Source organism: Roseateles sp. FW305-36 (assembly GCF_058787015.1).
Window position 1 is genome coordinate 52,565 of record NZ_JBYSZK010000016.1, and the last position, 55,440, is coordinate 108,004.

Below are 55,440 nucleotides of genomic sequence, written 5' to 3' on the forward strand. Positions count from 1 at the left end.
CTGATTGCTTTCTGCGTGTCGGCCTTCGTCATGGACGCCGTCGGCATCCACGCCATCTTCGGCGGCTTCATCCTCGGCGCCGTCATGCCGCGCGGGCTTTTCGCAGCCGAGCTGAAAAAGAAGCTGGAGCCGATCACGGTCATCCTGCTGCTGCCGATGTTCTTCACCTACTCGGGCCTGAACACGCGGCTGGACATGATCAATTCAGTAGAGCTGCTGCTGATCGCCGGCGGCGTGCTGGTGGCTTCGGTGCTGGCCAAGTTCGGTGCCTGCTATCTGGCGGCCCGCATGGCCGGTGAAGACAACCGCACCGCACTGGGCATCGGTGCGCTGATGAACTCGCGCGGCCTGATGGAGCTCATCATCATCAACATCGGCCTGCAGAAGGGCATCATCGGCCCGGCCCTGTTCTCGATGCTGGTGCTGATGGCGGTCGTGACGACCATGATGGCCACGCCGCTGTTCGAGGTCTTCTACGGCCGCAAGGCGCGCGAGTCGGGCGAGCTCGAAGCCATCCCCGGCCGCACCGCCAACAGCCCGGCCTGATCGTCATCTCCACGCCGCCGTCTTGAGGTGTCGGCGGCGTTTGCCGGGGGCCAGGCCAAACGCCGGCCCCTGTTTTTTTGACTCGCGTCGGCGCGATCTTTGCTAGATCTTCGAGACCTGCCGAGGACTTCCATGAGCGAACTCGCCCCGGGCGTCGTGGTACGCCCCGAGCCTGCGCCTGCCGCGCGTCGACGCAGCCGTGCCCCCAGCTACAGCCTCCGGCAAGGCGCCCTGGCCTGCGCCGGTGTCTTCGCCGTCATCGGCGTGCTGGCCTTCGCGTCCTATAACCTGCACTGGCTGTTGCTGCTCGGGTCCTTCGGCTCCAGCGCCACCATGGTGTTCACCTTCCCCGAGCTCGACTTCTCCCAGCCTCGCAGCCTGGTCGGCGGCCATGTCATCTGCACCGCCGTGGGTCTCGCCGCCCTGTCACTGTGCGGGCCGAGCTGGTGGTCGCTGGCCCTGGCCGCGGCGGTCTGCGTGGTGCTGATGATGCTGACGCGCACCCTGCATCCGCCCGCGGGCTCCAATCCCATCATCGTCTTCCTGGCCGCGCCGAACTGGAGCTTCCTGCTCTTCCCGACGCTGTTCGGCGCGCTGACCATGGTGGTCGTCGCGGTGCTCTACCACCGTGCCTGCAAACGCAGCTATCCGATGTACTGGACCTAGCGCGCCGCCAGCGGCCTGACCTGCTCGACGAGGGCCACCAGGAACTTGCCCGGCTCCTCATGCGGCGCCAGATGGGCCGAATGCTCGAACCAGACCAGCTTCTTGTCCGGCGCCTTCAGCTGCGCCAGCCAGGGCTCGATGACCGAGGCCGGCGTCGTCAGGTCGTGGCGGCCCAGGAACATCAGCACCGGGAAGCGCGTCTCGCGGATGCGCGTGTGGTCGGCTCGCCTCATGTCGGGCAGCAGGGCCGGCACCGACAGCTGGCCGCCGGCGTCGATGGCCAGGCGGTCCTCGTACTCGTAATAGGGCGACAGTCGCGCGGCACGGAAATAGAAGTCGGCGTTGTCGCGGTAGGCCGCGAGGCCGCCCCAGGCCTGCACCCATTTGCGCGCGACATTGACCTTGGCGAAGGGGATGTCGCCCTCGCCCGGATAGGGCGCGATGGCCTCGAGCTCGGCCAGGGCCATCGCATCCTTGCGCCGACGCGCCTCGGCCAGCAGGCCTTCGTATTGCGCGCGCTCGTTGGCCTGCAGATTCATCAGCGGCCCGACGCCAACATAGGCGCTGACCCACTCGGGCCTGGCCATGGCGGCATCCAGGCCGATGACATTGCCCCAGGAATGGCCGAGCAGCACCACGCGCTCGACACCCAGGCGCTGCCGCACCACGGCCATCAGCTCGACCAGGTCCCTGGCCATGCGCTCGCGCGTCAGCTCGGCCTTGTTGGCCGCTTCGCCGCCGCTGCGCAGGGTCTTGGCCGTGCCGCGCTGGTCCCACTGCACGACGGTGAAGAAGTCCTCCCAGCCGCGTTGATAAGGCCAGCTGCGCCCCATCTCGGCCGCGCCAGGGCCGCCGTGAACATAGATCAGCACCGGGTTGGCCTTGTCGGCGCCGCGGATGGTGATCCATTGCTTGAGCCCGCCCAGCTCGACGGCCTCGCTGACCTCGATGGCGTTCGGCGCGACCAGGCGCTGCTGCTCGGCAATCATGGGCCGCACCGCGGCGTAGGCAGCTTCGGCGGGCGGCGGCGCGATCTGGGCCTGCGCCTGGCCGCCGAGCCAGGCCAGCGCGAGAAGGGAGGAGCGGATCGTCATGCAGTCACCTTATCACCCCGCAACTTGAGGCCTAACCCGCTGGCTGCCTGCCGTGCGGGCTGACAAGATGGCCGCATGATCGCCATGAAATACGTGCTGCTCCGAATCGCCGCCGCGGCGACCCTGCTGCTTGCTGCCACGGCCCAGGCCGGCACCGCCATCGTCATCGGCGGCGCGTTGAAGAACGACAACGACGCCGTCTGGGAACGGGTCGTCGAGGAGGCCGGCGGCGCGGGCGCCCGCATCGCCGTATTCGCGACCGCCGCGGCCAACCCCGAGCGCAGTGCCGGCCTCATCGTCGCCGCGTTGAACCGCCATGGCGCCAGCGCCGAGGCCATTCCGGTCGCACCGCGCCAGAAGGACGTGGACCTGCAGGCCAACCTCAACGATCCGGCGCTGATCGCCAAGGTCGCCGCGGCCAAGGCGGTGTTCTTCTCGGGCGGCGCCCAGGAATACATCGTCGACACCCTGCAGCCCGGCGGCGAACCGACGGCCATGCTGAAGGCCATCCGCCAGGTCTACGACGGCGGCGGCGTGGTGGCCGGCAGCAGCGCCGGCGCGGCCATCATGAGCCGCATGATGTTCCGCGACGCGCCGGACAACATGCAGATCCTGAAGGGCCAGTGGCGCGACAAGCGCGAGTACGACCGCGGCCTGGGCTTCGTCGACGCGGGCCTCTTCGTCGACCAGCATTTCCTGAAGCGGGGCCGCATCGGCCGCCTGCTCCCGGCCATGCGCGCCCTCGGCTTCACGCTGGGCCTGGGCGTCGAGGAGAACACCGCCGCCATCATCAAGGGCAGCGAGGTCGAGATCGTCGGCGCCCGCGGCGCGCTGCTGGTGGACCTGAGCGAGGCCACGTCCGACAGCAAGCTGCCGGCCTTCAACCTGCGCGGCGCCGTGCTCAGCTATCTGGACCGCGGTGATCGCCACAGCCTGAAGTCCGGCGTGACCACACCCGCTGCCCACAAGCTGCGCGAGCCCAAGATCGACCCCGCCGCCAGTGACTACAAGCCCTATCTGCGCCACGACAACTACTTCCTCGACATCCTGGCCGACAACACCATCGTGCTGGCCATGGCCCAGTTGCTGGACGGTCCCACGCCCGAGGTGCGTGGCCTTGCCTACCGCGCCAAGCCGCGGCCCGGCGACCTGTCGCCCGAACTCGGCTTCGAGTTCCGCCTCTACAAGGGCCCTGGCATGGTGGGCTGGTTCAGCGGCGCCCTCGGCGGCGAGGACTACACGGTGCTGAAGGCGCGGCTGGACGTCATTCCGGTACGCATGGCCAACCCGCTGTTCACGCCGCTGCAGGCGGCGCAGTAAGGTCACGCACCGCCGCATCGACTGCCAGAGATGAACGTCAAGCTGCCCCTGGCCTCACTCGCATTGACCTTGCTGGCCGCCTGCGCCGCGCCCGGCGTCACCCTGCCCCGACTCCAAGCCTGGGTGGACGGCCACCGCGTCGAGTACGTGACGACGGACATCTCCGACGCCGCGATGGCCAAGCAGGCTGGCGTCAACCATGTGCCCCGACTGGCCGGTGCCGTGGGCATGGGCAGCGCCTCGCTGACCGAGCGCGTCTACAAGTTCAGCGACGAGGCCCAGATCAGCATCTTCGCTTCGGGTCCGCCCGACGCGAACTACAGCCCCTTGTGGCGACTGGTGCTGGTTCACTGGAAACCCGGCCGGCCCTCGCGCGAGCTGCGTTCCGAAGAAGCCGTGCTGGCCGCGGCCGACGCGGGCGACGTCGAACTGGACGTGACGGGCATCGTCGTCAACTGCCCCATCGTCGACGGCTTGCGGCGCTGAATGCCCAGCAGCAGGGCCAGGCCCGGCACGCGGCGAGCGAGCAGGTAGGCCGGCACGCAGACCGCGAAGGTCAGAGCTATCAGCAGCATCGCCTCCAGGCCCCAGGGCAGGCCCAGCGGCTTCAGCGCCTGGGTCAGCAGCACGATGACGCTCTGGTGCAGGATGTAGAGGCAGAACACCGCCTTGCTCGCCTCGCGCAGCCAGGCCGACTCGTGGGTGAAAGCGCGCTGGGCCCAACCGCAGGCGGCGACGATGGCGAACCAGGTCAGGGAGCCGCGCAAGGTGCGCGCCGCGGCGAACAGGCCGTCGATGTCCTTCCACGCGTCGTAGTGGCTGTTGAAGACCAGCAGCAGGGCCCAACCGGCCAGCGAGACGCCGAGGGCCACCCAGCGCAGGCGCAACGCAGCCGTCCAGAAGCCCTGCGCGAGCGAGGTGCGGCTGGCCCAGCCGATGGCGAACAGCCAGCCGTATTGCAGATGGTTGTAGAGGTCGTGCACGAAGTCGTGCTCGATGGGGAAGAGCGGCTTGATGAAGACACGCATCAGCGCCAGCGGCAGGGCCGGCAGCAGCAACCAGGCCCAGGCGGGCAGGTTCAGCGCGCGCGGCTTCCAGCGCAGAGCCCCGGCGATGCCGGCACCCAGCACGGCGTAAAGCCACAGATAGGGCAGGAACCACAGATGGTTCCAGGTCGGCACGACCATGCAGTCGTCGCCGCGGCAGTATTTGCCGCTGTGCAGATAGGCGCTCCAGAAATCCAGATAGCCCCCGTCGCCCGGCAGTTGGGCCGGCACCTTGGTCAGCACCTCGAAATAGGCCTGGGGCGTGACGATGACGGCCATGCCGAAGATCAGCGGCAGCAGCAGGCGCAGCGATCGGTCCTTCAGCGTGCCCAGGACGCCGCGCTTGGCGAACAGGCTCTGGCAGGCCGCACCGGCGATCAGGAAGAGCAGGCCCAGCCGCCACGGCGAGCTGAGCTGCATGAAGGGCTCGAGGGCCTCGCTGGCCGCCGCGCTCTTCACATGCCAGTCCCAGGTCACGTAGTACATGCCGACGTGATACGGGATCAGCAGCGCAAAGGCGGCAACGCGCAGGCCGTCAAGAAAGGGCAGGCGGGAGGTGGCGGTGGTGTTCATGGACGCCAGCTTCGCGGCCGGCGCCTCGCGCCGCGAGCGGGCTGGGGCGAGTGGTGGCCGCTAAGGGGCGAATGAATCCAGCACGGCGCGATAGCCACGCGACACGCGCAGCGTCTCGCCACCGTTCAGCGTCAGCACCGCCTCACCGCTGCCCAGGCGCTCGATGCGCCTCACATGGGTCATGTTGACCGCATGGCTGCGGTGCACGCGCAGGAAGCGCGCCGCCCAGCCGGGGCGCTCCAGCGCGTCGGCCAGGGTCGCGCGCTCCAGCAGGCTGCGCGGCGGCAGGTGCAGCTCGATGTAGTTGTCGGCGGCCGAGATCCAGTGCACCTCGGCCAGCGCGATGCGCTCGCCCTCCACCCAGCATTCACCCACCGGCGCCGATGGCTGCGCCAGCTTCTCGCGCACTCGTTGCAGCGCGGCCGCGAGGCGCTCGGCCGTGTAGGGCTTGAGCAGATAGTCCAGGGCCGCCAGTTCGAAGGCCTGCAGCGCGTGTTCGGCGTGCGCCGTGGAGAAGACGATGCAACGCACGCCGGCCTCGCGCAGGGCCGCGGCCAGCTGCACGCCGCTGCCACCCGGCATCTCGATGTCGAGCAGGGCGAGATCGGGCGGCGCGGCCAGGTTTTTCACCAGCGCCAGGGCCGCAGGCGAATCGGGTGCCTCGAGCAACTCGGCGACATCGACCTCGGCCGACAGCAGCCGGCGCAGCTTGGCGCGTGCGGCGGGCTCGTCGTCGACGATCAGCACGCGCATGGCAGCTGCACCTCCAGCGTCATGCCGGCGCCATCGGGCCCGAAGTCGACACGGGCTGCGTCGCCGTAGCGACCCTGCAGGCGTTCGCGCAGATTGCGCAGCCCCAGGCCGCCATCGGGGTCGGGCGGCGACTCGGGCACCGGCGTGTCGCCATGATTGCTGACTCTCAGCTGCAGGCGCTCGCCAACGCGCTTGGCGATGACGCTGACCGTCACGCGGCCGCGATGCCTCGCCACGTCATGCTTGACCGCGTTCTCCACCGGCGCCAGCAGCAGCAGCGCCGGCAGGCGGCAGGCCTCGGCGGCCGCGTCGGCTTCGATTTGCACGACCAGCCGCTCAGGGCCGAAGCGTGCCTGCATCAGCTCGAGAAAGGGCTGCACCAGGGCGAGCTCTTCCCGCACCGTGTGTTCGGCGCGCTGCTGGGCGGCCAGGGTCTGGCGCAGCAGGTCGGCGAGCTGACAAAGCAGCTTGTCGGCGCGCGCCACGTCCTCGTACATGACCGAGGAGATCAGGTTCAGCGTGTTGAACAGGAAGTGGGGCTGGACCTGGTCGGCCAGGCGGGCCAGGCGCACCTCGGCGAGCTCGCGGCGGGCGCGGTCCAGTTCCTGGGTCCGTACGGCGGCGGCCTGGGCCATCCAGACACCGCGCGAGATCAGGCAGAAGCTCAGGTAGCTGACCGCATCCTTGCCGCCTTCGTAGACCAGCACGGTGCGCAGATCGTCCGGGTGGTAGTCCACCCCGGCCAGCGCGTAGACCGCAAAGCGCAGGCCGAACATGCCGGCGACATGCACCAGGCTGAACAGCGGCATCGCCACCGCGTGCGCCGTCAGCTGCTGCGGCCAGGGCCGCCCACGCAAGCGCCCCATCAAGGCGTGCACTCCCAGGGCCAGGGTGCCGATGACGCCGACGGAGCTGAACTCCCACAGAAAGGGCTCCCAGGGGTGGCTGCCACCGGACAGGCGGTAGGTCTGCAGGGCCGACACGCTGAGCAGCAGGCCGATGATGGCCAGCACGGAGAAATAGGGCAGGCGCCAGCGGCGCGGCAGGAGGGGCATGGCGCCAGTGTGCCTGCCCAAGCGCCCTCGGCCGTGGCTATTCACCCCCGCCGGCCCGCCACCGGTCCCAGCGCGCCGGCCTAGACTCCCGGTTCGGCGGAAGGGAGGCCCGACCTTGCTGGACATGCTGGAGCTGCGCACCATCAGCGGCGTCACCGGGGTGATGGGCTGCCTGATGGCGCTGGTCATGTTCTTCCAGCGCCGCAGCTATCCGCCGTCCATCCATGGCTTGGGCTACTGGGCCGCCGCGCCGCTGGTGGGGTTCGCGTCCGCCCTGCTGTTCACGCTGCGCGGCAAGCTGCCCGACCTGCTGTCCCTCGGTCTGGCCAATGCGCTGATGTTCGCCGGCGCCGTGCTGTTCGTGGCGGGCAGCTGCCGTTTCTTCGAGCGGCCGCTGTCGGCGCGCGCCTGGGGGCTGCTGGGGCTGGTGGCCCTTGTCATCTTGGGCTTCATGCAGTTCTTCAGCGGGCCGTACGGTTATCGGGTGCTGTTCATGGGCCTGCTACTGGGCGGCGTTGGCATGTGGCACGCCCATCTCATCTGGAACCAACCGGTGCAGAGCTTCGCGACCCGCTTCACCGGCGTGGTGCTGCTGCTCACCAGCACCATCATCCTGGCCCGTGCGGTGACGGCGCCCTTCATGCCGCCGCAGGAAGGCCTGTTCACGCCCTCGCCGATGCAGGTCCTGTATCTGCTGGGGCTGGCCTTCGGCACGCTGCTGACCAGCATCGGCACGGTCCTGATGGCGTCGGAGCATCTGCGCCAGGAGCTGGAACGGCTGATCACCCACGACAGCCTGACCGGCGCCCTGACGCGCCACGCGCTGTTCACCACGGGCGAGGCGGAGCTGTCACGGTCGCAGCGCCAGGGACGGCCGCTGTCGGTGCTGATGCTGGACCTGGATCACTTCAAGCGGATCAACGACGAGCACGGCCATCTGGTGGGCGACCGCGTGCTCGCCGACTTCGTCGGGCGCGCCCATGCAGTGCTGCGCCGGCCGGCCGTGCTGGGCCGTTATGGCGGCGAGGAGTTCGTCGCCCTGCTCCCTGACACCGATGCCGCCCAGGCCCTGGCCGTGGCCGAGCGGTTGCGCACTAGCGCGGTGGCGGATGCGGCCCTGCCGCGCTGCCACGTCAGCATCGGCGTCGCCACGGCGCGCTCCGAGGACACGCTGGACAGCCTGATCCATCGCGCCGACGCCGGGCTCTACCAAGCCAAGGCGCAGGGGCGCAACCGGGTCGTGCAGCAGCTGGCGACGTTCTAGCGGCCGGGCTTTCGGCCGCCGCCGGCCGCGCCCTGCTCGCCACCCCTCACCATGTCGCCGCGCCGGTCCGCATCCAGGCCTGGCGTGGCACGCAGGTCGGTGTCCACCTGGCCCTGCTGGAGATCGCGCGCGGCGCGATCCACCTGGGGATCTGGCTTGGGGTTGGTCGACGTGTTCTGCTGATCGCGCTCATGCGGCAGCGAGGGCTTGCCTTCGGGTCGGGCGGCATCGGGGTTGGTGGTCTTGCTCATCGCTGGAGGAATCGGGTGTGCCGGCTTCAACTTTCGTCGCCGGATCGTGCCGGGGCGGTCGTCCAGGTCGCCTTTGGCATGTCGGCCCACGCTGACAGCGCGCCGTCCTACAAGCCACGCCGTCGGCGTCCGGGCCGCGAACGGGTGAGCGGGACAGAGCATGGGGTGTCATGTCCCATGCCATCTCTCCTCCCCTGCCTCCGTCCGGCGCCGCCGGCACGGGCGAGGCCCGCTGGGAAGGCCGGGGGCAGGCCTGGCGCCTGCTGCTGTCCGGCGACCTGACCGGCGCCGAGCTGCCCAGGCCGCCTGCCGAACTGACGGTGGCCCAGGGCACGACGCTCGCCTTCGACAGCTCGGCCCTGTCGCACTGGCAGCCACCTCTTGCCGGTGCGCTGTGGCAGCTGCTCGCACCGCTGGCGCGCGGTGGCGTCCACCTGGACCTGGCCGGGTTGCCGCGCGGCCTGCAACCGCTGCTGTCGCTGAGCCTGCCCCAGCCCGAGCAACCCGGGAAGAGAGCCGCGGTCGACGACGAGCCCGCCCCCGACCCCGAATGGCGCAAGACCCTGGTCTTCATCGGCGACATGCTGGCCGCCGTCGGGCGGCTGGCGCGCGGCAGGAGCGCCATGCGCCTGAGCGACTGGCTGTGGCAGATCGAGCAGACCGGCCCGCGCAGTCTGCCCATCGTGCTGCTGGTCAGCTCGCTGGTGGGGCTGATCGTGGCCTATATGGGGGCCGAGCAGCTGCAGCGCTTCGGCGCCCAGAGCTTCATCGCCAACCTCGTCACCATCGGCGTGGTGCGCGAGATCGCGGCCCTGGTCGTGGGCATCGTGCTGGCCGGGCGCGTCGGCGCGGCCTTCGCGGCCCAGATCGGCAGCATGCGCGCCGGCGAGGAGATCGACGCGCTGACGACGCTGGGCGTGAATCCGGTCGAGCACCTGGTGCTGCCGCGCATGCTGGCCCTGCTGGTCACCGGGCCGCTGCTGACGCTGTGCGCCGGCGTGGCCGGGCTGCTGGTGGGCGGGGGCGTGGCCGTCTTCCTCTACGACGTGCCGCCGGCCGCCTACCTGGCGACGACGCGCGAGGCGCTGGCCGGCTGGGACCTGTTCGTCGGCCTGCTCAAGGGCAGCGTGTATGCGGTGCTGGTGGCGCTTGCGGGCTGCCGCCAGGGCCTGAACGCCGGCCGCAGCGCCCAGGCGGTGGGCGAGGCGACGACGGCGGCCGTCGTTCAGGCCATCGTGTGGATGGTGGTCGCGGCGTCGACCCTCACGGTCATCTTCCAGCGACTGGACATCTGATGGACGAGGTGCTGATGAAGGTCGAAGACCTCAGCCTGCATGCCGGCGGCAAGGCGCTGCAGCAGGGCCTGAACTTCGAGGTCAGGGCCGGTGAGGTGCTGGCCATCGTCGGCGCCAGCGGTTGCGGCAAGAGCACGCTGCTGCGCCACATGATCGGCCTGCAGACACCGCAGCAGGGCCGCGTGCTCTGGACCGGCGGTGGCGGGGAGCGCGACGTGCATGGCGACGACCCGCCGCGGCGCGAGATCGGCGTCGCCTTCCAGGCCGGCGCGCTGTGGAGCAGCATGACCGTGGGCGAGAACCTGATGCTGCCGCTGGAGCTCTACACCAAGCTCGACGCGGCCGAGCGCGAACGCCAGGCCCGCTTCAAGCTGGCCCTGGCCGGGCTGGACGATCCCGCCACCTTCGACGCCGAGCCGGCTCAGCTGTCCGGCGGCATGAGGAAGCGAGCGGCCATCGCCCGCGCGCTGATGCTGGACCCGCCGCTGCTGTGCCTGGACGAACCCTCGGCAGGCCTGGACCCGCTGACCTCGGCACGGCTGGACGACCTCATCAAGAAACTCAAGACCGAGATGGGGCGCGCCATCGTCCTCGTCACCCACGAGCTGGAAAGCCTGTTCGCCGTGGCCGACCGCGTGCTCTTCCTCGACGTCGAGGCGCACACGGCGACCGCTCTCGGGCCGCCGGCAGAACTGCGTGACCACGGGCCCGACGCGGTGCGCGAGTTCCTGACGCGCGGTGCGGCACAGCCCGAAAAGGAAGCGGCATGAAGCGCCGCCGCGCCAGCCCTTTGCTCATCGGCGCCTTCGTCGTCTCGGCCCTCGCGCTGCTGGCCGTCGCCCTGGTCGCCCTGCCCGGCCAGCACTGGTTCAAGCAGCCGGAGCGCGTGGTGATGTTCTTCACGGGCTCGGTGTTCGGGCTGCAGAAGGGCGCGCCGGTGGTGTTCCGGGGCGTTCGCATCGGCGACGTCACCGACATCAGCGTGCACTACGACAGCAAGTCCGACACCTTCGCCATCCCCGTCATCGCCGACCTCGACGCCGATGCGGTGCGCGGCCTGGACGGCCGCATGGGCAACGACGACATCGGCCATGCCCTGCCCACCCTCATCAGGCGCGGCCTGACCGGCCAGCTCGGCACGCAGAGCCTGCTGACCGGCCAGCTCTACATCGACCTGGACTTCCGCACCAAGCCGCCCGGCAAGCTGCACGGCGGCTACCGGGGCGACGCCACCGAGATCCCCACCAGCGCCACCGCCTTCCAGGCCCTGAAGGACCAGCTCGAGAGCGTGGACCTGCGCAAGATCGTCGACGACCTCAGCCAGATCGCCAACTCGGCACGCCAGCTGATCGCCGCGCCCGAACTGAAGCAGGGCCTGAAGGACTTTGCCGCCACTGCCACCCACGCGCGCAGCCTGGCCGCACAGCTGGACCGCCGCGCCACGCCGCTGACGCGCAGCGCCGAAAGCGCGATGGCCAGCGTGGACCGCGCCGGCGACAAGGTGTCCCGCGCCGCCGACAAGCTCGGCACCGGCGCCGACCATGCCAGCGACCTGCTCGACCCCAAGGGCCCGACCGTGCGCGACGTGCAGCGCGCCGTCAATGAGCTGGCCCAGGCCAGCGCCTCGCTGCGTGAAGCCGCCGACAGCGACGGCCCGCTGTTGCAGCAGACCGAGCGCACGATGCGCGAGCTGTCGCAGGCTGCGCGCGCGCTGCGCCAGCTGGCCCGGTCGCTGGATGCGCAGCCGCAGCAGCTGCTGCTCGGCCGCGAGCCCGATGTCCCTCAAGCTGCTGCGCCGGAGCGTGACAAATGACGACGATCGCCATGGACCTGCAACGCCGCGGCCTGCTCATGCTGGCCGCGGCCGCCCTCGCTGGCTGCGCCGCTCGCAACACGCCGCCGCGCCGTCTCTACGGCCTGACGGGCATGCCGCCGCTGCCCGCCGACGCCCGACCCGGCCAGGACGGGCGCGCCTGGGTGCTGAGCCCGCAGATGGACCTGCCCGACCTGCTGGACCGCGACGAGATCCTGGTCGCCGAAGGCAGCGCCGGCCTGCGCCCCCTGCCCGAGGCCCGTTGGGCCGAGCCCCTGCGCGAAGCGCTGCCGCGGCTGCTGGCCGAAGACCTGTGGCGGCTGCGCCAGCCCTACCCCGTCACGGTCGGCAAGCAGAACACGCCGGAAGGCGAGTCGCTGCGTCTCATCGTGCAGGTGGACGAATGGCTGGCCCGGCCCGACGGCGGCGGCCTGCAGCTGAAGCTGCGCGCCCGCTGGCACTGGCTGCCCCTGCAAGCGCCGCGCGACACCACGCTGCCGGCACCGGGTTCGGCCGACCTGAGCCTGGCTTGCAGCGCGCAGGCGGATGCGCTGGCCGATGCCCATCGCCGCAGCGTCGTGCTGCTGGCGGCGCGCATCGTCGCGTCCTCCTAAGCCCTGCAGCTTCAGGCAGACCCTGAGCAAGCGCGTTCCGCGGCGCTGGAACAATCGCGGCCGCAGGGGCGGCTGCCTCGCATACAAAACATCGCGCCCGGGCCGCCCGAGGGCGCCAAGGGAGTGAGTGATGTTGGAGAGCTTGAGGTCCTGGGTCATCCTGCTGGCGTTTCTGGTCGGCGGGCCCTATGTGATGTTCAGCGGCGCGAGCGACGCGCGCGACATCAAGCGCCTGCAGGCCAATGGCCGCGAAACCATCGCCGTCGTGGAAAGCATCGAATGGCGCAAGAAGCGCAGCGGCTCGGAGAGCGGCTTTCGCGGTCACATCGTCTTCAAGACGGAGGCCGGCAATCAGGTCAACGCGGAGATCGGCCTGCCGCAGCAGCAAGGCCAGGCCATGAAGGACGGCAAGGCCGAACCCACGGTCAAGGTGCGCTATCTGCCCAACGAGCCCAATGTCGTGCGCCTGGCAGACATGCAGGACAACACCAGCGAGACGCGCTGGATCGGCGCGGTCATGTTCCTGATTGGCCTGGGCCTGCTGTGGTGGCGCTGGCGCAAGAACTCGGCCGGTCCGGCCGCCGTGGCGGCCTGAGGCGAGCGCCGGCAACGCCGGCCCTCTCGCCTCACTGAGCTGCGGTCAGACGGGCAGCAAAGGCCTTGTGCACGGCCAGCAAAGCGGCGGCACGTTGGGTCTGCACCTGGATCAGTGCGTCCGCCGCCGCCAGTCGCTCCTGCTCGGCGCTCAGCAGCGCATAGAAGTCGGTGACACCGGCTTCATAGCGCTTCAAAGCCAGCTCACGGGCTCGGCGCGTCGCGTCGGCGGCCGTGGCCTGGGCCGTGGCCTGGAGTTCGGTCTCACGCAGTGTCGACAGGCTGCCCTGGGCGTCCTGCAGCGCCGTCAGCTGGGCCTGCTCGGCCGCGGCCACCGCGGCTTCATAGCCAGCCCGTGCCGCGCTCTCTTCGGCCTTGCGGGCACCGAAGTCCAGGAAGTTCCAGTTCAGGGCCGCAGCCAGGCTGTGGATCTCCGTGCCGCTCTTGAACAGGTCGCCCGCCTTGCCCGCGCTCCAGCCGATCTGGCCGGTCAGGCCCAGGCTGGGCCAGCGCGCGGCCCAGGCGACATGGGCGCGTGAGGCGGCGGCCTGCGCGCGCGCGGTCGCCGCCTTCACGTCGGGGCGTTGCGCGAGCAGGCCGGCGGGGTCGGGCAGGGTGCCGAGGCTGACGAGACGCGGCTCGGGCATGGCGGGCAGCGGATCGCTGTCGGCCTTGTCGCAGTCAGCCGGGGGCTGGCCGCGCAGCACGTCGAGCTGCAGCCGGGTCAGGCAGGCGGCATTGCGCAGCGCCGGCACGCTGGCGGAGGTCTGCGCCACCAGGGCTTCGGCACGGGCCTGGTCCAGCGCCGTGCCGCGGCCGGCGCCGACGCGCGCCTTGACGAGGTCGAGCAGCTGGTTCTGCACGACCAGGGTCTCCTTGGCGAGCGCGAGCCGGTGGCCGAGGCCGATGAGCTGGGCCTGCAGGTTCAGCGCCGTGCCGGCCAGGCTGAGCTGGGCGGCATCGCGGTCCAGCGCGGCGCTCTGGGCGTCGTAGCCGGCCGCCTGGGCATTGGCCGAGACGCGGCCCCACAGGTCGACTTCCCAGCCCGCCGTCGCATTGACACCGTAGCTGGTGAAGTTGTTGAACACGCCCTGGTCATTGGGCGCGCGCTGGCGGCTGGCGCTGGCGCCGAGGCCGACGGTGGGCAGGCGCTGGGCGCCAGCAGCCGTGGCCAGGGCCTCGGCCTGCTTGAGCCGTGCGGCCGAGGCGCGCAGGTCGCGGTTGTTGGCCAGCACTTCATCGACGACGCGCTGCAATTGCGCGCTGTCGACAAAGGCCTGCGTCATCGTGGCGGCGCCCGGGTTGGACGCCGGCAGTTGCGCGAATTTCTCAGGGGCCAGGTTGGCCGGGCCCTTGGACAGGCCGGGCGCGGCGCAGCCAACCAGGGCAACGGCCAGGGCGAGAGGGGTCAGACGGGCGAGCATCTCAATGGCCCTCCTTCTTCGTGGGGGCGTCGTCATCGATGCCAGGGTGGAAGGCGTGGGCCGAGGCATCGACCTGGGCGCGCAGCGCGGCCGCACGGGCACGGCGCTTCTCGGTGCCGGCGCGCAGCAGGCTGTAGAAGACCGGCGTCAGGAAGATGCCGAACAGGGTCACGCCCAGCATGCCGGCGAACACGGCGATGCCCATGGCGCGGCGCATCTCGCTGCCGGCGCCGCTGCCCAGGATCAGCGGGATGACGCCGGCGCAGAAGGCGATGGACGTCATCAGGATGGGGCGCAGCCGCAGGCGGCAGGCCTCGATGACGGCCTCGCGGATGGTCTTGCCGTGCTCCTCCAGCTCCTTGGCGAACTCGACGATCAGGATGGCGTTCTTGCACGCCAGGCCGACCAGCACGACCAGGGCCACCTGCGTGAAGATGTTCAGGTCCCCCGCCTGTCCGAAGGGCGGGAAGTGCGACAGCCAGACCCCGAACAGCGCCGACAGGATGCACATCGGCACGATCAGGATGATGGCCAGAGGCAGGCTCCAGCTCTCGTACTGGGCGGCCAGCACGAGGATGACGAGCAGCACCGAGAAGGCCAGCACCGCGGCCAAAGTCGGCACCTCCACGTTCAGCACCGGCACGGTGACGCTGCGCGTCAGGCGGTCCTGGTAGCTGAGCTCGGTGAACTCGTAGCCGAAGCCGCGCGGCAACGTCTTCAGCAGGCGCTCGATCTCGGCCTCGGCCTGGCCCGACGAGAAGCCGGGCTTGGGCGCGCCGTTGATGTCGGCCGACGGGAAGCCGTTGTAGCGCGTCACGCGCGTCGGGCCGAAGGTCGGCTCGACGCTCATCAGCGAGCCCAGCGGCACCATCTCGCCGCTGCCGTTGCGGGTCTGCAGCTGGGTGATGTCCTCGGCCTTGGCGCGGAAGGGCGCGTCGGCCTGGACGATGACCTGGTAGGTCTTGCCGAACTTGGTGAAGTCGTTGACGTAGAGCGAGCCGAGGTTGATCTGCAGCGTGTCGTAGATGGACGCCAGCGGCACGCCCATCTGCTTGGCCTTGGTGCGGTCGACGTTGGCGAACAGCTGCGGCACGTTGATGTCGTAGTTGGAATAGGCGTGCCGATGCTGGTGTTGGGGTTGCCGTAGACCTGGCCCAGCGTGCCCCAGACGGCGCCGTACAGGGCCTGTTCGCCCTGGCTGCTGCGGTCCTGCACCTGCACCTTGAAGCCGCCGGCGATGCCCAGGCCGTCGACCGGCGGCGGCGGCACGACGAACATGCGCGCGCCCTGGATCTGCTGGATGGCGCCATTGACCTTGCCGAGGATGGCCTCCTTGCTCATGTCGTGCGAGGTGCGCTTGTCGAAGTCCTCGAGGCCGAAGAAGACGATGCCCTCGTTGGGCGCCGCCGAGAAGCCGGCGCCCGACAGGCCGGGGAAGGCCACCGAGTCCTTGATGCCGGGCACCTTGAGCGCGATCTCGCTCATGCGGCGGATGACTTCCTCGGTGCGGTCCAGGCTGGCACCGGCCGGCAGCTGGGCGATGCCGATCAGGTACTGCTTGTCGGGCGCGGGCACGAAGCCGCTGGGGATGCGCGACAGCAGCAGTACGGTGGCCCCCAGCAGCAGCGCGTAGACGATCAGGGCCGCCGACCTGCGCTTCAGGATGCCCGTCACGCCACGGCTGTAGCCCTCGGAGCGCCGATGGAAGAAGCGGTTGAACCAGTTGAAGAAGCGGCCGAAGACCTTGTCCATGCCGCGCGTCAGCGCGTCCTTGGGCGCGTCATGCGGGCGCAGCAGGATGGCGGCGAGGGCCGGCGACAGGGTCAGCGAGTTGAAGGCCGAGATCACCGTCGAGATGGCGATGGTGACGGCGAACTGCTTGTAGAACTGGCCGGACAGGCCCGGCACGAGTGTGAGCGGGATGAAGACCGCGCACAGCACCAGGGCGATGGCGATGATGGGGCCCGAGACCTCCTGCATGGCCTTGACGGTCGCCGCATGCGGCGTCAAGCCGTCCTGGATGTTGCGCTCGACGTTCTCGACCACCACGATGGCGTCGTCCACCACGATGCCGATGGCCAGCACGAGGCCGAACAGCGTCAGCGTGTTGATGGAGAAGCCCAGCAGCAGCAGCACGGCGAAGGTGCCGATGATGGACACCGGCACGGCCACCAGCGGGATGATGGAGGCGCGCCAGGTCTGCAGGAAGATGATGACGACCAGCACCACCAGCGCCACGGCCTCGAACAGCGTGTGCACGACCTTTTCGATGGAGGTCTGCACGAAGCGCGTCGGGTCGTAGACGATGGCGTAGTCCACGCCCTTGGGGAAGCTGGGCTTGAGCCTCTCCATGGTCTTACGGACGTTGTCGGAGATGGCCAGCGCGTTGGAGCCCGGCGCCTGGAAGATGGCGATGGCTGCGGCTTCCTTGTTGTTCAGCAGGCTGCGCAGCGCATAGGTGTTGGCGCTGATCTCGACGCGGCCGAGATCCCTCACGCGCACCATGGCACCCGTCTTGGGCTCACTGCGGACGATGATGTTGCTGAACTCCTCCTCGCTGGCCAGGCGGCCCTGGGCATTGATGGACAGCTGGAAGTCGGTGTGCTGGGGCGACGGCGAGGCACCGACGACACCGGCGGCGACCTGGGTGTTCTGTTCGCGGATGGCGCCCACGACGTCGGACGCCGTCAGGTTGCGGGCGGCCAGCTTCTGCGGGTCGAGCCAGATGCGCATGGCGTAGTCACCGGCGCCGAAGCTCAGCACCGAGCCCATGCCCGGCACCCGCAGCAGGTCGTCACGCACGTTCAGCGTGCCGTAGTTGCGCAGATAAAGGGCGTCGCGCGAATTGTCGGGACTGACCAGGTGGACCACCATGGTCAGGTTGGACGCAGCCTTCTCGGTCGTCACGCCGATCTGGCGCACGATGTCGGGCAGGCGCGGCAGGGCGCGGTTGATGCGGTTCTGCACCGCCGTCTCGGCGGCTTCCGGGTGGGTACCGATCTTGAAGGTGACGGTCAGCGTCATGCCGCCGTCGCCGGTGGCCTGGCTGTCGAAGTAGAGGACGTTTTCCAGGCCGTTGATCTGCTCTTCCAGCGGCGTCGCGACCGTTTCGGAGATCACGCGCGGGTTGGCGCCGGGGTACTGGGCGCGCACGACGACCTGGGGCGGCGCGACCTCGGGGTATTCCGAGATCGGCAGCAGCGGGATGGCCAGCGCGCCGATCAGGAAGATGAAGAGGGACAACACGGTCGCGAAGCGCGGCCGGTCGATGAAGAAGCGTGAGATGTCCATGGGCTACCGCCTTGGGATTACTTCGAGGCGGCGGAAGCCGGAGCGGCGGCGGGCGCGGGCGCTGCGCCCGGCGGCGCGGCGGGAATGGGCATGCCCTTGTCGTCGACCTTCAGCACCTGCGGCGTGACCGGCGCACCGGGGAAGGCACGCAGCAGGCCATCGACGATGACCAGCTCGCCGGCCTTGACGCCGTCGACGACGCGCATGCCGTCGACCAGGGCGCCCGGCGTGACGGGGCGCGGCTGGACGATGTTGTTGGGTCCGACGATGAGGACGATCTTGCGCGTCTGGTCGGTGGAGATGGCGCGGTCGGGCACGACGACGGCCTGGTAGCTGCCGCTGCCGATCAGTTTGATGCGGGCGAACAGGCCGGGCGTGAACAGGCCCTGCTTGTTGTCGAACACGGCACGGCCGCGGATGGAGGCGGTGGCTGGGTTCAGGCGGTTGTCGACAAAATCCATCTTGCCCGTGTGCGGATAGCCCTGCTCGTTGGACAGGCCCATCTGCACCGCATTGGGCGTCTCGCGCGACGAGGGGCGGGTGCCGTCACGGGCAGCACGCATGTATTTCAGATAGGTCGCCTCGCTGGCGTCGAAGTAGGCATAGACCTTGTCGCTGGAGACGACGGTGGTCAGCACGGGATCGCCGACGCCCACGAGGTTGCCCGGCGTCACGTTGGCGCGCGAGGTGCGGCCGCTGACGGGGGCGGTGATGCTGGCGTATTCGACATTCAGCTTGGACTGCACCAGGGCCGCCTCGGCGGCCTTCTGGTTGGCCTCGGCCGAGCGCAGGGCCGAGCGCAGCTGGTCGATCTCCTGCTGGCTGACGGCGTTGATGCTGATCAGCTTCTCGGAGCGGGCCAGGTCGGCCTTGGCCAGTTCGGCTTGCGTCTTGGCGGCGGCGATCTGGGCTTCGACACGGGCGACGTCGGCCTTGAAGGCGCGGGCGTCGATGCTGAACAGCGCTTCGCCCTTCTTCACCAGCTGGCCTTCCTTGAAGCGCACCGCCTCGACGGTGCCGGCGACGCGGGAGCGCACGTCGACGGTGTCCGGCGCCTCCAGGCGGGCGGTGAATTCGTCGAATTCCTGCACCTCACGCTGGGTGGCGGGCGCCACCGACACCGGCGGCGGGCCGCCATGGCCGCCGGGGCCACCAGCGCCGTCCGGCTTCTGGCCGCAGGCGGCGAGCAGGGCGATGAGGACGGGGGACAGGGTCAGCGCCAGATTCTTCTTGGACATGGGGGGCTCCGAATGCAAGCCGGCGACTGTAAGCACATCGCCCCAACGCTGTTACCCCAAAACCTAAAGCCCGACCAGGCTGCTGACATTCCTTGTCAACAGCCCGGAACTGTGAACAAAAAGGCCGCCGAGCTTCAAAGCTGGGCGGCCTTGGCGGTACGCACGGGTTTCATGAACCCGTGCAGACAGTGTCTTAGTGAACGCCGTGCATCCACTTCTTCATCAGGGGGGTCATCAGCATCAGCACGATGCCGGCGCCGATGGGGATGGCCGTGAAGATCAGGAAGAACACCGACATCGAATAGTGGTTGGAGATTTCGTCGATGTAGGAGCCCGTCACGCCGGCCAGCTTGTTGGCTATTGCCGTGTTCAGGAACCAGACGCCGAACATCAGGCCCAGAAGCCGCGTCGGTGCCAGCTTGGAGATATAGGACAGGCCGACCGGCGACAGGCAGAGCTCGCCCACGGTGTGGAAGAAATAGGCCAGGCACAGAAAGACCATGCTGACCTGGGCCGTCTTGGCGCCGGCCGGAATGCCATTGGAGCCGTAAGACAATGCGGCAAAGCCCAGTCCCAGCAGCACGAGGCCGACACCGAACTTGACCGGGCCCGCCGGGTTCCAGTGCTTCTCCCACATCTTGGAGAACATCGGCGCCAGGATGACGAGGAAGAAGCTGTTCAGCACGCCAAACCAGCTGGCCGGCACTTCGGACTGCTCCAGCGCGAACTCGCGCGCCAGCATCCAGATGACGAGGCCCCAGATGACGGCAAAGGCCAGGCCCAGCAGGCCGTTGGCCAGCAGATAGCGGCTGCCGGTGCTGCGGTTGAGCTTCCAAAGGAGCCAGGTCAGGATCAGCGCCGGCAGCACGGTCATCAGCGAGTTGACGACCTTGAACACGAAGCCACTGGTGCCGACCAGGGTGCGGTCGGTGTAGTCGGCCGCGAAGATGGTCATCGAACCGCCGGCCTGCTCGAAGGCAAACCAGAAGAAGATCGTGAAGAAGGAAAAGACGAAGATGGCCTTCAGGCGGTCAGCCACGACATGCGAGGGCGCCTCATCGGCCGCCGCCGCGGCAGCCTTGGCACGATCCTCGGCCTTGGGCGGCGCGCCGATGTCGCCGAAGAGGTGCTGGCTGAAGTAGAACTGCAGCGCACCCAGAATCATGAACAGGCCGGCCAGGCCAAAGCCGAGGTGCCAGGACACCTTCTCGCCGATATAGCCGCACAGCAGGATGCCGAAAAAGGCGCCGGCATTCACGCCCATGTAGAACAGCGTGTAGCCACCGTCCCGGGCGTTGTCTTCCTTGGGGCCATAGAGCTGGCCGACAACGGCTGACACATTTGGCTTGAACAGGCCCGTGCCCAGCACGACCAGACCGAGGCCGATGTAGAAGCTCGGCACCGTGTTCAGGAACATCGAGATATGACCAGCGGCAATGACGAAACCGCCGATGACGACGGCGCGGCGCGTGCCCAGGAAGCGGTCGGCCAGGTAGCCCCCCAGGATGGGCAGCAGGTAGGCGCCCATCGTGTAAGTGCCATACAGGGACGAGGCCTCGGCCCGCGTCCAGCCCCAGCCGCCCTTGGCGGCCTCGGACACAAGAAAGAGCACCAGCAGGCCGCGCATGCCGTAGTAGGAGAAGCGCTCCCACATCTCGGTGAAGAAGAGCACGAAGAGCTGGTTGGGCTGGCCAAGGATGGTCGCCGCGTTGGGCGTCGCTCGGCCGGCCGCGGCCGGGTTGGCCACGGGGGAGGTGGTAGTCACGTCAGTCGTTCCAGGTGAAACCGCGAAAGGCGGGCGGGTAGCCCGCGCGGAAGACCGGAATTGTCCCGGCAGCAGCGCGTTTTCCACCGGCGGGTGACCCAGGGATTGCCCTGGGTCGGCCACCCGCAGTCAGGCGGCGTCAGGGCGCCGCGGCGTGGGTGGCGCCGGTCGCGGCGGCGAGCACGGGTTCGCGCTCCGGCAGGATGTAGACCAGGCTCTTGCCGCTGCCCAGGGTCGGCAGCACCACGCGGTCGAAGAAGTCGGGATCGACGACGACGCAGCCCAGGGTGATGCGGCGGTCTTCCAGCCGGGCCGAGGCCAGGCGCTCGGGGCGCCGCTGGCTGGCTGGCGCCGGACGCAGGCGGTGGATGGCGAGGTTGGCCTCGTAGTCGAACCAAACGATGCGCTCGCCGTTCAGGTTGCGGCCCGGCTGGGCCTCAAAGCGGCCGGCCGGCGTCACGCGCTCGTTGACCTTCAGGGCCAGCGGCTCCTTGCCGCGGGCACTCGGCGGCTCCGCGTCCCCAGGCGTCAGCCCCAGCAGCACGGGCGCCCGCCCGACCAGGTTGCCGTCAGCGCCGTAGACGGACAGCGTCGCCTGGCGCTTGTCGACGATGGCAAAAGGGCGGGCATCGCCTGCATCGCTGGCCACCGGCCGCGAGATGACCTGCGCACCCGCGGCCGACGTCGCCAAGGCACTCCACCCGATGACGATGCCGGCCATGGCGGCCCTGGCCCGGTCTGCCCAACTGCTGCCCACTCGACGCCCCATTCATCATGGCGGCGCAACCTTCGCGCCTGCCTGACGGGCAGTCTAGGGAGCGGGTCTTGTAACCGACAGACAAGAACTTCACGGTTTGGCGCTGTTACCTCGCCGGGGGTCCGCCTGGGCCAGCAGCTGCGGCGGCGCGGCGGCAGGGAAGAAGGCCGTTAGGGGCTGCTTCTCGGGCAGCACGTAGACGACGGCGCGCCCCTGGCCCAGGTTGGGCAGGACGGTGCGCTCGAAGAACGCGACGGGAACGTTGATGCAGCCCCAGCTGATGCGCTTGTCGGCCACCGTCTTGCTGGCCAGGCGTTCCAGGCGGCGCTCTCTGGGGTCGCTGTTGATGACGCGGTGCATGGAGACGGCGGCGTCGTAGTCCACCCATACCACCTCCTTGCCTTCGGCGTTGCGGCCGGGCGCCGAGACGAAACGGCCGGCGGGCGTGGTGCGCTCCTGCGGCCTGATCTCCTCGATGCTCTTGCTGCCGATGCCGGCCGCCGAGTAGTCGCCGACCGCAAAGCCCAGCAATACGGTGCTGGCGCCGAGCAGACGGCCCTCGGGGGCGAAGACATAGACCCGGGCGCGCCGCTTGTCGACGATGGCGAAGGCGCTGCTGCCGTTGTCGGCCTCGCGCACCGCCCAGGCGGCGACGCGGGTCACGTCCAGCGGCGCGCGGGTCGTGCCGAAATCGAGTTTGCGCTCGATGGGCGGCAAGGCCGGCGCTTGCGCCGGGGCCGACGCCGCGGCTACGGGTCGCCGGGCCGCAACGGCCAGCGGCGGCGTGCGCTTGAAGCTGCCGCCGAAGAAGGTCAAGAAGACGGCCAGGGCCAGGGCGGCGATGAGGCCGCCCTGGCCGAGGCCGATGAGGATGTCGCGCCGCCGGGCGGCGTCTTCACGTTCAGCGCGCGCTCCGAAACGCATGATGGCCGTGCCGACGCAGGCGCTGGCGGGCTGCGATCAGTGACGGTCGGCGCGGGGAGCCGGGGCGGCCGCATCGTAGGACGGGCTCGGCGTGGTGGTCGTGGTCGTCGTCGCGGTCGTGTCGGTCGTCGTGGAGCTCGGCAGCGGCGCGGCGGTGTCGGCCGGCGGCGTGACGGGTTGCTGCTGCTGGGCAGTCATGGCGGTGCTGTCGACGGGCGCTGCAGCGTTGGGATCCACCGGCGCAGCATTCGGGTCAGCCGGCGTCTGCTCGCTCGGAGTCGCCGCGGTGGCGGCAGCCATCGGGTCGGTCGGCTGTTGTTGCGGCTGGTCCTCGGTCTGCGCAAAGGCCAGGCCGATGCTGGTGACGAGAACGGCAGCGGTCAGGGCGCTGGTGACGGTCTTGATGGTGGACATGGTGGACTCCTGTGAAAGCTTGAACCGGCCAGGGCCGGGGGGCTGCGCCGGCCTTTCCCCACCGGCTGGAATCCACTCTATGACCCGCTTCACGCGCCGGGCGTCGGTGCCGAGCGTCATCTCATGTAGGAGGCGCCCCCGCTCCGTAGCGGCTGGTTACGCCGCGTAGCCAGGCTGTCTACAAGCTGAAGTCGTAGTCGATGGTCAGCGGCGCGTGGTCGCTGAACATCTGGCCCGTGTAGATGGCCTCGCGCTTCGCGAGGGCCGCGATGCCGGGTGTGGCCAGGTGGTAGTCCAGCCGCCACCCGACGTTGTTGGCGCGCGCGGCGCCGCGGGCGCTCCACCAGGTGTATTGCTCGGCCTTGTCGTTGAGCGTGCGAAACACGTCGACGACGCCCCCGTCATCGAACAGCGTGGTCAGCCAGGCGCGCTCCTCGGGCAGGAAGCCGCTGTTCTTCTGGTTGCCGCGCCAGTTCTTCAGGTCGATTTCCTTGTGGGCGATGTTGACGTCGGCCACCAGGATGAATTCGCGCTCGGCCTTCAACGCCATCAGGTGTGGGTGCATGGCCGCCAGGAAGCGGTACTTGACCGCCTGGCGCTCCTCGCCGCTGGTGCCGCTCGGGAAGTAGACGCTGATGAGGCTGAGCTTGCGACCGGGCTTGTCGAAGCGCTTCTCGACCCAGCGGCCCTCGCTGTCGAACTCGGCAATGCCCAGCCCCGTGATCAGGTCGCTGGGCTCCTCGCGTGTGTACAGGCCCACCCCGGAGTAGCCCTTCTTCTCGGCGTAGTGGAAGTGGCCGTTGAGCTTGTCGCAGTGGCGGAACTTGGCCTCCACCACGTCGGCCTGCGCCTTGAGCTCCTGCACGCCGACGGCATCGGCCTGCTGCTGGTCCAGCCAGTCGAAGAAGCCCTTGCTGGCGGCGGAGCGCACGCCGTTGAGATTGGCCGTGATGAAGCGCATTTGAACTAGGGGGAGGGTTGATCTGGAGAAGTATCGCAGTGCAGCAAATGAACAACACCCGCCGCAAGCTTTCATCATCAAACGGTCACGCGATCTTTACGATCCCGTAGGAATCAGAGGCGTTACAAGCGCCCATTTTTTCGCCCCTGCATGCCTTTCCCCCCGTCAACCCGAGGATTTCTCATGCCGAACCCACGCGTTTCCCTGACCCTGCTCGCGCTCGCGCTGAGCACGGCCTTCCCGATGCAGTCCGCCCTGGCGCAGGCTGCTCCTGGAACCGAAGCCAAGAAGGACGTCAACCAGCTCGAAGCCGTCATCGTGACCGGCAGCCGCCGGTCTGAAAACCTGAAGGAAGTGCCGCTGTCGATCTCGGCGATCAAGTCCGAGGAACTCGACACCTACAACGCCGCCGGCCAGGACATCCGCGCCCTGTCCGGCAAGGTGCCCAGCCTGAACATCGAGTCCGACTACGGCCGCACCTTCCCGCGCTTCTATGTGCGCGGCCTGGGCAACACCGACTTCGACATGAACGCCTCCCAGCCGGTGGGCCTGGTCTATGACGATGTGGTGCAGGAAAGCATCGCGCTGAAGGGCTTCCCGGTCTTCGACATGGCCCAGGTGGAGCTGCTGCGTGGCCCGCAGGGCACGCTGTTCGGCCGCAACTCGCCGGCCGGCGTCATGAAGTTCGACTCGGCGAAGCCGGGCAAGAAGTTCGAGGGCTACGCCAACATCGGCTGGGGCCGCTGGAACTCCGTCAACCTCGAAACGGCCGTCAACGCGCCGCTCAGCGATGACTGGCAGATGCGCGTGGCCGGCATCGTGCAGCGCCAGGACAACCGCGTGCACAACCCGATTGCCGCCACCGCCGGCGGCACGGCCGACCTCGAGGGCTACAACGACAAGGCACTGCGCCTGCAGGCTCTGTACAAGAACGGTGGCTTCGAGGGTCTTTTCAAGGTCCAGGCCCGCGACTTCAAGGGCACGGCCACGACCTTCCGCGCCAACATCATGAAGCGCGGCACCAACGACCTCGTCGACGGCTACGACGACAGCTACTACCCCACCGACGGCTACAACTCGCAGACGCTGAAGTCCAGCGAGATCAGCGCCCGCCTGCGCTGGGACTTCGACGGCGTGTCGCTGTACTCCATCACGGCCCACGACCGCGCCAAGTTCTACAGCCGCGGCGACGTGGACGGCGGCTTCGGCAGCCGCTTCGGCGGCATCCCGGACGGCCCGAAGTACTACCCGTCGGGCTCGACGACGCCCTACCCCTCGGTCATCCCGTTTGATGCGCAGACGGCCGACGGCATCCCCTATCTGCGCCAGACCACGCAGGAATTCCGCCTGCAGTCCAACACCAGCGCGCCCTTCCAGTGGATCGCCGGCCTCTACTACTTCAACGAGAAGCTGCAGGTGGACAGCTTCAACTTCGACAGCTTCGCCGTGGGCGACCCGCAGAACGGCTACGCCGTGCAGCACCAGGAAGCCAAGTCCTGGGCCGCCTTCGGCAACGTGAAGTACGCCGTCACGCCCGACCTCAAGCTGACCGCCGGCCTGCGCTACACCGACGACAAGAAGGACTTCGACGCGGTGCGCACCTGGACGCCGGGCAAGGCGCCCAACGTCGACATCATCGGCCCCTTCTACACCCACCCCAAGTCGACGAACTGGAGCTGGGATGTCGGCGCCAACTACAACATCGACAAGGCCACCAGCGTGTTCGCGCGTGTCGCCACCGGCTACCGCGCACCGTCCATCCAGGGCCGCGTGCTGTTCGGCGACTCGATCTCCATCGCGAACTCGGAGAAGGTGCTGTCCGCCGAAGTCGGTTTCAAGGCCGACCTGCTGGACAACACCGCCCGCCTCAGCGGCACGCTCTTCAGGTACCGCGTGAAGGACATGCAGCTGACGGCCGGCTCGGGTTCCACCAACCAGAACCGCCTCGTCAACGCCGCCAAGGCCGAGGGCCAGGGCTTCGAGCTCGACGCCCAAGCCATCATCGCGCGCGACTGGCGCACGACGCTGGGCTTCTCGTACAACGACACGAAGATCAAGGACCCCAACCTCTTCGTGCTGCCCTGCGGCAATGCCGGCTTCCAGTTCCTGGAAGCCAACACCGGTTGCACGGTGCTCGACCCAGCGGGCCCGCTGGCCGGCACCGTCAGCATCAACGGCAACCCGCTGCCGCGCGCGCCCAAGATCGTCTGGAACTGGACGCTCAAGTACAGCCTCGAGCTGGGCAACGGCGAGCTGACCGTGCTGACCGACTGGGCCTACAAGGACAAGTACAACATGTTCCTGTACGAGGCCGTCGAGTACAAGGCCAAGGCGGCCCTGGAAGGCGGCCTGCGCGTCGGCTACGGCTGGGCCAACGGCCGCTACGAGGTGGCCGCCTTCTCGCGCAACATCACCAACCACCGCCAGACGGTCGCCGCCATCGACTTCGACAACCTGACCGGCATCGTCAACGAGCCACGCAGCTACGGCGTGCAGTTCAAGGCGTCGTTCTGACGCGGCAACATGGGCGGCACGCCGCCCGTGTAAACGAGCAGAGGCCTGGCCCGTTCTAGGGGCCGGGCCTCTTTTTTTGGCCCCTAGAATCTTTGCCAAATGCAACCTGACGCCGATCCACTCGCCCAGTCCTTCGTCGCCTTCGCCGTTCAGGCCGGCGTGCTGCGTTTCGGCGAGTTCAAGACCAAGGCCGGTCGGCTCAGCCCCTACTTCTTCAATGCCGGCCTCTTCGATGACGGCGCCAAGCTCGGCAAGCTGGCCGGCTTCTACGCCGAGCGCCTGATCGCGTCAGGCCTGCCCTTCGACATGATCTTCGGCCCTGCCTACAAGGGCATCACGCTGGCCGCCGCCGTCGCGATGGAGCTGGCGCGCCGCGGCCACAACCTGCCCTTCGCCTACAACCGCAAGGAAGCCAAGGACCACGGCGAAGGCGGCACCCTGGTCGGCGCACCGGTCAAGGGCCGCGTGCTCATCATCGACGACGTCATCTCCGCCGGCACCTCGGTGCGCGAGTCCATCCAGATGATCGAGGCCGCCGGCGCCAAGCCTTGCGGGGTGTCCATCGCACTGGACCGGCAGGAGAAGGCGGCGGAGAACGGTGTCGACAGCCCGCTGTCCGCCGTGCAGCAGGTGCAGCAGCGCTACGGCCTGCCGGTCGTCGCCATCGCCGGCCTGGCCGACCTGCTGGCCTATCTGGAGGGCGCGCCCGAACTGGCCACCCACCGCCCGGCCGTGCTGGCCTACCGAGAGCGTTACGGGGTCTGATGCGCATCCTGCCTGCCGTCGCCGGACTGTTCATCGCCAGCACTGCCCTGGCGCAGGACGCCTCGCCCTCCAAGGGCATCTACACCTGCACGACGGCCGACGGCCGCAAGCTGACGGGCGACCGCCCCATTCCCGAGTGCACGACGCGCGAGCAGCGCGTGCTCAACCCCGACGGCTCGCAGCGCAGCACCCTGCCCCCTTTCCTCAGCCCCGAGGACAGAGCCAGCAAGGAAGCCGCCGACCGTCGCGCCGCGGCCGAGCGCATCGCCCAGCAGGACGCCATCCGTCGCGACCGCACGCTGATGCTGCGCTATCCCAACGAGGCCGCCCACCAGCGCGCACGCAACCTCGCCCTGGACGACGCCAACAAGGCCATGCGCAGCTCCGAGCGGCGCATCAAGGACCTCAACGCCGAGCGCAAGCCGCTGCTCGACGAGGCAGAGTTCTACAAGGGCAAGCCTTTGCCGAGCAAGCTCAAGCAGGCCCTGGACGCCAACGACGCCAGCATCGAGGCCCAGGAGGTTCTGATCGAGAACCAGAAGGCCGAGCTGGTGCGCATCAACAAGAGCTATGACGCCGAGCTGGCACGCCTGAAGAAGCTCTGGACCGGCGCCACGCCGGGCTCGATGCCGCCGCTGGGCGAACTGCCGCCGACGGCACCGCCGCCGACACCAAAACGCTGAAATCGGCCTCAGAAAAACCCTGAGGCCGCCCTTTCACCCGAGCTTTTTCTTCAGCAACTCGTTGACCAGGGCCGGGTTGGCCTTGCCCTTAGTCGCCTTCATAGCCTGGCCGACCAGGGCGTTGAAGGCCTTGTCCTTGCCCGAGCGGTACTCGTCGACGGACTTCTGGTTGGCGGCCAGCACCTCGTCGAGGATGGCCTCGATGGCGCCGGTGTCGCTGACCTGCTTCAGGCCCTTGGCCTCGATGACGGCGTCCACGTCGGTCGCCTCGCCCGTCCACAGCGATTCGAAGACCTGCTTGGCGGCGTTGTTGGAGATCGTGCCGTCCGAGATGCGGCCGATGAGCCGGGCCAGCAGTTCTGGGCCGACCGGTGCGGCATCGATCTCGCCGCCGTCGGCGTTGAGCCGCTTGCTGATCTCGCCCATGACCCAGTTGGCCACCAGCTTCGGAACCGCTCCCGCGGCCTTGGCGGCCTCGTAGTAGCGCGCCGTCGCCAGGCTCTGCGTCATCATGGTCGCGTCATAGGCCGGCAGGCCGTCGACGCTCTCGAAGCGGGCCGCCATCACCGACGGCAGCTCGGGCATCTCGCCCTTGACGCGCTCCACCCACTCGGCCGCGATGACCAGCGGCGGCAGGTCGGGATCGGGGAAGTAGCGGTAGTCGGCCGAGTCTTCCTTGCTGCGCATCGCGCGGGTCTCGCCGGTGTCGGGGTTGTAGAGCACCGTGGCCTGCTGGATCTTGCGGCCGTCCTCGATCTCGTCGATCTGCCAGTTGACCTCGTAGTTCACCGCGTCGATGAGGAAGCGGAAGCTGTTGAGGTTCTTGATCTCGCGGCGCGTGCCGTAGGGGTCGCCGGGCTTGCGCACCGACACGTTGACGTCGCAGCGGAAGGAGCCCTCTTGCATGTTGCCGTCACAGATGCCCAGCCACATCACCAGGGCGTGCAGGGTCTTGGCGTACTCGGCCGCCTCGGCACCCGAGCGCATGTCGGGCTCGGAGACGATCTCCAGCAGCGGCGTGCCGGCGCGGTTCAGGTCGATGCCCGACTGGCCGTGGTAGTCCTCGTGCAGGCTCTTGCCCGCGTCTTCCTCGAGGTGGGCACGGGTCAGGTTGACCTTGTGCTTGACGTCGCCGACGAAGAACTCGACCGCGCCGCCCTGCACCACCGGGATCTCGAACTGGCTGATCTGGTAGCCCTTGGGCAGGTCGGGGTAGAAGTAGTTCTTGCGGGCAAAGATGGACAGCGGCGCCACCTTGGCGCCGACGGCCAGGCCGAAGCGGATGGCGCGTTCGACGGCTGCGCGGTTCAGCACCGGCAGGGTGCCTGGCAGGGCCAGGTCCACCGGCGAGGCCTGGGTGTTGGGCGCCGCGCCGAAGGCGGTCGAGCTGCCGCTGAAGATCTTGCTCTGCGTGGAGAGCTGGACGTGGTTTTCGAGGCCGATGACGACCTCATAACCGCGGATGAGCTTGGATGTCGTAGGCATGGTCAGATTCCTGCGGGCGCGGCCAGGTGCCAGTCGGTCGCCTGCTGCAGGGCGTGCGCGGTGTGCAGCAGCTGCCCTTCCTTGAAGTAGTTGCCGATCAGCTGCAGGCCGACGGGCATGCCGCCGGCGCCCGACCCCACCGGCACGCTCATGCCGGGCAGGCCGGCCAGCGAGCCGGGCAGCGTGAAGATGTCGGCCAGATAGGCCTGGGTCGGGTCGTCCTTGCCCTCGCCGTGCTTCCAGGCGACGGTGGGTGCGACCGGGCCGGCGATGACGTCGCACTGGGTGAAGCACTGCTGGAAGTCGTCCGCGATCATGCGGCGCAGCTTCTGGGCCTGCAGGTAGTAGGCGTCGTAGTAGCCGTGGCTTAGCACATAGCTGCCGATCATGATGCGGCGCTTGACCTCGGGGCCGAAGCCTTCTGCACGCGTCTTCTTGTACATATCGAGAAGATCGTCGTACTTGGCCGCGCGATGACCGAACTTGACGCCGTCGAAGCGGCTCAGATTGGAGCTCGCCTCGGCCGGGGCAATGATGTAGTAGACCGGGATGGCCAGCTCGGTGCGGGGCAGGCTGACGTCCACCAGCGTGGCGCCCAGCTTCTCCAGTTCGGCCAGGCCGGCGCGAACGGCGGCGTTGACGTCGGCGGACAGGCCGGCCGGGAAGAACTCCCTGGGCAGGCCGACGCGCAGGCCCGCCAGCGGCTTGCCCGCGGCAGCGCCTTCGCGGGCGGCCAGCATCTGGGCATGGAAGTCCTGCGGCGGTTGCTGCACGCTGGTGGCGTCGCGCTCGTCGAAGCCGCTCATGCTTGAGAGCAGCAGGGCGCAGTCCTCGGCCGAGCGAGCCATGGGGCCGGCCTGGTCCAGGCTGGAAGCGAAGGCGATCATGCCGTAGCGCGAGCACACGCCATAGGTCGGCTTGATGCCGGTGATGCCGGTGAAGCTGGCCGGCTGGCGGATGGAGCCGCCGGTGTCGGTGCCGGTCGAGGCGGGCACCAAGCGAGCCGCCACGGCCACGGCCGAGCCGCCGGAGGAACCGCCGGGCACGCGGCTGACGTCCCAGGGGTTGTGGGCCGGACCGTAGGCGCTGTTTTCGTTGGCCGAGCCCATGGCGAACTCGTCGCAGTTCAGCTTGCCCAAGCTGACCGTGCCGGCCGCATTCAGGCGGGCAACGACGGTGGCGTCGAAGGGGCTGCGATAGCCCTCGAGGATCCTGGAACCGGCCGTCGTCGGCATGTCGGCCGTGACGTAGATGTCCTTGTGCGCCAGCGGGATGCCGGTCAGCGCGCCGCCGTTGCCGGCCGCCAGCACCGCATCGGCCGCAGCCGCGCGGGCCAGGGCGCCGTCGGCGTCGACGTGCAGGAAGGCGCCCAGCGCCTTGTCGTGGGCGGCGATGCGGTCCAGCAGGCCTTGGGTGGCTTCGCGGCTGGACAGGGCACGGCTTTTCAGGGCGGCGGCCAGTTCGGCCACGCCCATGTCGTGAACGGGCTTCATTCGATGACCTTGGGAACGAGGAAAAGGCCGTCCTCGACGGCCGGGGCGCTGCGCTGGTTCAGCTCGCGCTGGTTGCTCTCGGTGACGACGTCTTCACGCAGGCGCAGCTGCACCTGCTGGATGGCCGACAGCGGCGTGTACAGCGGCTCGACGCCGGCGGTGTCCACGGCGCTCATCTGGTCCACGATCTTGAAGAAGTCGTTCAGGTTGCCCAGCAACGCCTCGGATTCGGCGGGTTGCAGTTCCAGCCGGGCCAGGTTGGCGATGCGGCTCACGTCGTCGGGGGTGAGGCTCATGAAGGGTTTTCAGATGTAAGCCTGGGGCCAGAAACCTAGTGTTGGCGGGCCTCAGAATGGGGTGATCGGTTATTATCGCCGCCCATCTTCAAGGCCTTCGAGGCTGCCCCTTCAGCGACGGATTTCGTTGCCGGCCGGGCGGCCTCGATGCTTATTCAGCCCCCCGATTTCTGAGCCGCGCCCGCCGGCGAGGCTCTTTGCGCCACACCATGTTCGCCTCCCTGCGCCGCTATTTCTCGACCGACCTCGCCATCGACCTCGGCACCGCCAACACCCTGATCTACGTGCGCGGCAAGGGCATCGTCCTCGATGAACCCTCGGTGGTCTCGATCCGCCACGAAGGGGGCCCCAACGGCAAGAAGACCATCCAGGCCGTCGGCCGCGAGGCCAAGGCCATGCTGGGCAAGGTGCCGGGCAACATCGAGGCCATCCGCCCCATGAAGGACGGCGTCATCGCCGACTTCACGGTCACCGAGCAAATGCTCAAGCAGTTCATCAAGATGGTCCACGACTCGAAGACGTTCAAGCCGTCGCCGAGGATCATCATCTGCGTGCCCTGCGGCTCCACCCAGGTCGAGCGCCGCGCCATCCGCGAGTCGGCCCTGGGCGCCGGCGCCAGCGAGGTCTACCTGATCGAGGAACCGATGGCTGCAGCGATTGGCGCGGGCCTGCCGGTGGCCGAGGCCTCGGGCTCCATGGTGGTCGACATCGGCGGCGGCACCACGGAAGTCGGCGTCATCTCGCTGGGCGGCATGGTCTACAAGGGCAGCGTGCGCGTCGGCGGCGACAAGTTCGACGAAGCCATCATCAACTACATCCGCCGCAACTACGGCATGCTGATCGGCGAGCCCACCGCCGAGGCGATCAAGAAGAACATCGGCAGCGCCTTCCCGGGCTCCGAGGTCAAGGAGATGGAGGTCAAGGGCCGCAACCTCTCCGAAGGCGTGCCGCGCAGCTTCACCATCTCGTCCAACGAGATCCTGGAAGCCCTGACCGACCCGCTGAACCAGATCGTCTCCGCCGTGAAGAACGCACTGGAGCAGACGCCGCCCGAACTGGGCGCCGACATCGCCGAGCGCGGCATGATGTTGACCGGTGGTGGCGCCCTGCTGCGCGACCTGGACCGCCTGCTGGGCGAGGAAACCGGCCTGCCGGTGCTCGTCGCCGAAGACCCGCTGACCTGCGTCGTGCGCGGCTGCGGCATGGCCCTGGAGCGCATGGAGCGCCTGGGTTCCATCTTCACCTCGGAATAAGCCAGCCCTTAACGCGCCGCGCGCGCCATGCCTCTCGGCACCCTAGACCGCACACCCCCGCCGTTCTTCCGCCAAGGTCCGTCGGCGCTGACCAAGCTCGCGCTGTGTTCGGCCCTGGCCCTGCTGATGATGGTGGCGGACGCCCGCTTCAAGCTGATGCAGCCAGTGCGCGCCACTTTCGCCCTGGTGCTGCACCCGGTGCAGCGCCTGCTGCTGACACCGGTGGACGCCTGGGAAACGGCGGCCGACTACCTGCGCGGCACCAAGCGCGCCATGCAAGCCGAAGACCTCGCCAAACGCCAGCTCGCCCAACAGGCCGAGCGCCTGTCGCGCGCCGAGTCCCTGCAGGCCGAGAACGACCATCTGCGCAAGCTGCTGGGCCTGAAGCCCTCGGTCAACGTGCCCTCGCTGCCGGCCGAAGTGCTGTTCGAGGCCCCCGATCCCTTCTCCCGCCGTGTTGTCATCGACCGCGGCGCCACCCAAGGCGTGGCCGCCGGCTCGCCGGTCATCAACGAGGCCGGCGTGCTGGGCCAGGTGACGCGCGTCTACCCGCTGTCCGCCGAGGTCACGCTGCTGACCGACAAGGAAGCCGCCATCCCGCTGCTGAACGCCCGCACGCAGATGCGCAATGCCGCCGCCGGCCGCCCCGACGGCACAGGCATGGAGCTGCGCTTCCTGGCGGCCAACGCCGACATCAAGGTCGGCGACCTGATGACGACCTCGGGCCTGGACGGCGTCTACCCGCCGGGCCTGCCGGTGGCCAAGGTCAGCATCGTCGAGCGGCGCGGCGACTCCAGCTTCGCCCAGGTGCTGCTGGCCCCCATCGCCCAGCCCGACAGCGCCCGCCACGTGCTGGTGCTGCTGCCGCAGGATCGCCACCTGGCCGCCAAGAAGGAAGCCGAGGCCGCAGCGGCCGAGGAAGCCGCGTCGGCCGCGACCACCAAGGCCGCCGTGCGCGCGGCCAAGAAGGAAGAGCGAGCTGCCAAGGCCGCGGAAAAAGCAGCCGCCAAGGCATCAGGAGCCACTCCATGATCATGCCGCGCGCCGCCGACCAGCTGCTGCTGCCGGCCAACCCCTGGTTCATCGGCCTGACGCTGGTCGTCGCGATGATGATCGACATGGTGCCGGCCGGCCGCAGCGCCGCCATGCCCGATGTGCTGGCCGTCGTGCTCGTCTTCTGGGGCGTGCACCAGCCGCGCCGCATCGGCGTGCTGTGGGCCTTCGTTTTCGGCCTGGCCATCGACGTGCACGACGGCGCGCTGCTCGGCCAGCACGCCCTGGCCTACAGCGGCCTGTGCTTTGGCGCCATCACCCTGCACCGCCGGCTGACCTGGTTCCCCCTGTTCGCCCAGGCCGTGCAGGTGCTGCCGCTGTTCTTCGCCGCCCACGCGCTGGCGCTGATCGTGCGCATGATCGTCGGCGGCATGTGGCCGGGCTGGGGCATGCTGCTGGCGCCCGTCTTCGAGGCTGCGCTGTGGCCGGTGGCCAGCGTGCTGCTGCTGGCGCCGCAACGCCGTGCGCCGGACCGCGACGCCCATCGCCCGCTGTAAAAGCAAGTGGTCGTCCTCAAGAACCTCCACCAGGAGCTGTCGCGCTTCCGGCTGCGCGTGCTGGCCGCAGGCGCCTTCGTGCTGTTCTGCTTCGGCCTGCTGGTGGCGCGGCTGGTGTGGCTGCAGGTGGTGCAGTACGACAGCTTTGCTGAGCGCGCCGAGTCCAACCGCATCGCCGTGGTGCCCATCGTGCCCAACCGCGGCCTCATCAAGGACCGCAACGGCGTCGTGCTGGCCAGCAACTACTCGGCCTACACGCTGGAGATCAACCCCGAGAAGGTGGTCGACCTGGATGCCACCATCGAGGCCCTCGGCCAGGTCATCGAGGTGCAGGCGCGCGACAAACGCCGCTTCAAGCGCCTGCTGGAAGAGACCAAGCACACCGATTCCCTGCCCATCCGCACCAAGCTGACGGACGAGGAAGTGGCCCGCTTCACGGCCCAGCGCTTCCGCTTCCCCGGCGTCGAGATCAAGGCGCGGCTGTTCCGCTCCTACCCGCTCGGCGATGTGGGCGCCCATCTGATTGGCTATATCGGCCGCATCAACCAGGCCGAGAAGAAGGCCATGGACGATTGGGAAGAAGAGGACATCGCCAACTACCGTGGCACGGAGTACATCGGCAAGCTCGGACTGGAGCAGGCCTACGAGCGCGAGCTGCACGGCGCCACCGGTTTCGAGCAGGTCGAGACCAGCGCCGGCGGCCGCGCCGTGCGCCGCCTGGACCACAAGCCGCCCACGCCGGGCAACACGCTGAACCTGTCCATCGACATCAAGCTGCAGGCCCTCGTCGAGCAACTGTTCGGTGAGCGCCGCGGCGCGCTGGTGGCCATCGACCCGCGCAACGGCGAGGTGCTCGCCTTCGTTTCCAAGCCGACCTTCGATCCCAATCTCTTCGTCGACGGCATCGACGCCGACTCCTGGCGCGATCTCAACGAGGACATCGACAAGCCGCTGCTGAACCGGGCCCTGCGCGGCACCTACCCGCCCGGCTCCACCTTCAAGCCCTTGATGGCCATGGCCGCGCTGAACAGCGGCAAGCGCTCGCCCGCCACGGTCATCATGGACAACCTGACCTACAGCTTCGGCGGCCGCACCTTCGGCAGCCCGGAGACCGACCGCGCCGGCCCCAAGGACATGCGGCTGGCCATCGTCACCTCGTCCAACGTCTACTTCTACAGCCTGGCCAACGAGATGGGCGTGGACCTGATCCACGACCAGCTGCTGCCCTTCGGCCTGGGCCGCAAGACCGACATCGACGTGCAGGGTGAGGTCACCGGCGTGCTGCCCTCGCAGGAGTGGAAGCGCAACTACTTCCGCAAGAGCCCGGCCAACCAGAAGTGGTTCCCCGGCGAGACCATCTCGCTGGGCATCGGCCAGGGCTACAACAACTTCACCATGCTGCAGATGGCCACGGCCTACTCGACCATCGCGTCGGGCGGCCAGCGCTACAAGCCGCGCCTGGTGCGCGACATCGAGGACGTGGTCAAGCATGAGCAGCGCCGCGTCGCCAGCGATGCGCTGACGCCGTTGCCACTCAAGCCCGCCGACGTCGCCGTCATCCAGAACGCCATGAACGGTGTGACGCTGGAGGGCACCTCGCGCCAGGTCTTCCTGGGCGCGGGCTACCAGAGCGGCGGCAAGACCGGCACGGCCCAGGCGATCGGCCTGAAGGCCGGCGAGAAGTACAGCAGCATCAAGGCGGACGAGCGCAAGCGCGACCACTCCCTCTACGTCGCCTTCGCGCCGGTGGACAACCCGACCGTGGCCCTGGCCGTCATCGTCGAGAACGCCGGCTGGGGCTCGTCCTCGGCCGCGCCCATCGCGCGCCGTGTCTTCGACTATCTTCTGCTGGGGCAGTACCCCAGCGAGGAAGACATCGCCAAGACGCAACTGGGCCAGACCTTCGCGCCCATCGGCAAGCCGCGCAAGGTGGCCGACGTGGCTTTGCTGCCTAGCCCATCCGCTTCTGCCGCGGCAGCCGCCTCGGGAGCTTCGCAATGACAGTCATCGAACGCCCGCCGCTGTGGCAGCGCCTGCGGCCCTGGTTCGTCGGCTTCGACATCCCGCTGCTGATTGCCGTGGTGTGGATGTGCTGCTGGGGCCTGCTGTGCATGTACTCGGCCGGCTATGACAACGGCACGCGCTTTCCCGATCACGCCCGCAACATGGTGCTCGCCCTGGGCCTGATGTTCGTCGTCGCCCAGGTGCCGCCGGGCAAGCTGATGGCCCTGGCCATCCCGCTCTACACGGTCGGCGTGACCCTGCTGATCGCCACTGCGCTGTTCGGCGTGACGAAGAAGGGCGCGACGCGCTGGCTCAGCATCGGCGTCACGCAGATCCAGCCCTCCGAGCTGCTCAAGCTGGCCACGCCGCTGATGCTGGCCTGGTGGTTCCAGAAGCGCGAGGGCATGCTGCGCTGGCCGGACTTCATCGCGGCGTTTGCGCTGCTGCTGCTGCCCTTTTTGCTGATCGCCAAGCAGCCCGATCTCGGCACCGGCATCCTGGTGCTGGCCGCGGGCCTCTACGTGATCTTCTTCGCCGGCCTGCCGTGGAAACTCATCGTGCCGGCCCTGGTGCTGGGCGCCGCCGGCGCCACCGCCCTGGTGCTCAGCGAGGACGCCATCTGCCAGCCCGACCTGACATGGCCAGTGCTGAAGGAGTACCAGAAGCACCGCATCTGCACGTTGCTGGATCCGTCGAAAGATCCGCTGGGCAAGGGCTTCCACATCATCCAGGGCGAGATCGCCATCGGCTCCGGCGGCGTGACTGGCAAGGGCTTCATGAAGGGCACCCAGACCCATCTGGAATTCATTCCCGAGCGCACCACCGACTTCATCTTTGCGGCCTTCGGCGAGGAGTTCGGCCTGATGGGCGCCTTGGCTCTGCTGGTGGGCTTCACGGCCCTGATCCTGCGCGGGCTCATGATTGCCTCCGACGCGCCGACCCTGTTCACCCGGCTGATGGCGGGGGCGGTGACGCTGAGCTTCTTCACCTACGTCTTCGTCAACATGGGCATGGTCAGCGGCATCCTGCCCGTCGTCGGCGTGCCCTTGCCCTTCATCAGCTATGGCGGCACGGCGATGGTGACGCTGGGGCTGTCGCTGGGGCTGCTGATGTCGATTGCGCGGGTCAAGAAGCTGGTAAAGACCTAGCCGGCAGATTGGCAGGGAAGCGGATCGTGAACCGCGCCCCCGGCCCCTGGCCGTCCGGCGGCTCGCCCCCCGCCGCGCGGCGCAGGCGGGTGTCGTCCAGCGTCAACTCGGCCTCGTGTTGCTGCACGATCTCCTGCACGATGGCCAGGCCCAGGCCCGAACCCTCGACGCCACTGCCCAGCGACCGGTAGAAGGGCTGGAAGACCTTCTCGCGTTCGGCGGGCGCGATGCCCGGCCCGGTGTCCTCGACCTGCAGCACGACGACCTGGCCGAAGGGGTCCTCGACGACCCGCACCGTTACCAGGCCACCGGCCGGCGTGTAAAGCAGCGCGTTGTCGACGAGGTTGCGGATCAGTTCGCCCATCAGCACCGGCTGGCCCTGCACACGCAGCCGGCTGTCCTCGGGCGCGACACCGTCGTAGCCGAGGTCGATGCGCCGCTCCAGCGCCCGCGGCACGAAGTCGCGCACCGTGTCGATGGCGATCTCGGCCAGGTTGACCGGCTCGCGGCGCATGGCCTGCTCGGCGTCCTCGGCGCGGGCCATGGCCAGCAGCTGGTTGACCATGTGGGCGGCGCGCTCGCTGGCGCGGGCGATCTGGGCCAGCGAACGCTTGAGCTCCTCGGGCGAGGCGCGGCCGGCGTCGATCTCGCGCTGGATCAGCTCGGCCTGGGTGCGCAGGCCCGCCAGCGGCGTCTTCAGCTGGTGGGCCGCATCGGCCAGGAAGTGCTTTTGCCGGCTCATCGACGAGTCCAGCCGCGCCAGCAGGTCGTTGATGGCCTGCACCAGCGGCGCGACTTCGTCAGGCACGCGCTGTTCGTCGATGGGCGACAGGTCCGAGCTCTCGCGCGAGCGGATGCGCCGCTGCAATTCGTTCAGCGGCGAGATACCGCGCGCCAGCGCCAGCCACACCAGCAGCACGGCCAGCGGCAGGATGACGAACTGCGGCAGGATGACGCCCTTGATGATCTCGTTGGTCAGGCGGGCGCGCTTGCCCAGGGTCTCGGCCACCTGCACCAGCATCGTCTTCGTCGACCCGGCCTGGCCCTCGGGGGAGATCCACAGATAGGCCACGCGCACGGCGTCCGTGCCGACCTCGTCGTCGCGGAAGTGCAGCTCCCAGGGCACGATGGGCGCGTCCTCGGTGGGCACCGGCAGCGTCGCGTCGCCACTCAGCAGCTCGCCGCGCAGGCCCAGCACCTGATAGAAGACCGTGTCCGAGGCGTCTGCCCTCAGCAGGGCCGCCGCTTCCGGCGCCAGCGCGTAACGGTCTTTTCCCTTGACCGGTGCGGCTTCAGCCGCCACCTGCAGACCCAGGCTGCGCGCCATCTCGCCCAGCTCGCGGTCATAGGGTCGGCTGGCAATGCCCTGCGCGACCAGCCAGGTCAGCGCCACGCTGATCGGCCAGATCAGCAGCAGCGGGGCGAGCATCCAGTCGAGGATCTCGCCGAACAGCGAGCCCTGCTGGGGGCTGGCGCCGTCCTTGGTCGGCATCTACGAGGCGATTTTCTCGAGGCAGTAACCGAGTCCACGCACCGTCGCGATGCGGATGGGGCCTTGCTCGATCTTCTTGCGCAAGCGGTGGATATAGACCTCGATGGCGTTGTTCGAGACCTCCTCGCCCCATTCGCACAGGCGCTCGACGAGCTGGTCCTTGCTGACGAGACGCCCGGCGCGCTGCAGCAGCACTTCCAGCAGCGACAGCTCGCGCGCCGACAGCTCCAGCATCTGGTCGTTGATATAGGCCACGCGGCCGGTAGCGTCGAAGGTCAGCGGTCCGTGCTTAATGACGCTGCTGGCCGTCCCCAGGCCGCGCCGGGTCAGGGCCCGCACGCGGGCTTCCAGCTCCTGCAGCGAGAAGGGCTTGGCCATGTAGTCGTCGGCGCCCAGATCCAGGCCCTTGACGCGCTGCTCGACGCTGTCCGCGGCGGTCAGGATCAGCACCGGCATGGTCGCGCCGCGGGCGCGCAGCTTGCGCAGCACCTCCAGCCCATGCAGGCGCGGCAGGCCCAGGTCGAGGATGACGAGGTCGAACTCATGCGTGGCCAGCGCGGTATCAGCCTCGGTGCCCGAGCTGACGCGGTCCACCGCGTAGCCCGAGGCACGCAAGGCCCGCAACAGGCCATCGGCCAGCACTTGGTCGTCTTCGGCAATCAGGATGCGCATAGGTGTTGTCTCCGGCGCCGATGTTAGGTCTTGAGCAGGTGGCTCACGTCTTGAGCCACCTGGCTCACAGAATGCCGATCAAGCCTGAGGGTGCTCTTCCTCAGATTCGGGGACAGAACCACTGTACAAACATACAGATTGCCCCATAATTCCGACATTCCTTTGGAGAACTGCATGGACGCGCCCGTCAAAGCCCTGAACACCGAAAAAGCCAAGGCCCTGCAGGCCGCCCTCGCCCAGATCGAGAAGCAATTCGGCAAGGGTTCCATCATGCGCCTGGGCGAAGGCGAGGTCATCGAAGACATCCAGGTCGTCTCCACCGGCTCGCTGGGCCTGGACATCGCGCTGGGCGTCGGCGGCCTGCCGCGCGGCCGCGTCATCGAGATCTACGGCCCCGAGTCCTCCGGCAAGACGACGCTGACCCTGCAGGTCATCGCCGAGATGCAGAAGCTGCAAGGCACCTGCGCCTTCATCGACGCCGAACACGCCCTCGACATCCAATACGCCCAGAAGCTGGGCGTGAATCTGCAAGACCTGCTGATCAGCCAGCCCGACACCGGCGAACAGGCCCTGGAGATCGTCGACTCCCTGGTGCGTTCCGGCTCGGTCGACCTCATCGTCATCGACTCGGTCGCGGCGTTGACGCCCCGGGCCGAAATCGAAGGCGAGATGGGTGACCAGCTCCCCGGCCTGCAGGCCCGCCTGATGAGCCAGGCCCTGCGCAAGCTGACCGCCACCATCAAGAAGACCAACTGCACGGTCATCTTCATCAACCAGATCCGCATGAAGATCGGCGTCATGTTCGGCTCGCCCGAAACGACCACCGGCGGCAATGCGCTGAAGTTCTACGCCTCGGTGCGCCTGGACATCCGCCGTATCGGCTCGATCAAGAAGGGCGAGGAGGTCATCGGCTCCGAGACCAAGGTCAAGGTCGTCAAGAACAAGGTCAGCCCCCCGTTCAAGACCGCGGAGTTCGACATCCTCTACGGTGAAGGCATCAGCCGCGAGGGCGAGATCGTCGACATGGGCGTCGTGCACAAGATCGTCGACAAGTCCGGCGCCTGGTATGCCTATCAAGGCGAGAAGATCGGCCAGGGCAAGGACAACGCCCGCGAATTCCTACGCGAGAACCCCGACATCGCCCGCGAGATCGAGAACAAGATCCGTGAAGCGGTCGGCGTCGCCGCCCTGAGCGCTGTCGAAGGCGACGCGGAGTAAGCCGGCTCCGGTTCGCCCCGCATGGCCACCCGTGGGCCGCTGTCGCTGAAGGCCCGTGCCATCGGCCTGCTGGCCCAGCGCGAGCACAGCCGGGCGGAGTTGCGGCGCAAACTGCTGCGCATCGAGCGGCAGCTGCGTGAGCGTGCCGCGGCGGCGGCCATGGCGACGGCGGCTGGGGACACCCGCGGCGCCGTCGAGGCGCACGCCGTCCACGAAGAGGAGGCTGGCGCGCAAGCCGGCGAGGCCACGGTCGACGCCTTGCTCGACAGCCTCGCCGCCGCCGGCTATTTGAACGAAGAGCGCTTCATCGAATCCCGGCTGCACCTGCGCGCCGGCCGTTTCGGCGCCCAGCGCATCCAGCAGGAGCTGGCCCAGCACGGGCTCAAGCTGGACGCCGAGCAGCAGGCCGTCCTGCGTGAAACCGAACTGGAACGCGCCCGCGAGGTCTGGCAGAGGCGCTTCGGGGCCGAGCCTTCGCGCGAGGCGGCCGAGCAGGCGCGCCAGACCCGTTTCCTGCTGGCGAGGGGTTTCGCCCCCGAAGTGGTGCGCCGCTTGCTGAGGGCCTAAGGGCCGCTTGACCGAGCGCGCAGGGGGAGTTTTCACCCTCCGTGCTACATTGCCGGCTGCCCCAAAAACGAGGGTTCACCCGGTTACAGGCCCTTCTGCCCCTCTGGCAAGGCGCCGCAAGAGCCGGGTTGACCCCGTCCCGGCACAGGCCGGGGTGATTCGCCATTCCCCCGTTCCATGCCTGCCGTCCACCCGTCCGTCACGCGCCGCCCGCTGCACCGCCGCGCCCTCGATGTGCAGGTGTTCGCGCGCGATGACGGCCTGTTCGACGTCGAAGCCAGCCTGACTGACACCAAGACGCATGACGTGCCACTGGCCGGCGTGCCGCGCAAGGCCGGCGATCCCATCCACGAGATGCGCCTGCATCTGACCGTGGACCCGACGCTGACCATCACCGCTGCCAGCTCCGAAACACTGTGGATGCCGTATCCCGGTGCCTGCAACGAGCACGGCGACGCCTACCGGCAGCTGATCGGCCTGAACCTGATGAAGGGTTTCCGCCAAGCCGTCGGCGAACGTCTGGGCAGCACGCGGGGCTGTACCCACATCACCGAGCTCTGCCAGATCCTGCCGACGGCCGTCATCCAGGCCATGGCCGGCTCCGTCATCGACACGCGCGAGGGCGATGCCGCCGGCAACCCACCTTTCCAGCTCGATCGCTGCCACGCCCTGCGTCGCGACAGCGCCACCGTCGCCAAGTTCTACCCACGCTGGCATCAGCAGCAAGCCGCTGTTCAGCCTGCCATCTCAGAATCCTGACTTCCCCGACCCGAGAGACCCAGCCATGAAAATCCACGAATACCAGGGCAAAGAAATCCTGCGCCAGTTCGGCGTGCCGGTGCCGCGCGGCATCCCGGCCTTCACCGTGCAGGAGGCCGTCGAAGCCGCCCAGAAGCTGGGTGGTCCGGTCTGGGTCGTGAAGGCCCAGATCCACGCCGGCGGCCGCGGCAAGGGCGGCGGCGTCAAGGTCGCCAAGAGCATCGAGGACGTCAAGGCCAAGGCCGAGGGCATCCTGGGCATGCAGCTGATCACCCACCAGACCGGCGCCGAAGGCCAGAAGGTCCGTCGCCTCTACATCGAGGACGGCGCCGACATCGGCAAGGAGTTCTACATCTCCCTGGTGACCGACCGCGCCACGCAGAAGGTCGCGTTCATCGCCTCCAGCGAAGGCGGCATGGACATCGAAGAGGTGGCCCACAGCACGCCCGAGAAGATCATCACCGAGATCATCGACCCGCTGACCGGCATCACGGCCGACCAGTCGAAGAAGATCGCCGCCGCCATCGGCATGGAAGGCCACACGGTCGACCAGGCCGTCGACCTGTTCGCCAAGCTCTACAAGTGCTACATGGACACGGACGCGTCGCTGGTGGAAATCAATCCGCTGAACCGTGACGGCAAGGGCAACCTGATGGCCCTGGACGCGAAGTTCAACTTCGACGCCAACGCGCTGTTCCGCCACCCCGAGATCGTCGCCTACCGCGACCTCGACGAAGAAGATCCGGCGGAAGTCGAGGCTTCCAAGTTCGACCTGGCCTACATCAGCCTGGACGGCAATATCGGCTGCCTGGTGAACGGCGCCGGCCTGGCCATGGCCACCATGGACACCATCAAGCTGTTCGGCGGCGAGCCGGCCAACTTCCTGGACGTCGGCGGTGGCGCCACGGCCGAGAAGGTGACCGAGGCCTTCAAGATCATGCTCAAGAACAAGAGCGTGAAGGGCATCCTGGTCAACATCTTCGGCGGCATCATGAAGTGCGACACCATCGCCGAGGGCGTCATCACCGCCTGCAAGGCCGTGAACCTGAGCGTCCCGCTGGTCGTTCGCATGAAGGGCACCAACGAAGAACTGGGCAAGAAGATGCTGGCCGAATCCGGCCTGCCCATCATCGCCGCCGACACCATGGCCGAAGCCGCGACCAAGATCGTCGCAGCGGTCGCCTAAGCCAGCCCAGAGGAATCAGAAATGTCCATCTACATCAACAAAGACACCAAGGTCATCACCCAGGGCATCACCGGCAAGACCGGCCAGTTCCACACCCTGGGCTGCCAGGCCTACGCCAACGGCAAGAACGCCTTCGTCGCGGGCGTGAACCCCAAGAAGGCCGGCGAGAAGTTCAGCGAGATTCCCATCTACGCGACCGTCAAGGAAGCCGCCTCGCAGACCGGTGCCACGGTGTCCGTCATCTACGTGCCGCCCGCCGGCGCCGCTGCCGCCATCTGGGAAGCCGTCGAGGCCGACCTGGACCTGGCCATCTGCATCACGGAAGGCATCCCTGTCCGCGACATGCTGGAAGTGCGCAACAAGATGAAGGCCAAGGAAGCCGCCGGCGGCAAGCGCACGCTGCTGCTGGGCCCCAACTGCCCCGGCCTGATCACGCCGGAAGAAATCAAGATCGGCATCATGCCCGGCCACATCCACCGCAAGGGCCGCATCGGCGTCGTGTCGCGTTCCGGCACGCTGACCTATGAAGCCGTGGCCCAGCTGACCGAGATCGGTCTCGGCCAGTCTTCGGCAGTCGGCATCGGCGGCGACCCGATCAACGGCTTGAAGCACATCGACGTGATGAAGGCCTTCAACGATGACCCGGACACCGACGCCGTCATCATGATCGGCGAAATCGGCGGCCCGGACGAGGCGGAAGCCGCGCGCTGGTGCAAGGCCAACATGAAGAAGCCCATCGTCGGCTTCATCGCCGGTGTCACCGCCCCTCCGGGCAAGCGCATGGGCCACGCCGGCGCGCTGATCTCCGGCGGCGCCGACACGGCCGATGCCAAGCTCGCCATCATGGAAGAGTGCGGCTTCACGGTCACGCGCAACCCGTCCGAGATGGCCAAGCTGCTCAAGGCCCTGCTGTAAGCCGGTCTTGACGCACTGACGAGGGCCGTTCACCGAACGGCCCTTTTTCATTCCTCCTGCCTGCGTAGTTGCACGCAGGTACAGGCCGCCCCGGCGCAACGACACTTGCGCGTCACCGTTTTCGCTTCGTCATGGACCTGCTGAGCGCCGCCTTCTTCATCGCCCTGCTGAAGATCATCTGGGTCAACATCCTGCTGTCCGGCGACAACGCCGTCGTCATCGCGCTGGCCGCGCGCAACCTGGCGGCTGATCAGCAGAAGAAGGCCATCGTGTTCGGCAGCGGCGCGGCCATCGTGCTGCGAGTCGTGCTGACGCTGTTCGCCGTGCAGCTGCTGCAGCTGCCCTGGCTCAAGCTCGTCGGCGCCCTGCTGCTGCTGTGGATAGGCATCCAGCTGCTGGCCGACAACGACGATGGTGGCGACGTGCATGCCAGCAGCAGCGTCTGGGTGGCCATCCGCACCATCCTGATCGCCGACCTCGTCATGAGCCTGGACAACGTGATCGCCGTCGCCGCCGCCGCCAACAGTGCTCCCGAAGGCGCCCGCCTGATGCTGCTCGTCATCGGCCTGGGCCTGTCCATTCCCCTCATCATCTTCGGCAGCACGCTGCTGCTCAAGCTGATGGAGCGTTTCCCCGTGATCATCACGCTGGGCGCGGCCCTGCTGGGCTTCGTGGCCGGCGAGATGGCAACGACCGACGCGGCGGTACACGACTGGTTCGAGGCCCATATGCATGGCCTGGACTACGCGGTCAGCATCAGCTGCGCGGTTTTCGTCGTCGCCGTCGGCATGGCTCTTGCCCGCCGCGGCAAGGGCCAGGACGCCTAAGATCGGCCGCATGGCAAGCGGCGACAAAACCGGCAAGTCAGGGAGCTTTTGGCAGCGTCTGGTCGACCGCGTGGCCGGCCCTGCCGACGCGCCTCCCAGCGAGCAGTCCATCCTGTCCACCGTTCAGCAGACCGAGGCGCCCGGCGCCTCGCCGGCACAAGGCAAGCTGGTCGCGCCCCCGCCCGATCTGCACGACTTCGAACTCGGCGCTGAAATCGGCCGCGGCGCCATGGCCGTCGTCTACAAGGCCACGCAGCGCTCCACCGGCCGCCAGGTCGCCATCAAGCGCCTGGCCCTGAGCCGTGAGTTCTCCGCCGAAGACCTGGCCGACGTGCGCGAGCGCTTCATGCGTGAGGCCCGCGCGGCAGGCCAGCTCGAGCATCCCGACATCCTGCAGGTCGTCGACGCCGGCCAGGACGGCAACGACAGCTGGCTGGCTCTGGAATACGTGCTCGGACGCGATCTGAGCCTCTTCACCAAGCCGGGCCAGCTGCTGCCGGCCCGCGAGGTGGTGCAGATCGGCGTGCGCCTGGCGCGCGCTCTGGCCTATGCCCACAGCCAGGGTGTGGTGCACCGCGACATCAAGCCCGCCAACGTCATGCTGGACCGCATCAACGGCAGCCTGAAGCTGATGGACTTCGGCATCGCCCGCGTCGGCGACGGCAGCCGCACGCGCACCGGCCTCGTGCTCGGCACGCCGTCCTTCATGTCGCCGGAACAACTGGCGGGCCTGACGGTGGACGGCCGCAGCGACCTCTACTCCCTGGGCGTCTTGCTCTACCAGCTGCTGTGCGGCAGCCTGCCCTTCCAGGGCGAGTCGATGGCCAAGCTGATGCAACAGATTGCGACAGAGCCGGCGCCGGACATCCGCACCCAGCGCCCCAGCCTGCCCGAAGCCCTGGCGCTCATCCTGGCCCTGGCGCTGGAGAAGCGCCCGGAACTGCGCTACGCCAGTGGCGAGCAGATGGCCCGCGACCTCGAGGCCATCCTGGTCATGAGCATGCCCTCCGAACCGGCGGCCCCCGAATCGGTGCCCCCCCAGGATGCGGCCTTCGCACAAACACTGCGCTTGGCGCCCGGGGAAGCAGGGCAGAATCCCCGATCCTCCGCCGAGCCCCACGAGCCTTCGCAAACCCCATGACCCTGGAGTTCTTCAGCGCCACCGACGTGGGACGTGCGCGCGACAACAACGAAGATTCCGTCGCCCTGGACGAGGCTGCGGGCCTGGCCGTGCTGGCCGATGGCATGGGCGGCTACAACGCCGGCGAGGTGGCCAGCCAGATGCTGACCAGCTTCGTCAGCTCCGAACTCGGCCGCTGGCTCAAGGACGCAGGCCGCGAGGCCCGGGCCGGTGAAGTCAAGCGCGCCATGGACATCTGCGTGGACAACGCCAACCGCGCCATCTTCAACGCCGCCAACACCAATCCGCGCTATGCCGGCATGGGCACGACGTTGGTGCTGGGCGTGTTCCGGCCCGAAGGCCTGCTGCTGGGCCACGTCGGCGACTCGCGTGCCTACCGCCTGCGCGGCGGGCGTCTGATGCAGATCACACGTGATCATTCACTGTTGCAGGAACAGATCGACGCGGGCCTGTTGACTGTCGAGGAAGCCGCTTTTTCCAGCAACAAGAACCTCGTCACGCGTGCCGTCGGTGTCGAGGACACCGTGCTGATGGAGCTGCATCTGCACGAGGTTCAGCCCGGCGACACCTATCTGCTTTGCTCGGACGGACTGTCAGATATGCTGGATGACGACAGCCTGGCCAACCTGCTCAACGGCAATCCGGCCTTGCCCGAAGCTGCACGCGCGCTGATCAACGCGGCCAATGACAGTGGCGGGCGCGATAACATCGCGCTCATCCTGGCCCGCGCAGAAGGCCGCCAGCGAGCCGAAGGACGGGGCTGGTGGCCCTTCGGTCGACGCAGCGGCAATTGAAGAGTCACGGCACGAACAACAGAACTTGAGGTCATAAATGGGCAAACTGGTGGTTTCGCTCGACGGCGTCGTGATCAAGGAAGTGCAGATCACCAAGGACAAGACCACACTGGGTCGGCGTCCCTACAACGACATCGTCATCGACAATCTCGCGGTCAGCGGCGAGCACGCCGTGCTGCAGATGGTCGGCGCTGACGTCTTCATCGAAGACCTCAACTCCACCAACGGCACCTACATCAACGGCAAGGCGATCAAGAAGCAGCTGCTGGCCGACAACGACACCGTCGAGATCGGCAAGTACAAGATCAAGTTCCTTCTGAACGACGGTGGCGACTACGAGAAGACCATGATCCTCAAGCCCGGCGCCGGCGCACCGCCGAACCTGGGCCTGGGTTCTTCCTTCGGCGCCCTGGGCGGCGCGGCCATCGGCCCGGCCTCCATCAAGGTGCTGACCGGCGCCGCCGCCGGCCGTGAAGTCGCGCTGACCAAGGTCGTCACGACGCTGGGCAAGCCCGGCGTGCAGGTCGCCTCCATCACCAAGCGCCCCACCGGCTATGTGTTCGCCCATGTCGAGGGCGCCCATCGCCCCAGCGTCAACGGCATCCCGCTGACGGGCGAATCGATTGCATTGCGCACCGGCGATCTGATCGAACTCGCCGGTACGCAGATGCAGTTCATCCAGGGTTGATCGCTCGAAGATCAGGGCAGTTGCGGGCCTCGCAACTGCTGTGACTTCCTCACGATAGCGACACCCCCAACTCGGTAATCCGACCGTCCGGGTGCCTGGGCGGGTGCGTACATTCTTGGCTCTGCCTCGCCTGATGCGTGGCACCCAATCCAAGCTACGCACCGCATGAACATCCGCGTCCTGGGCTGCTCCGGCGCCATTGCCGCCGGCTACAAGACCACTGCCTTCCTGCTCGATGACGACGTCCTCATCGACGCCGGCACCGGCGTGGGCGACCTGCCGCTGGATGCCCTGGCCGCCATCGATCACATCCTGCTCAGCCACTCCCATCTGGACCATGTGCTGGGCATCCCGCTGCTGGCCGATGCCGTGCTGCGCCTGCGTGCCGCCGCCGGCCGCCCGCCCATCCAGGTCCACGCCCTGCCCGAGACGCTGGCCGCGCTGCGCCAGCACATCTTCAATGGCGTCATCTGGCCCGACTTCACCGCGCTGCCCAGCCGCGAGGCGCCGGTCCTGAGTCTGCACGCCTTCCAGATCGGCGACCGTGTCGACCTGGGTGGCCGTCTCATCGAGGTGCTGCCGGCGGCCCACACCGTGCCCGCCGTTGGCTTTGCCGTCGATGCCGGCGCAGCCAGCGGCCACGCCCATTGGGTCTTCACCGGCGACACCGGCCCCAACCCGGCGCTGTGGCGCCGCCTGGCCGACCTGCGCCTGTCCCATCTCGTCATCGAGACGGCCTTCAGCGACGACGAATCCGAGGTCGCCCACGTCAGCCAGCACCTGTGCCCGACCGATCTCGGCCATGAACTGGCCCAGCTGGCCGGCAGCGTCGAAGTGCACATCACCCATATCAAGCCTGGCGAGGTCGAGGCCGTCATGCAAGGCGTGCAGGCGCTGAACAGCCCACATCGCATCAGCGCGCTGCAGGCCGGGCAGGAAATGCGTCTCTGAGCCGCCGCCTCGCGCCGGCACACCATGTACAGCTGACGTTTCTTGGCACGGCTGCCGTCGGTGACGAAACCGGGCAGCTTCCACTGCCGTTTTTTGTCAGAAGAAGCGCGTCGACCCCGTGAGCGGTCGCTTTGCGAGGCCGAGCGGTCGGCTTGCGTTGGCACGCACCCTGCATATGAAGTGTGCAAACTTCCCGCCCCCCGAACTCTTTCCTGGAGTACTGACCATGAATCTGAAAGCACGCGCCCAACAAGGTTTCACCCTGATCGAACTGATGATCGTCGTGGCCATCATCGGCATCCTGGCTGCCGTCGCGATCCCCCAATACAAGGACTACACCGCCAAGGCCAAGGCCGGCAACGCCCTGTCTTCCGCTGACACCGCCAAGGCCGCCGTGGCCCTGTGCGCCCAGGAAGAAGGCGGCCTGTCCACCTGCAACACCGCTGGCGTCCTGAGCGCTTACGCGTTCACCCCGACCGCTGAAGTCGCTTCGCTGACGATCACCGGCAACGGCGTCATCGCCCTGACCTTCAACGCCGCCACCAAGGTCGGCAACGATCTGGGCGCCAAGACCATCACCTTCACGCCGAGCCTGGGCACCTCCAGCGTCGTGTGGACCGCCACCACCGACGTGACCAACGCGGTGCTGCTGGCTGCTATCCAGAAGAACAACACCTGATTCCAGGTTGTTCAACGAAAAAGGGGCCTCGCGCCCCTTTTTGCTTTTCTGCCGCGGATATTTGCCGCGTTTTCGCCAACCTGGCGGCGGCGCGGCTGGCGCAAATCCCGCTGTTCCTGCTGGCCACGGTCTGCCTGCTGCTCGGTGAACGCGCGCGCTGGATGCGCGCCAACACGGCCAGGGTTGGTGTGCTGGGCCCGCCGGCGCTGATTTGGGCCCTGCATGCCCATCAGCGCGCTTCGGGAAAAGTCGGCCCCGAGAAAATCCTCCTCGCCATCGTTTCGTCGTGACTGGCCTATGTGGTCTTTTGTCTGACCCTATCTTTGGAAGTGACTGGCGCCCTCGGGGCGCCCTTTTTTGCCTGACGTTTCTCGGCCATGGCCGCTTCGATGACAGAACGCGTCAGCCAAAAATGACGTTTTTTGTCAGTTCAAGCCGCTCTAGCCCCCCGTCCGTGTGCTTTCGCACGCTCCGCAAGGCCCGAAAAGCTGGCACGGGGCCTGCATTCAGGGGGTGTGCCCTCCTCCAACCACTCACTTCCTCCCGGAGTACTGACCATGAATCTGAAAGCACGCGCCCAACAAGGTTTCACCCTGATCGAACTGATGATCGTTGTGGCCATCATCGGCATCCTGGCTGCCGTCGCGATCCCCCAATACAAGGACTACACCGCCAAGGCCAAGGCCGGCAACGCCCTGTCTTCCGCTGACACCGCCAAGGCCGCCGTGGCCCTGTGCGCCCAGGAAGAAGGCGGCCTGTCCACCTGCAACACCGCTGGCGTCCTGAGCGCTTACGCGTTCACCCCGACCGCTGAAGTCGCTTCGCTGACGATCACCGGCAACGGCGTCATCGCCCTGACCTTCAACGCCGCCACCAAGGTCGGCAACGATCTGGGCGCCAAGACCATCACCTTCACGCCGAGCCTGGGTACCTCCAGCGTCGTGTGGACGGCCACCACGACCGTGACCGCCCCGGTCCTGGTCGCCGCGATCCAGAAGAACAACACCTGATTCCAGGTTGTTCAACGAAAAAGGGGCCTCGCGCCCCTTTTTTTGCTTTTCTGCCGCGGATATTCGCCGCCCCGGCGGCGGCCCAGCAGAAGATGCAGCGCTTCACGAGCCTCCCTGCCAACTTGCCATGCATAGCAAAACCTGGGGTGCCAAGCTGACGGCCTGGCTGTTTGGCGGCGCCCTGCTGGCATTCATCGGGTTGATGCCGTTCTATTCGGCCAGCGCCTCGGCGCACAACTCGGCCAGGCTGGCGCAAATCCCCCTGTTCCTGCTGGCCACGATCTTCCTGCTGGTCGGTGAGCGCGCGCGCTGGATGCGCGCCCACACGATCAAGGTCGGCGCGCTGGCATTGCTGGCACTGGCTTCAGCGCTGCACGCCCATCACCCCACCGCGGCTCTCAGGGAGCTTGCGCTGGTCTTCTCTCTGGTCTTCCTGACCCTGGCCATCAGCGCGCTGCGGGAAGAAATCGGCACCGAAAAGATTCTTCTCGCCATCGTCTCGTCGTGGCTGGTCTACGAGGCTTTCTTCCTGATGGCCTGGAGTGCCAGCGCCTTGAATGGCGGGGTGGGCAACTTCTGGCTGATGGTGCCGGGATTCGACAACCCCCGTTTCCTCAACCACGCCCAGACTCCCGCTCTGCCCCTGCTGATCGGCGTGGCGAGCGACGGCAACAACTCAGTCAAGCTCAGGCGACTCGCCTGGGTCGCCGCGACCCTCAGCATCGCGCTCCTCATCGGGCTGGCCTCGCGGGCGAGCAGCATCGCGCTGGTACTGAGTGCATTGGCCGTGGCTCTGCTGTTCCGTCGACAAGCCGTCAGCTACCTGAAGAGCGCCCTGGTCGCGCTGGTGGCGGCGCTGATCTTCTACTTCGGCGTCTTTTACGCGCTACCGCTGCAACTCGACGCCGCGGTCATGACCACGCAGCACACCGCGAACGACATGGTCAGCGACCACTCGCGGCTGTTCCTGTGGAAGATCGGCTTCGATCAGTTGATCAGCTCGCCGCTGCTGGGCGTCGGCCCCATGCATTTTTCGGACTACGTCAATCTGCGCGGCGCCCACCCTCACAACATCTATGTCCAGACCCTCGCGGAGTACGGACTGCCGGCCACCTTGCTGCTGCTGTATTGGCTGCTGCGCGCGTTCTGGAAAGGTGTCCAGCAGCGCCGGCTCGCAGGCGGCAGCCTCACCGGGCTTGACGTCGCTGCGGTAGCCGCCGTTCTTGCGCTGGCCATCGATGGCTGCTTCTCCGGCAATTTCGTGATGCCGGTCTCCCAGGTGTGGATCTGCATCGCGATCGCGCTGTTTGCGAGCGGGTCCAAGGCCGCCACGGCAACATCGGCCACGGCGCAGCAGGAAAAGCCGCTCGTGTGCCGCCTCGTGCTGTCGGCCTTGCTGATCGTTCAGCTCCTGTTCGTCTATCCCAGCATCCGGGAGTTCGAAATGGAGCGTCCCACCCTGGGCCAACGCTCAGCATCGCCCGCATCGGAACCCAACAATCCGCGCTTCTGGCTCGACGGCTGGCTCTGAAAAAGGGCACACGCAGCGAGGCTGTGCGGGCATGCCATCATGCGCGCCCATGTCGTCCCAGACCTTCGCCCAGCCGCAATCCGATGCCGCGCCGCTCGGCCTCATCCTCGCCGCCGCCCTGCCGCCGCTGCTGGCCTTCAACCAGACCCCGGCCGCCACGCTCTACAACCAACTGCTGGCCCTGGCGGGCTGGGGCCTGGCGCTGATTGCGTGGGCCGGCTTCACGCCGAACTGGCGCGCCGGCCTGAAGAGCCCGGCCGCGATGGCGCTGGCCCTGCTGCTGGCCGCACCGATGAGCTCCGTCGTCTGGCGCGGCCTGCCCTCCTCGCTGGGCTTCAGCGCGACCGCCGTCATCGGTGCGGGCCTGGCCGTGCTGATCGTCGCCCAGGGCCTGTCGACCCGATCGCGCCAGCTCGCCGCGGAGGCCTTTTGCTGGGGGCTGCTGATCACAGGCCTGCTGACGGTCGCGATCTGCCTCGTGCAGGTCTTCCTGCCCGGCGGGGCCGACGGCGCCCTCATCGCGCGCTCCGGCGTGGTGGGCAGCGCGGTGGGCAATCTGCGCCAGCCCAACCACCTCGCCAGCCTGATGATGTGGTCGGCCATCGCCGCTGTCTATGTCACCGAGAAGCGCGGCTGGCGGACCGCGCTGCCGCCACTGCTGTTCGCCTTCGTCTTCACCGTCGTGCTCAGTGCCTCGCGTACCGGCTACGGTGGCATTGCGCTGCTGGCCGTCTGGGGCGTGGTGGACCGCCGGCTGTCGCGCAGCGCCCGGCTCTGCCTGCTGGCCACGCCGATCATGCTCGGCATCAGCTGGTGGGGCATGTCCCTGTGGTCGGCCGAAAGCGGCCATGCCTTCCGCGCCGCCGCGCGGCTGTCGGAGGGCGCGGGCTCGCCATCGCGGGTGGCCATCCTGCGCGACGCCTGGGACCTGACCCGGGCCAACCCGCTGCTCGGCGTGGGCTGGGGCGAGTTCAACTTTGCCTGGAGCCTGACGCCCTTTCCGGATCGGCCCATCGCCTTCTTCGATCACACCCACAACATCGCCTCCCAGCTCGCCGTCGAGCTGGGCCTGCCCTGGGCCGCCGCCGTGCTGTTGCTGCTGACCTGGGCCGTCGCGAAGGCCTGGCACGCGTCCTTCGGCAAGGAAAGCTACACGCCGCTGCTCATTGCCGTGGCATGGCTGGCCGCGGGCTTCGCTGCCTTCAGGTGGCTGGGCGTGCCTTGGGCCGTGCCGGTTGTCCCGGTGCTGGCCTGGGGGGCGTGGGAAATCTGGCGCAGTCCTTCGACGCCGGACGAAGACTCGTCGCTGCGCCGCGCAGCGCTGATGATCGTGTTGGCCATCTCGCTGCACAGCCTGGTCGAGTACCCGCTTTGGTACGCCTACTTCCTGCTGCCGGCCTGCTTCGCCCTCGGCCTCGCACTGCCGGCGGACCCGGCGAATGCGCCGGCGAACGCCCTGCCGTGGCGGGTGATCGGTGTCCTGCTGGTCGCCGGCAGCGTGTACGCGGTGGTGGACTTCCAGCGCATCGCCGCCATCTACGCGCCAAGCGAAGACGCCCAGCCCCTGGGCAAGCGCATCGCGACCGGCCAGCGCTCGCTGTTCTTCAGCCATCAGGCCGACTACGCGGCCGCCACCAGCCAGTCGCCCGGCCCGCTCGCACTGGAGGCTGCGCGCCGCACGGCTTTCAACCTCATCGACGCGCGACTGCTGATGCATTGGTCGCAGTCGCTGGAGAAGACGGGAGACAAGGAAGGCGCACGCTTCCTCGCCGACCGCCTGCGCGAGTTCCGCAACCCGACCGGCGACACCTGGTTCGCCACCTGCGAGGACGCCGCTTCGGCACCTGCCATGCTGCAGTGCCAGCCGGCCTCGGGCGTCGTCGACTGGCGGACCTTGCGATAGGCCCTATTCGATCGCGCGCCACTCGCCCGACTTGCCACCCTGCTTTTCCAGCACCCGCACGCGATCGATGACCATGCCGCGGTCGGCCGCCTTGCACATGTCATAAATCGTCAGCAGGCCGACCTGCACGGCGCACAGGGCTTCCATCTCGACACCGGTGCGCCCCAGGGTCTCGACCTGGGCGCGGCACAGCACGCGGCTGCCCGCCTCGTCCAGCTCGAACTCGACCGCCACGCGCGTGATCGGCAGCGGATGGCACAGCGGCACCAGGTCCGAGCAGCGCTTGGCGCCCTGGATGGCCGCGATACGCGCCACGCCCAGCACATCACCCTTCTTGGCCGTGCCGCTGGCGATCAGTGCGAAGGTTGCAGCCTGCATGCGGATCTCGCCCGCGGCGACCGCAACGCGATGCGTCTCGCCCTTGGCCGACACGTCCACCATATGCGCCTGGCCCTGGGCGTCGAAGTGAGTCAGGGGAGTGGTCATACCGGGAAACAAACAGGAAACCGAGTTGCAGGCATCATAGGCAGCCGGCTGCGCGCCGGCCGGAGCCTTTTGCTGATGAAGAAGTCGTTCGCCACCCGCCCCCTGATCACCCTGCTTGCGGCCGCCACGCTGGCCTTGCCCGGCGCGCCGCTGAGTGCCCAGGTCAACCTGCCGGCCCTGGGCGACTCGGTCTCGCAAGACCTCGACGTCGGCGCCGAGCGCCGCCTGGGCGACCAGGTCATGCGCCAGATCCGCATCGATCCCGACTATGTGCAGGACCCGCTGCTGCAGGAGTACCTGGACGGCATCTGGGACCCGCTGGTCAAGGCGGCGCGCAAGCTCGGCCACATCGGCGACGAGACCCAGGCCCGCTTCGCCTGGGAGCCTTTCCTGGTGCGCGACCGCAGCGTCAACGCTTTCGCGCTGCCGGGCGGCTTCGTCGGCACCCACCTCGGGCTGATCCAGATGACGGTGTCGCGCGACGAGCTCGCGTCGGTGCTCGCCCACGAGTTGTCCCACATCACCCAGCGCCATATCGCCCGCCGCATCGCCGGCGATTCGCGCAACAGCATGGTCGCCATCGCCGGCCTGCTGCTCGGCGTGCTGGCGGCCTCTCGCGGCAACATCGACATGGCCAATGCCGGCATCATCGGCGGCCAGGCCGCGGCCACTCAGCTGTCACTGAACTTCTCGCGCGACATGGAACGCGAGGCCGACCGCGTCGGCTTCAATGTGATGACCGAGGCCGGCTTCGCACCGAGCGGCATGGTCAGCATGTTCGAGCGCATGGAGCAGGCCTACCACCTGATGGACAACGGCGCCTACCCGTATCTGCGCTCTCACCCGCTGACCAGCGAGCGCATCGGCGACGCGCGCACCAAGCTCGCGCTGGTGCCCTTCGAACGCCCGCACGGCCTGGCCGAGCATGCGCTGATGGCCGCGCGCGCCCGCGTGCTGATGGACCCGCGCGTGGACGCCTGGAAGGTGCTCGAGAACTACGACGCCGGCGCGCGCAACATCCGCGAGAGCGGCGGCTACGAGCAGCTGGGCGCCCGCTACGCCGCGGCGCTGGCCTCGATCAAGCTGCGCAATTTCGACCGCGCCGAGGCCACGCTACGCGGTGCCGAGGTGACGCTGCAGATCGTCAACCCCAGCCCCACCGAGACCGTAGCGGCCAAGCGGCTGCTGACCTATCTGCGCGCCGAACTGGCCGAGGCGCGCGGACGCCCGCTGGAAGGCATCGCCGCGCTGGATTCGCTGCAGGGCGAGCGCTCGCGTCCGATGCTGATGCAGCGCGTCGGCCTGGCCCTGGCCTCGGGGCCCGCGTCCACGTCGGCCCCGGCGCTGCGTGAGGCCTCGGAGGCGCTGCAGACCCATGTCAGCCTCGAGCCGACCGACGCACTGGCCTGGCACGAACTCGCGCTGATCTGGGAGAAGCTCGGCCAGCCGCTGCGCGCCGTGCGCGCCCAGGCGGAGACGCGTGCCGCTGCCGGTGACCTCAACGGCGCCATCGACCGCCTGCGCTCCGGCCTGCGCCAGTCGCGCGGCCCGGACGCCGACCAGGTCGAGGCCTCCGTCATCGACGCCCGCCTGCGCACCCTGGTCTACGAGCGCCAGTCCATCCTCGGCGAGATGTATAAGGGTCGCTACATCCCACCAGACGTCGAACTGCCCAATTAAGCGGCGCGCAGGCGCTGCTCCTCCTGGTACAGAGCGAACTCCTCGCGCAGCGCGCGGGCCACGGCCTCGCGCTGGCCGATGCGGCGGTGATA

The 55,440-nt window shown here is 68.2% G+C and carries 52 protein-coding genes and 2 pseudogenes (2 of these 54 only partly in view); 34 read left to right on the forward strand and 20 right to left on the reverse strand.

Annotated features, from left to right (window positions below):
• Together AC3WOE_RS24440 and AC3WOE_RS24445 are read left to right on the forward strand one after the other, a co-directional pair.
• A protein-coding gene (locus AC3WOE_RS24440; RefSeq protein ID WP_492694036.1) for a cation:proton antiporter crosses the window boundary here: on the forward strand, positions 1–546 show its 3' end. The gene continues 819 nt to the left of window position 1, outside the view; 546 of the gene's 1,365 nt are visible here — the last part of the coding sequence; its start codon lies beyond the left edge, outside the window; the stop codon is at positions 544–546.
• A gap of 132 nt (positions 547–678) precedes the next feature.
• On the forward strand, positions 679–1,212 hold the full coding sequence (locus tag AC3WOE_RS24445; protein WP_492694038.1) for an HPP family protein: 534 nt from the start codon (positions 679–681) through the stop codon (positions 1,210–1,212).
• Here the strand turns inward: AC3WOE_RS24445 and AC3WOE_RS24450 are convergent.
• Positions 1,209–2,306 carry an alpha/beta fold hydrolase gene (locus tag AC3WOE_RS24450; RefSeq protein WP_492694040.1) on the reverse strand — a complete coding sequence of 366 codons (1,098 nt, stop codon included), beginning with the start codon at positions 2,304–2,306 and terminating at the stop codon, positions 1,209–1,211. The genes AC3WOE_RS24445 and AC3WOE_RS24450 overlap by 4 nt on opposite strands.
• A gap of 75 nt (positions 2,307–2,381) precedes the next feature.
• On the opposite strand from AC3WOE_RS24450, the gene AC3WOE_RS24455 reads away from it, so the two are divergent.
• Both AC3WOE_RS24455 and AC3WOE_RS24460 read left to right on the forward strand, forming a co-directional pair.
• Positions 2,382–3,626: a cyanophycinase gene (locus AC3WOE_RS24455; protein ID WP_492694042.1), complete on the forward strand. Its 1,245-nt coding sequence runs from the start codon at positions 2,382–2,384 to the stop codon at positions 3,624–3,626.
• A gap of 30 nt (positions 3,627–3,656) precedes the next feature.
• On the forward strand, positions 3,657–4,112 hold the full coding sequence (locus AC3WOE_RS24460) for a DUF7482 domain-containing protein (protein WP_492694044.1): 456 nt from the start codon (positions 3,657–3,659) through the stop codon (positions 4,110–4,112).
• Positions 4,113–4,168: 56 nt separating this feature from the next.
• Here AC3WOE_RS24460 and AC3WOE_RS24465 read toward each other — a convergent pair.
• The 3 genes and pseudogenes from AC3WOE_RS24465 to AC3WOE_RS24475 all read right to left on the reverse strand — a co-directional run.
• Positions 4,169–5,245 (reverse strand): annotated as a pseudogene (locus tag AC3WOE_RS24465) (acyltransferase family protein); the annotation flags it as partial.
• A 60-nt stretch (positions 5,246–5,305) separates the two neighbouring features.
• Positions 5,306–5,998, reverse strand: a complete 693-nt coding sequence (locus AC3WOE_RS24470; RefSeq protein ID WP_492694046.1) for a LytR/AlgR family response regulator transcription factor — start codon at positions 5,996–5,998, stop codon at positions 5,306–5,308.
• Positions 5,986–7,053: a sensor histidine kinase gene (locus AC3WOE_RS24475; protein ID WP_492694048.1), complete on the reverse strand. Its 1,068-nt coding sequence runs from the start codon at positions 7,051–7,053 to the stop codon at positions 5,986–5,988. Before AC3WOE_RS24475 ends, AC3WOE_RS24470 begins: the two co-directional genes overlap by 13 nt.
• A 124-nt stretch (positions 7,054–7,177) precedes the next feature.
• On the opposite strand from AC3WOE_RS24475, the gene AC3WOE_RS24480 reads away from it, so the two are divergent.
• Positions 7,178–8,317, forward strand: a complete 1,140-nt coding sequence (locus tag AC3WOE_RS24480) for a GGDEF domain-containing protein (protein ID WP_492694230.1) — start codon at positions 7,178–7,180, stop codon at positions 8,315–8,317.
• On the opposite strand, the gene AC3WOE_RS24485 is transcribed toward AC3WOE_RS24480, so the two are convergent.
• Positions 8,314–8,568: a hypothetical protein gene (locus AC3WOE_RS24485; RefSeq protein ID WP_492694050.1), complete on the reverse strand. Its 255-nt coding sequence runs from the start codon at positions 8,566–8,568 to the stop codon at positions 8,314–8,316. The genes AC3WOE_RS24480 and AC3WOE_RS24485 overlap by 4 nt on opposite strands.
• Before the next feature lie 170 nt (positions 8,569–8,738).
• Between AC3WOE_RS24485 and AC3WOE_RS24490 the strand changes: the two genes are divergently transcribed.
• From AC3WOE_RS24490 to AC3WOE_RS24510, 5 genes are all read left to right on the forward strand, one after another.
• Positions 8,739–9,863, forward strand: a complete 1,125-nt coding sequence (locus tag AC3WOE_RS24490; RefSeq protein WP_492694051.1) for an MlaE family ABC transporter permease — start codon at positions 8,739–8,741, stop codon at positions 9,861–9,863.
• Positions 9,863–10,633 carry an ABC transporter ATP-binding protein gene (locus AC3WOE_RS24495; protein WP_492694053.1) on the forward strand — a complete coding sequence of 257 codons (771 nt, stop codon included), beginning with the start codon at positions 9,863–9,865 and terminating at the stop codon, positions 10,631–10,633. Before AC3WOE_RS24490 ends, AC3WOE_RS24495 begins: the two co-directional genes overlap by 1 nt.
• Entirely contained in the window at positions 10,630–11,676 is a 1,047-nt protein-coding gene (locus AC3WOE_RS24500) for an MlaD family protein (protein WP_492694055.1), read from the forward strand. The genes AC3WOE_RS24495 and AC3WOE_RS24500 overlap by 4 nt, the downstream gene beginning before the upstream one ends.
• Positions 11,673–12,290: a PqiC family protein gene (locus AC3WOE_RS24505; RefSeq protein WP_492694057.1), complete on the forward strand. Its 618-nt coding sequence runs from the start codon at positions 11,673–11,675 to the stop codon at positions 12,288–12,290. The genes AC3WOE_RS24500 and AC3WOE_RS24505 overlap by 4 nt, the downstream gene beginning before the upstream one ends.
• 130 nt (positions 12,291–12,420) lie before the next feature.
• Complete coding sequence (locus tag AC3WOE_RS24510; RefSeq protein WP_492694059.1) at positions 12,421–12,885, forward strand: DUF3592 domain-containing protein; 465 nt, start codon at positions 12,421–12,423, stop codon at positions 12,883–12,885.
• 31 nt (positions 12,886–12,916) lie between these two features.
• On the opposite strand, the gene AC3WOE_RS24515 is transcribed toward AC3WOE_RS24510, so the two are convergent.
• The 8 genes and pseudogenes from AC3WOE_RS24515 to AC3WOE_RS24550 form a co-directional block, all read right to left on the reverse strand.
• Positions 12,917–14,308, reverse strand: a complete 1,392-nt coding sequence (locus tag AC3WOE_RS24515; protein ID WP_492694061.1) for an efflux transporter outer membrane subunit — start codon at positions 14,306–14,308, stop codon at positions 12,917–12,919.
• A gap of 1 nt (position 14,309) precedes the next feature.
• Positions 14,310–17,599 (reverse strand): annotated as a pseudogene (locus tag AC3WOE_RS24520) (efflux RND transporter permease subunit).
• Positions 17,600–17,616: 17 nt separating this feature from the next.
• A complete protein-coding gene (locus tag AC3WOE_RS24525; protein WP_492694063.1) occupies positions 17,617–18,837 on the reverse strand; it encodes an efflux RND transporter periplasmic adaptor subunit in 1,221 nt (406 codons plus the stop codon).
• Between the two features lie 193 nt (positions 18,838–19,030).
• Entirely contained in the window at positions 19,031–20,602 is a 1,572-nt protein-coding gene (locus AC3WOE_RS24530) for a peptide MFS transporter (protein WP_492694065.1), read from the reverse strand.
• A 139-nt stretch (positions 20,603–20,741) separates the two neighbouring features.
• A complete protein-coding gene (locus AC3WOE_RS24535) occupies positions 20,742–21,323 on the reverse strand; it encodes a L,D-transpeptidase (RefSeq protein ID WP_492694066.1) in 582 nt (193 codons plus the stop codon).
• 126 nt (positions 21,324–21,449) lie between these two features.
• On the reverse strand, positions 21,450–22,283 hold the full coding sequence (locus AC3WOE_RS24540; RefSeq protein WP_492694068.1) for a hypothetical protein: 834 nt from the start codon (positions 22,281–22,283) through the stop codon (positions 21,450–21,452).
• Between the two features lie 36 nt (positions 22,284–22,319).
• Positions 22,320–22,697, reverse strand: coding sequence for a hypothetical protein (locus tag AC3WOE_RS24545; RefSeq protein ID WP_492694070.1), 378 nt, complete (start codon positions 22,695–22,697; stop codon positions 22,320–22,322).
• Positions 22,698–22,875: 178 nt separating this feature from the next.
• The gene (locus tag AC3WOE_RS24550) at positions 22,876–23,658 is read right to left on the reverse strand and encodes an exodeoxyribonuclease III (RefSeq protein ID WP_492694072.1); all 783 of its coding nucleotides are present in this window, start codon (positions 23,656–23,658) and stop codon (positions 22,876–22,878) included.
• A gap of 183 nt (positions 23,659–23,841) precedes the next feature.
• Between AC3WOE_RS24550 and AC3WOE_RS24555 the strand changes: the two genes are divergently transcribed.
• The 3 genes from AC3WOE_RS24555 to AC3WOE_RS24565 all read left to right on the forward strand — a co-directional run bounded on the left by AC3WOE_RS24555 (position 23,842) and on the right by AC3WOE_RS24565 (position 27,620).
• The gene (locus AC3WOE_RS24555) at positions 23,842–26,172 is read left to right on the forward strand and encodes a TonB-dependent receptor (RefSeq protein ID WP_492694074.1); all 2,331 of its coding nucleotides are present in this window, start codon (positions 23,842–23,844) and stop codon (positions 26,170–26,172) included.
• Between the two features lie 99 nt (positions 26,173–26,271).
• Positions 26,272–26,937, forward strand: coding sequence for an orotate phosphoribosyltransferase (gene pyrE / locus AC3WOE_RS24560; RefSeq protein ID WP_492694076.1), 666 nt, complete (start codon positions 26,272–26,274; stop codon positions 26,935–26,937).
• Positions 26,937–27,620, forward strand: coding sequence for a hypothetical protein (locus AC3WOE_RS24565; RefSeq protein WP_492694078.1), 684 nt, complete (start codon positions 26,937–26,939; stop codon positions 27,618–27,620). Before pyrE ends, AC3WOE_RS24565 begins: the two co-directional genes overlap by 1 nt.
• Positions 27,621–27,653: 33 nt before the next feature.
• Here the strand turns inward: AC3WOE_RS24565 and gatB are convergent, their stop codons facing one another.
• The 3 genes from gatB to gatC are packed head-to-tail and all read right to left on the reverse strand — an operon-like array spanning position 27,654 to position 30,894.
• Positions 27,654–29,105, reverse strand: a complete 1,452-nt coding sequence (gene gatB / locus AC3WOE_RS24570; protein ID WP_492694080.1) for an Asp-tRNA(Asn)/Glu-tRNA(Gln) amidotransferase subunit GatB — start codon at positions 29,103–29,105, stop codon at positions 27,654–27,656.
• A 2-nt stretch (positions 29,106–29,107) separates the two neighbouring features.
• A complete protein-coding gene (gene gatA / locus AC3WOE_RS24575; RefSeq protein WP_492694082.1) occupies positions 29,108–30,598 on the reverse strand; it encodes an Asp-tRNA(Asn)/Glu-tRNA(Gln) amidotransferase subunit GatA in 1,491 nt (496 codons plus the stop codon).
• Positions 30,595–30,894: an Asp-tRNA(Asn)/Glu-tRNA(Gln) amidotransferase subunit GatC gene (gene gatC / locus AC3WOE_RS24580; protein WP_310266549.1), complete on the reverse strand. Its 300-nt coding sequence runs from the start codon at positions 30,892–30,894 to the stop codon at positions 30,595–30,597. Before gatC ends, gatA begins: the two co-directional genes overlap by 4 nt.
• A 209-nt stretch (positions 30,895–31,103) precedes the next feature.
• Between gatC and AC3WOE_RS24585 the strand changes: the two genes are divergently transcribed.
• Genes AC3WOE_RS24585 through rodA form a run of 5 tightly spaced genes read left to right on the forward strand, consistent with a single transcriptional unit; the run spans position 31,104 to position 36,849 of the window.
• Positions 31,104–32,147: a rod shape-determining protein gene (locus AC3WOE_RS24585; RefSeq protein WP_056191483.1), complete on the forward strand. Its 1,044-nt coding sequence runs from the start codon at positions 31,104–31,106 to the stop codon at positions 32,145–32,147.
• A 27-nt stretch (positions 32,148–32,174) separates the two neighbouring features.
• On the forward strand, positions 32,175–33,179 hold the full coding sequence (gene mreC / locus AC3WOE_RS24590) for a rod shape-determining protein MreC (protein ID WP_492694085.1): 1,005 nt from the start codon (positions 32,175–32,177) through the stop codon (positions 33,177–33,179).
• Positions 33,176–33,697, forward strand: a complete 522-nt coding sequence (gene mreD / locus AC3WOE_RS24595) for a rod shape-determining protein MreD (protein ID WP_492694087.1) — start codon at positions 33,176–33,178, stop codon at positions 33,695–33,697. The genes mreC and mreD overlap by 4 nt, the downstream gene beginning before the upstream one ends.
• A gap of 6 nt (positions 33,698–33,703) precedes the next feature.
• A complete protein-coding gene (mrdA, locus tag AC3WOE_RS24600) occupies positions 33,704–35,698 on the forward strand; it encodes a penicillin-binding protein 2 (RefSeq protein WP_492694089.1) in 1,995 nt (664 codons plus the stop codon).
• Complete coding sequence (gene rodA, locus AC3WOE_RS24605) at positions 35,695–36,849, forward strand: rod shape-determining protein RodA (RefSeq protein WP_492694091.1); 1,155 nt, start codon at positions 35,695–35,697, stop codon at positions 36,847–36,849. Before mrdA ends, rodA begins: the two co-directional genes overlap by 4 nt.
• Here the strand turns inward: rodA and AC3WOE_RS24610 are convergent.
• Together AC3WOE_RS24610 and AC3WOE_RS24615 are read right to left on the reverse strand one after the other, a co-directional pair.
• Positions 36,827–38,341, reverse strand: coding sequence for a sensor histidine kinase (locus AC3WOE_RS24610; RefSeq protein ID WP_492694093.1), 1,515 nt, complete (start codon positions 38,339–38,341; stop codon positions 36,827–36,829). The two genes, rodA and AC3WOE_RS24610, sit on opposite strands and share 23 nt — an antisense overlap.
• Positions 38,342–39,013: a response regulator gene (locus tag AC3WOE_RS24615; RefSeq protein WP_492694097.1), complete on the reverse strand. Its 672-nt coding sequence runs from the start codon at positions 39,011–39,013 to the stop codon at positions 38,342–38,344.
• 174 nt (positions 39,014–39,187) lie between these two features.
• On the opposite strand from AC3WOE_RS24615, the gene recA reads away from it, so the two are divergent.
• From recA to AC3WOE_RS24690, 15 genes are all read left to right on the forward strand, one after another.
• Positions 39,188–40,231: a recombinase RecA gene (gene recA / locus AC3WOE_RS24620; RefSeq protein ID WP_492694099.1), complete on the forward strand. Its 1,044-nt coding sequence runs from the start codon at positions 39,188–39,190 to the stop codon at positions 40,229–40,231.
• Positions 40,232–40,252: 21 nt separating this feature from the next.
• Positions 40,253–40,798, forward strand: coding sequence for a regulatory protein RecX (locus tag AC3WOE_RS24625; protein WP_492694101.1), 546 nt, complete (start codon positions 40,253–40,255; stop codon positions 40,796–40,798).
• Positions 40,799–40,975: 177 nt separating this feature from the next.
• Entirely contained in the window at positions 40,976–41,557 is a 582-nt protein-coding gene (locus AC3WOE_RS24630) for a DUF2889 domain-containing protein (protein ID WP_492694103.1), read from the forward strand.
• 25 nt (positions 41,558–41,582) lie between these two features.
• Positions 41,583–42,743: an ADP-forming succinate--CoA ligase subunit beta gene (sucC, locus tag AC3WOE_RS24635; RefSeq protein WP_492694105.1), complete on the forward strand. Its 1,161-nt coding sequence runs from the start codon at positions 41,583–41,585 to the stop codon at positions 42,741–42,743.
• Between the two features lie 21 nt (positions 42,744–42,764).
• Positions 42,765–43,658 carry a succinate--CoA ligase subunit alpha gene (sucD, locus tag AC3WOE_RS24640; protein ID WP_057297752.1) on the forward strand — a complete coding sequence of 298 codons (894 nt, stop codon included), beginning with the start codon at positions 42,765–42,767 and terminating at the stop codon, positions 43,656–43,658.
• 131 nt (positions 43,659–43,789) lie between these two features.
• The gene (locus tag AC3WOE_RS24645; RefSeq protein WP_492694107.1) at positions 43,790–44,485 is read left to right on the forward strand and encodes a TerC family protein; all 696 of its coding nucleotides are present in this window, start codon (positions 43,790–43,792) and stop codon (positions 44,483–44,485) included.
• Positions 44,486–44,495: 10 nt separating this feature from the next.
• The gene (locus tag AC3WOE_RS24650; RefSeq protein WP_492694109.1) at positions 44,496–45,626 is read left to right on the forward strand and encodes a serine/threonine-protein kinase; all 1,131 of its coding nucleotides are present in this window, start codon (positions 44,496–44,498) and stop codon (positions 45,624–45,626) included.
• A complete protein-coding gene (locus tag AC3WOE_RS24655) occupies positions 45,623–46,420 on the forward strand; it encodes a Stp1/IreP family PP2C-type Ser/Thr phosphatase (RefSeq protein ID WP_492694111.1) in 798 nt (265 codons plus the stop codon). Before AC3WOE_RS24650 ends, AC3WOE_RS24655 begins: the two co-directional genes overlap by 4 nt.
• Before the next feature lie 37 nt (positions 46,421–46,457).
• On the forward strand, positions 46,458–47,108 hold the full coding sequence (locus AC3WOE_RS24660) for an FHA domain-containing protein (protein WP_492694113.1): 651 nt from the start codon (positions 46,458–46,460) through the stop codon (positions 47,106–47,108).
• A 165-nt stretch (positions 47,109–47,273) separates the two neighbouring features.
• Positions 47,274–48,059 (forward strand): MBL fold metallo-hydrolase, encoded by a 786-nt coding sequence (locus AC3WOE_RS24665; protein WP_492694115.1) that lies wholly within the window; start codon positions 47,274–47,276, stop codon positions 48,057–48,059.
• Between the two features lie 226 nt (positions 48,060–48,285).
• Positions 48,286–48,738, forward strand: a complete 453-nt coding sequence (locus AC3WOE_RS24670; RefSeq protein ID WP_492694117.1) for a pilin — start codon at positions 48,286–48,288, stop codon at positions 48,736–48,738.
• Positions 48,672–49,028, forward strand: coding sequence for a hypothetical protein (locus tag AC3WOE_RS24675; protein ID WP_492694119.1), 357 nt, complete (start codon positions 48,672–48,674; stop codon positions 49,026–49,028). Before AC3WOE_RS24670 ends, AC3WOE_RS24675 begins: the two co-directional genes overlap by 67 nt.
• Before the next feature lie 267 nt (positions 49,029–49,295).
• Entirely contained in the window at positions 49,296–49,748 is a 453-nt protein-coding gene (locus AC3WOE_RS24680; RefSeq protein WP_492694121.1) for a pilin, read from the forward strand.
• Positions 49,749–49,875: 127 nt separating this feature from the next.
• Complete coding sequence (locus AC3WOE_RS24685; protein WP_492694123.1) at positions 49,876–51,279, forward strand: O-antigen ligase family protein; 1,404 nt, start codon at positions 49,876–49,878, stop codon at positions 51,277–51,279.
• Between the two features lie 49 nt (positions 51,280–51,328).
• Positions 51,329–53,182 (forward strand): PglL family O-oligosaccharyltransferase, encoded by a 1,854-nt coding sequence (locus AC3WOE_RS24690; protein WP_492694125.1) that lies wholly within the window; start codon positions 51,329–51,331, stop codon positions 53,180–53,182.
• Between the two features lie 3 nt (positions 53,183–53,185).
• On the opposite strand, the gene moaC is transcribed toward AC3WOE_RS24690, so the two are convergent.
• Entirely contained in the window at positions 53,186–53,668 is a 483-nt protein-coding gene (moaC, locus tag AC3WOE_RS24695) for a cyclic pyranopterin monophosphate synthase MoaC (RefSeq protein ID WP_492694127.1), read from the reverse strand.
• Positions 53,669–53,743: 75 nt separating this feature from the next.
• On the opposite strand from moaC, the gene AC3WOE_RS24700 reads away from it, so the two are divergent.
• On the forward strand, positions 53,744–55,348 hold the full coding sequence (locus AC3WOE_RS24700; RefSeq protein ID WP_492694129.1) for a M48 family metalloprotease: 1,605 nt from the start codon (positions 53,744–53,746) through the stop codon (positions 55,346–55,348).
• Here the strand turns inward: AC3WOE_RS24700 and AC3WOE_RS24705 are convergent.
• Positions 55,345–55,440, reverse strand: partial view of a glutathione binding-like protein gene (locus AC3WOE_RS24705; protein WP_492694131.1) — the end only. 537 nt of this gene lie beyond the right edge of the window; the window shows 96 of its 633 coding nt (coding positions 538–633); its start codon lies beyond the right edge, outside the window; its stop codon occupies positions 55,345–55,347. The two genes, AC3WOE_RS24700 and AC3WOE_RS24705, sit on opposite strands and share 4 nt — an antisense overlap.

Coding starts and splice junctions, on each gene's coding strand:
- AC3WOE_RS24445 (WP_492694038.1), top strand. CDS start 679: ATGAGCGAACTCGCCCCGGGCGTCGTGGTACGCCCCGAGCCTGCGCCT.
- AC3WOE_RS24450 (WP_492694040.1), bottom strand. CDS start 2,306: ATGACGATCCGCTCCTCCCTTCTCGCGCTGGCCTGGCTCGGCGGCCAG.
- AC3WOE_RS24455 (WP_492694042.1), top strand. CDS start 2,382: ATGATCGCCATGAAATACGTGCTGCTCCGAATCGCCGCCGCGGCGACC.
- AC3WOE_RS24460 (WP_492694044.1), top strand. CDS start 3,657: ATGAACGTCAAGCTGCCCCTGGCCTCACTCGCATTGACCTTGCTGGCC.
- AC3WOE_RS24470 (WP_492694046.1), bottom strand. CDS start 5,998: ATGCGCGTGCTGATCGTCGACGACGAGCCCGCCGCACGCGCCAAGCTG.
- AC3WOE_RS24475 (WP_492694048.1), bottom strand. CDS start 7,053: ATGCCCCTCCTGCCGCGCCGCTGGCGCCTGCCCTATTTCTCCGTGCTG.
- AC3WOE_RS24480 (WP_492694230.1), top strand. CDS start 7,178: ATGCTGGAGCTGCGCACCATCAGCGGCGTCACCGGGGTGATGGGCTGC.
- AC3WOE_RS24485 (WP_492694050.1), bottom strand. CDS start 8,568: ATGAGCAAGACCACCAACCCCGATGCCGCCCGACCCGAAGGCAAGCCC.
- AC3WOE_RS24490 (WP_492694051.1), top strand. CDS start 8,739: ATGTCCCATGCCATCTCTCCTCCCCTGCCTCCGTCCGGCGCCGCCGGC.
- AC3WOE_RS24495 (WP_492694053.1), top strand. CDS start 9,863: ATGGACGAGGTGCTGATGAAGGTCGAAGACCTCAGCCTGCATGCCGGC.
- AC3WOE_RS24500 (WP_492694055.1), top strand. CDS start 10,630: ATGAAGCGCCGCCGCGCCAGCCCTTTGCTCATCGGCGCCTTCGTCGTC.
- AC3WOE_RS24505 (WP_492694057.1), top strand. CDS start 11,673: ATGACGACGATCGCCATGGACCTGCAACGCCGCGGCCTGCTCATGCTG.
- AC3WOE_RS24510 (WP_492694059.1), top strand. CDS start 12,421: ATGTTGGAGAGCTTGAGGTCCTGGGTCATCCTGCTGGCGTTTCTGGTC.
- AC3WOE_RS24515 (WP_492694061.1), bottom strand. CDS start 14,308: ATGCTCGCCCGTCTGACCCCTCTCGCCCTGGCCGTTGCCCTGGTTGGC.
- AC3WOE_RS24525 (WP_492694063.1), bottom strand. CDS start 18,837: ATGTCCAAGAAGAATCTGGCGCTGACCCTGTCCCCCGTCCTCATCGCC.
- AC3WOE_RS24535 (WP_492694066.1), bottom strand. CDS start 21,323: ATGGCCGGCATCGTCATCGGGTGGAGTGCCTTGGCGACGTCGGCCGCG.
- AC3WOE_RS24540 (WP_492694068.1), bottom strand. CDS start 22,283: ATGCGTTTCGGAGCGCGCGCTGAACGTGAAGACGCCGCCCGGCGGCGC.
- AC3WOE_RS24545 (WP_492694070.1), bottom strand. CDS start 22,697: ATGTCCACCATCAAGACCGTCACCAGCGCCCTGACCGCTGCCGTTCTC.
- AC3WOE_RS24550 (WP_492694072.1), bottom strand. CDS start 23,658: ATGCGCTTCATCACGGCCAATCTCAACGGCGTGCGCTCCGCCGCCAGC.
- AC3WOE_RS24555 (WP_492694074.1), top strand. CDS start 23,842: ATGCCGAACCCACGCGTTTCCCTGACCCTGCTCGCGCTCGCGCTGAGC.
- pyrE (WP_492694076.1), top strand. CDS start 26,272: ATGCAACCTGACGCCGATCCACTCGCCCAGTCCTTCGTCGCCTTCGCC.
- AC3WOE_RS24565 (WP_492694078.1), top strand. CDS start 26,937: ATGCGCATCCTGCCTGCCGTCGCCGGACTGTTCATCGCCAGCACTGCC.
- gatB (WP_492694080.1), bottom strand. CDS start 29,105: ATGCCTACGACATCCAAGCTCATCCGCGGTTATGAGGTCGTCATCGGC.
- gatA (WP_492694082.1), bottom strand. CDS start 30,598: ATGAAGCCCGTTCACGACATGGGCGTGGCCGAACTGGCCGCCGCCCTG.
- gatC (WP_310266549.1), bottom strand. CDS start 30,894: ATGAGCCTCACCCCCGACGACGTGAGCCGCATCGCCAACCTGGCCCGG.
- AC3WOE_RS24585 (WP_056191483.1), top strand. CDS start 31,104: ATGTTCGCCTCCCTGCGCCGCTATTTCTCGACCGACCTCGCCATCGAC.
- mreC (WP_492694085.1), top strand. CDS start 32,175: ATGCCTCTCGGCACCCTAGACCGCACACCCCCGCCGTTCTTCCGCCAA.
- mreD (WP_492694087.1), top strand. CDS start 33,176: ATGATCATGCCGCGCGCCGCCGACCAGCTGCTGCTGCCGGCCAACCCC.
- rodA (WP_492694091.1), top strand. CDS start 35,695: ATGACAGTCATCGAACGCCCGCCGCTGTGGCAGCGCCTGCGGCCCTGG.
- AC3WOE_RS24610 (WP_492694093.1), bottom strand. CDS start 38,341: ATGCCGACCAAGGACGGCGCCAGCCCCCAGCAGGGCTCGCTGTTCGGC.
- AC3WOE_RS24615 (WP_492694097.1), bottom strand. CDS start 39,013: ATGCGCATCCTGATTGCCGAAGACGACCAAGTGCTGGCCGATGGCCTG.
- recA (WP_492694099.1), top strand. CDS start 39,188: ATGGACGCGCCCGTCAAAGCCCTGAACACCGAAAAAGCCAAGGCCCTG.
- AC3WOE_RS24625 (WP_492694101.1), top strand. CDS start 40,253: ATGGCCACCCGTGGGCCGCTGTCGCTGAAGGCCCGTGCCATCGGCCTG.
- AC3WOE_RS24630 (WP_492694103.1), top strand. CDS start 40,976: ATGCCTGCCGTCCACCCGTCCGTCACGCGCCGCCCGCTGCACCGCCGC.
- sucC (WP_492694105.1), top strand. CDS start 41,583: ATGAAAATCCACGAATACCAGGGCAAAGAAATCCTGCGCCAGTTCGGC.
- sucD (WP_057297752.1), top strand. CDS start 42,765: ATGTCCATCTACATCAACAAAGACACCAAGGTCATCACCCAGGGCATC.
- AC3WOE_RS24645 (WP_492694107.1), top strand. CDS start 43,790: ATGGACCTGCTGAGCGCCGCCTTCTTCATCGCCCTGCTGAAGATCATC.
- AC3WOE_RS24650 (WP_492694109.1), top strand. CDS start 44,496: ATGGCAAGCGGCGACAAAACCGGCAAGTCAGGGAGCTTTTGGCAGCGT.
- AC3WOE_RS24655 (WP_492694111.1), top strand. CDS start 45,623: ATGACCCTGGAGTTCTTCAGCGCCACCGACGTGGGACGTGCGCGCGAC.
- AC3WOE_RS24660 (WP_492694113.1), top strand. CDS start 46,458: ATGGGCAAACTGGTGGTTTCGCTCGACGGCGTCGTGATCAAGGAAGTG.
- AC3WOE_RS24665 (WP_492694115.1), top strand. CDS start 47,274: ATGAACATCCGCGTCCTGGGCTGCTCCGGCGCCATTGCCGCCGGCTAC.
- AC3WOE_RS24670 (WP_492694117.1), top strand. CDS start 48,286: ATGAATCTGAAAGCACGCGCCCAACAAGGTTTCACCCTGATCGAACTG.
- AC3WOE_RS24680 (WP_492694121.1), top strand. CDS start 49,296: ATGAATCTGAAAGCACGCGCCCAACAAGGTTTCACCCTGATCGAACTG.
- AC3WOE_RS24685 (WP_492694123.1), top strand. CDS start 49,876: ATGCATAGCAAAACCTGGGGTGCCAAGCTGACGGCCTGGCTGTTTGGC.
- AC3WOE_RS24690 (WP_492694125.1), top strand. CDS start 51,329: ATGTCGTCCCAGACCTTCGCCCAGCCGCAATCCGATGCCGCGCCGCTC.
- moaC (WP_492694127.1), bottom strand. CDS start 53,668: ATGACCACTCCCCTGACTCACTTCGACGCCCAGGGCCAGGCGCATATG.
- AC3WOE_RS24700 (WP_492694129.1), top strand. CDS start 53,744: ATGAAGAAGTCGTTCGCCACCCGCCCCCTGATCACCCTGCTTGCGGCC.